Origin of the sequence: Micromonospora sp. NPDC007230 (assembly GCF_042869115.1) — a bacterium.
In the GTDB taxonomy this organism is placed as follows: Bacteria; Actinomycetota; Actinomycetes; order Mycobacteriales; family Micromonosporaceae; genus Micromonospora.
This window is the reverse complement of sequence record NZ_JBIAFE010000005.1, coordinates 55,932-112,347: the sequence shown is the minus strand read 5'-3', so window position 1 is coordinate 112,347 and position 56,416 is coordinate 55,932. Positions and strand designations below refer to the sequence as shown.

General features: G+C 73.8%; 51 protein-coding genes, 3 pseudogenes and 1 riboswitch (2 of these 55 only partly in view). Of the genes and pseudogenes, 38 read left to right on the top strand and 16 right to left on the bottom strand.

The genetic code is table 11. The features are described from left to right. The 3 genes from ACFYML_RS09315 to ACFYML_RS09305 form a co-directional block, all read left to right on the top strand. Positions 1-1,282: the 3' portion of a helix-turn-helix transcriptional regulator gene (locus ACFYML_RS09315; protein ID WP_387420107.1), read on the top strand. Its footprint begins 1,661 nt before the window's first position; the window shows 1,282 of its 2,943 coding nt (coding positions 1,662-2,943); its start codon lies off the left edge, out of view; the stop codon is at positions 1,280-1,282. A gap of 118 nt (positions 1,283-1,400) precedes the next feature. Further along, positions 1,401-2,171, top strand: coding sequence for a DUF5995 family protein (locus ACFYML_RS09310; protein ID WP_387420106.1), 771 nt, complete (start codon positions 1,401-1,403; stop codon positions 2,169-2,171). An 85-nt stretch (positions 2,172-2,256) separates the two neighbouring features. Continuing rightward, the gene (locus ACFYML_RS09305; RefSeq protein WP_387420105.1) at positions 2,257-2,997 is read left to right on the top strand and encodes a phosphotransferase enzyme family protein; all 741 of its coding nucleotides are present in this window, start codon (positions 2,257-2,259) and stop codon (positions 2,995-2,997) included. Positions 2,998-3,001: 4 nt separating this feature from the next. On the opposite strand, the gene ACFYML_RS09300 is transcribed toward ACFYML_RS09305, so the two are convergent. Next, entirely contained in the window at positions 3,002-3,550 is a 549-nt protein-coding gene (locus tag ACFYML_RS09300; RefSeq protein ID WP_387420104.1) for a CGNR zinc finger domain-containing protein, read from the bottom strand. A gap of 123 nt (positions 3,551-3,673) precedes the next feature. On the opposite strand from ACFYML_RS09300, the gene ACFYML_RS09295 reads away from it, so the two are divergent. Both ACFYML_RS09295 and ACFYML_RS09290 read left to right on the top strand, forming a co-directional pair. Beyond that, positions 3,674-4,537 carry an alpha/beta hydrolase family protein gene (locus ACFYML_RS09295; RefSeq protein ID WP_387420103.1) on the top strand — a complete coding sequence of 288 codons (864 nt, stop codon included), beginning with the start codon at positions 3,674-3,676 and terminating at the stop codon, positions 4,535-4,537. Between the two features lie 284 nt (positions 4,538-4,821). Beyond that, entirely contained in the window at positions 4,822-6,921 is a 2,100-nt protein-coding gene (locus ACFYML_RS09290) for an amino acid transporter (protein WP_387420102.1), read from the top strand. Between the two features lie 206 nt (positions 6,922-7,127). On the opposite strand, the gene ACFYML_RS09285 is transcribed toward ACFYML_RS09290, so the two are convergent. The 5 genes and pseudogenes from ACFYML_RS09285 to ACFYML_RS09265 all read right to left on the bottom strand — a co-directional run. Continuing rightward, complete coding sequence (locus ACFYML_RS09285; protein WP_073836253.1) at positions 7,128-7,334, bottom strand: hypothetical protein; 207 nt, start codon at positions 7,332-7,334, stop codon at positions 7,128-7,130. 155 nt (positions 7,335-7,489) lie between these two features. Next, positions 7,490-8,692, bottom strand: coding sequence for a low temperature requirement protein A (locus ACFYML_RS09280; protein WP_387420101.1), 1,203 nt, complete (start codon positions 8,690-8,692; stop codon positions 7,490-7,492). 252 nt (positions 8,693-8,944) lie between these two features. Beyond that, a complete protein-coding gene (locus ACFYML_RS09275) occupies positions 8,945-9,673 on the bottom strand; it encodes a helix-hairpin-helix domain-containing protein (RefSeq protein WP_387420100.1) in 729 nt (242 codons plus the stop codon). A 237-nt stretch (positions 9,674-9,910) separates the two neighbouring features. Beyond that, positions 9,911-10,258, bottom strand: a complete 348-nt coding sequence (locus ACFYML_RS09270) for a TcmI family type II polyketide cyclase (protein ID WP_387420099.1) — start codon at positions 10,256-10,258, stop codon at positions 9,911-9,913. Between the two features lie 244 nt (positions 10,259-10,502). After that, positions 10,503-11,276, bottom strand: a pseudogene (locus ACFYML_RS09265) (BTAD domain-containing putative transcriptional regulator); the annotation flags it as partial. 421 nt (positions 11,277-11,697) lie between these two features. Between ACFYML_RS09265 and ACFYML_RS09260 the strand changes: the two are divergent. The 8 genes and pseudogenes from ACFYML_RS09260 to ACFYML_RS09225 all read left to right on the top strand — a co-directional run bounded on the left by ACFYML_RS09260 (position 11,698) and on the right by ACFYML_RS09225 (position 19,543). Beyond that, positions 11,698-12,030, top strand: a complete 333-nt coding sequence (locus ACFYML_RS09260) for a TcmI family type II polyketide cyclase (RefSeq protein ID WP_357435880.1) — start codon at positions 11,698-11,700, stop codon at positions 12,028-12,030. Next, positions 12,027-13,733, top strand: a complete 1,707-nt coding sequence (locus ACFYML_RS09255) for an acetyl-CoA carboxylase carboxyltransferase subunit alpha (protein WP_387420097.1) — start codon at positions 12,027-12,029, stop codon at positions 13,731-13,733. The genes ACFYML_RS09260 and ACFYML_RS09255 overlap by 4 nt, the downstream gene beginning before the upstream one ends. Then, a pseudogene (gene accB, locus ACFYML_RS09250) lies at positions 13,718-14,206 on the top strand (acetyl-CoA carboxylase biotin carboxyl carrier protein); the annotation flags it as partial. The gene ACFYML_RS09255 and the pseudogene accB, both read left to right, overlap by 16 nt. Then, positions 14,206-15,757 (top strand): annotated as a pseudogene (locus ACFYML_RS09245) (acetyl/propionyl/methylcrotonyl-CoA carboxylase subunit alpha). The pseudogenes accB and ACFYML_RS09245, both read left to right, overlap by 1 nt. Before the next feature lie 145 nt (positions 15,758-15,902). Further along, a complete protein-coding gene (locus ACFYML_RS09240) occupies positions 15,903-16,628 on the top strand; it encodes an SRPBCC family protein (RefSeq protein ID WP_357435874.1) in 726 nt (241 codons plus the stop codon). Beyond that, positions 16,621-17,028, top strand: a complete 408-nt coding sequence (locus tag ACFYML_RS09235) for a cupin domain-containing protein (protein WP_073836261.1) — start codon at positions 16,621-16,623, stop codon at positions 17,026-17,028. The genes ACFYML_RS09240 and ACFYML_RS09235 overlap by 8 nt, the downstream gene beginning before the upstream one ends. Then, positions 17,025-18,293: a beta-ketoacyl-[acyl-carrier-protein] synthase family protein gene (locus tag ACFYML_RS09230; RefSeq protein WP_387420096.1), complete on the top strand. Its 1,269-nt coding sequence runs from the start codon at positions 17,025-17,027 to the stop codon at positions 18,291-18,293. The genes ACFYML_RS09235 and ACFYML_RS09230 overlap by 4 nt, the downstream gene beginning before the upstream one ends. Then, positions 18,290-19,543, top strand: coding sequence for a beta-ketoacyl synthase N-terminal-like domain-containing protein (locus ACFYML_RS09225; RefSeq protein ID WP_387420095.1), 1,254 nt, complete (start codon positions 18,290-18,292; stop codon positions 19,541-19,543). Before ACFYML_RS09230 ends, ACFYML_RS09225 begins: the two co-directional genes overlap by 4 nt. A 101-nt stretch (positions 19,544-19,644) precedes the next feature. Here ACFYML_RS09225 and ACFYML_RS09220 read toward each other — a convergent pair whose 3' ends face one another. Next, entirely contained in the window at positions 19,645-20,151 is a 507-nt protein-coding gene (locus ACFYML_RS09220; RefSeq protein WP_387420094.1) for a tetratricopeptide repeat protein, read from the bottom strand. A 113-nt stretch (positions 20,152-20,264) separates the two neighbouring features. Between ACFYML_RS09220 and ACFYML_RS09215 the strand changes: the two genes are divergently transcribed. Beyond that, on the top strand, positions 20,265-21,233 hold the full coding sequence (locus tag ACFYML_RS09215; protein ID WP_387420093.1) for a DUF5937 family protein: 969 nt from the start codon (positions 20,265-20,267) through the stop codon (positions 21,231-21,233). Positions 21,234-21,597: 364 nt separating this feature from the next. After that, positions 21,598-22,944, top strand: coding sequence for a class I adenylate-forming enzyme family protein (locus ACFYML_RS09210; RefSeq protein WP_387420092.1), 1,347 nt, complete (start codon positions 21,598-21,600; stop codon positions 22,942-22,944). Between the two features lie 8 nt (positions 22,945-22,952). On the opposite strand, the gene ACFYML_RS09205 is transcribed toward ACFYML_RS09210, so the two are convergent. Beyond that, positions 22,953-23,561: a 4'-phosphopantetheinyl transferase family protein gene (locus ACFYML_RS09205; RefSeq protein ID WP_387420091.1), complete on the bottom strand. Its 609-nt coding sequence runs from the start codon at positions 23,559-23,561 to the stop codon at positions 22,953-22,955. A 17-nt stretch (positions 23,562-23,578) separates the two neighbouring features. Between ACFYML_RS09205 and ACFYML_RS09200 the strand changes: the two genes are divergently transcribed. From ACFYML_RS09200 to ACFYML_RS09145, 12 genes are all read left to right on the top strand, one after another. After that, positions 23,579-23,845 carry a phosphopantetheine-binding protein gene (locus tag ACFYML_RS09200; RefSeq protein ID WP_073836266.1) on the top strand — a complete coding sequence of 89 codons (267 nt, stop codon included), beginning with the start codon at positions 23,579-23,581 and terminating at the stop codon, positions 23,843-23,845. Beyond that, entirely contained in the window at positions 23,845-24,090 is a 246-nt protein-coding gene (locus ACFYML_RS09195) for an acyl carrier protein (RefSeq protein WP_387420090.1), read from the top strand. Before ACFYML_RS09200 ends, ACFYML_RS09195 begins: the two co-directional genes overlap by 1 nt. Continuing rightward, complete coding sequence (locus tag ACFYML_RS09190; protein WP_387420089.1) at positions 24,083-25,177, top strand: beta-ketoacyl-[acyl-carrier-protein] synthase family protein; 1,095 nt, start codon at positions 24,083-24,085, stop codon at positions 25,175-25,177. Before ACFYML_RS09195 ends, ACFYML_RS09190 begins: the two co-directional genes overlap by 8 nt. Beyond that, positions 25,174-25,686, top strand: a complete 513-nt coding sequence (locus ACFYML_RS09185) for a beta-ketoacyl synthase chain length factor (protein ID WP_387420088.1) — start codon at positions 25,174-25,176, stop codon at positions 25,684-25,686. Before ACFYML_RS09190 ends, ACFYML_RS09185 begins: the two co-directional genes overlap by 4 nt. Continuing rightward, entirely contained in the window at positions 25,683-27,350 is a 1,668-nt protein-coding gene (locus ACFYML_RS09180) for a class I adenylate-forming enzyme family protein (protein WP_387420087.1), read from the top strand. The genes ACFYML_RS09185 and ACFYML_RS09180 overlap by 4 nt, the downstream gene beginning before the upstream one ends. Further along, on the top strand, positions 27,347-28,624 hold the full coding sequence (locus ACFYML_RS09175) for a beta-ketoacyl-[acyl-carrier-protein] synthase family protein (RefSeq protein ID WP_387420086.1): 1,278 nt from the start codon (positions 27,347-27,349) through the stop codon (positions 28,622-28,624). The genes ACFYML_RS09180 and ACFYML_RS09175 overlap by 4 nt, the downstream gene beginning before the upstream one ends. A 71-nt stretch (positions 28,625-28,695) precedes the next feature. Then, positions 28,696-29,802, top strand: a complete 1,107-nt coding sequence (gene hppD, locus ACFYML_RS09170) for a 4-hydroxyphenylpyruvate dioxygenase (RefSeq protein WP_387420085.1) — start codon at positions 28,696-28,698, stop codon at positions 29,800-29,802. Continuing rightward, the gene (locus ACFYML_RS09165) at positions 29,799-30,722 is read left to right on the top strand and encodes a phytanoyl-CoA dioxygenase family protein (protein WP_387420084.1); all 924 of its coding nucleotides are present in this window, start codon (positions 29,799-29,801) and stop codon (positions 30,720-30,722) included. Before hppD ends, ACFYML_RS09165 begins: the two co-directional genes overlap by 4 nt. Positions 30,723-30,724: 2 nt before the next feature. Continuing rightward, entirely contained in the window at positions 30,725-31,522 is a 798-nt protein-coding gene (locus ACFYML_RS09160) for a DUF3050 domain-containing protein (RefSeq protein WP_387420083.1), read from the top strand. Continuing rightward, positions 31,519-32,487 (top strand): thiamine pyrophosphate-dependent dehydrogenase E1 component subunit alpha, encoded by a 969-nt coding sequence (locus ACFYML_RS09155; RefSeq protein ID WP_387420082.1) that lies wholly within the window; start codon positions 31,519-31,521, stop codon positions 32,485-32,487. Before ACFYML_RS09160 ends, ACFYML_RS09155 begins: the two co-directional genes overlap by 4 nt. Beyond that, positions 32,487-33,452 (top strand): alpha-ketoacid dehydrogenase subunit beta, encoded by a 966-nt coding sequence (locus ACFYML_RS09150; protein WP_387420081.1) that lies wholly within the window; start codon positions 32,487-32,489, stop codon positions 33,450-33,452. The genes ACFYML_RS09155 and ACFYML_RS09150 overlap by 1 nt, the downstream gene beginning before the upstream one ends. A 3-nt stretch (positions 33,453-33,455) precedes the next feature. Continuing rightward, on the top strand, positions 33,456-34,811 hold the full coding sequence (locus ACFYML_RS09145; protein WP_387420080.1) for a hypothetical protein: 1,356 nt from the start codon (positions 33,456-33,458) through the stop codon (positions 34,809-34,811). Positions 34,812-34,890: 79 nt separating this feature from the next. Here ACFYML_RS09145 and ACFYML_RS09140 read toward each other — a convergent pair whose 3' ends face one another. Further along, positions 34,891-35,571, bottom strand: coding sequence for an SGNH/GDSL hydrolase family protein (locus ACFYML_RS09140; protein WP_387420079.1), 681 nt, complete (start codon positions 35,569-35,571; stop codon positions 34,891-34,893). 107 nt (positions 35,572-35,678) lie between these two features. Between ACFYML_RS09140 and ACFYML_RS09135 the strand changes: the two genes are divergently transcribed. After that, positions 35,679-36,152 carry a TIGR00725 family protein gene (locus ACFYML_RS09135; protein ID WP_387420078.1) on the top strand — a complete coding sequence of 158 codons (474 nt, stop codon included), beginning with the start codon at positions 35,679-35,681 and terminating at the stop codon, positions 36,150-36,152. 6 nt (positions 36,153-36,158) lie between these two features. On the opposite strand, the gene ACFYML_RS09130 is transcribed toward ACFYML_RS09135, so the two are convergent. The 4 genes from ACFYML_RS09130 to ACFYML_RS09115 all read right to left on the bottom strand — a co-directional run bounded on the left by ACFYML_RS09130 (position 36,159) and on the right by ACFYML_RS09115 (position 40,095). Next, the gene (locus ACFYML_RS09130; protein ID WP_387420077.1) at positions 36,159-36,833 is read right to left on the bottom strand and encodes an HAD family hydrolase; all 675 of its coding nucleotides are present in this window, start codon (positions 36,831-36,833) and stop codon (positions 36,159-36,161) included. Beyond that, the gene (locus ACFYML_RS09125; protein WP_387420075.1) at positions 36,830-37,222 is read right to left on the bottom strand and encodes an MmcQ/YjbR family DNA-binding protein; all 393 of its coding nucleotides are present in this window, start codon (positions 37,220-37,222) and stop codon (positions 36,830-36,832) included. Before ACFYML_RS09125 ends, ACFYML_RS09130 begins: the two co-directional genes overlap by 4 nt. Before the next feature lie 84 nt (positions 37,223-37,306). Continuing rightward, positions 37,307-38,530, bottom strand: a complete 1,224-nt coding sequence (locus tag ACFYML_RS09120; protein ID WP_387420074.1) for an MFS transporter — start codon at positions 38,528-38,530, stop codon at positions 37,307-37,309. Further along, complete coding sequence (locus ACFYML_RS09115; protein WP_387420073.1) at positions 38,527-40,095, bottom strand: class I adenylate-forming enzyme family protein; 1,569 nt, start codon at positions 40,093-40,095, stop codon at positions 38,527-38,529. Before ACFYML_RS09115 ends, ACFYML_RS09120 begins: the two co-directional genes overlap by 4 nt. 234 nt (positions 40,096-40,329) lie before the next feature. Here ACFYML_RS09115 and ACFYML_RS09110 point away from each other — a divergent pair, with 234 nt between their 5' ends. The 5 genes from ACFYML_RS09110 (at position 40,330) to ACFYML_RS09090 (ending at position 46,558) form a co-directional block, all read left to right on the top strand. Then, positions 40,330-41,640: an SGNH/GDSL hydrolase family protein gene (locus ACFYML_RS09110; protein WP_387420072.1), complete on the top strand. Its 1,311-nt coding sequence runs from the start codon at positions 40,330-40,332 to the stop codon at positions 41,638-41,640. 59 nt (positions 41,641-41,699) lie between these two features. Further along, positions 41,700-42,917 (top strand): cytochrome P450, encoded by a 1,218-nt coding sequence (locus ACFYML_RS09105; protein ID WP_387420071.1) that lies wholly within the window; start codon positions 41,700-41,702, stop codon positions 42,915-42,917. A 9-nt stretch (positions 42,918-42,926) separates the two neighbouring features. Next, a complete protein-coding gene (locus ACFYML_RS09100; protein WP_387420070.1) occupies positions 42,927-43,910 on the top strand; it encodes an alpha/beta hydrolase in 984 nt (327 codons plus the stop codon). 247 nt (positions 43,911-44,157) lie between these two features. Continuing rightward, positions 44,158-45,222 (top strand): alpha-hydroxy acid oxidase, encoded by a 1,065-nt coding sequence (locus ACFYML_RS09095; RefSeq protein ID WP_387420311.1) that lies wholly within the window; start codon positions 44,158-44,160, stop codon positions 45,220-45,222. Position 45,223: 1 nt separating this feature from the next. Next, positions 45,224-46,558 (top strand): PLP-dependent aminotransferase family protein, encoded by a 1,335-nt coding sequence (locus ACFYML_RS09090; RefSeq protein WP_387420069.1) that lies wholly within the window; start codon positions 45,224-45,226, stop codon positions 46,556-46,558. On the opposite strand, the gene ACFYML_RS09085 is transcribed toward ACFYML_RS09090, so the two are convergent. Next, on the bottom strand, positions 46,536-47,585 hold the full coding sequence (locus ACFYML_RS09085) for a LacI family DNA-binding transcriptional regulator (RefSeq protein ID WP_387420068.1): 1,050 nt from the start codon (positions 47,583-47,585) through the stop codon (positions 46,536-46,538). The two genes, ACFYML_RS09090 and ACFYML_RS09085, sit on opposite strands and share 23 nt — an antisense overlap. Positions 47,586-47,676: 91 nt before the next feature. Beyond that, positions 47,677-50,223, bottom strand: coding sequence for a GH32 C-terminal domain-containing protein (locus ACFYML_RS09080; protein ID WP_387420067.1), 2,547 nt, complete (start codon positions 50,221-50,223; stop codon positions 47,677-47,679). Positions 50,224-50,461: 238 nt separating this feature from the next. On the opposite strand from ACFYML_RS09080, the gene ACFYML_RS09075 reads away from it, so the two are divergent. From ACFYML_RS09075 to ACFYML_RS09055, 5 genes are all read left to right on the top strand, one after another. Then, a complete protein-coding gene (locus tag ACFYML_RS09075) occupies positions 50,462-51,541 on the top strand; it encodes a substrate-binding domain-containing protein (protein ID WP_387420066.1) in 1,080 nt (359 codons plus the stop codon). A gap of 97 nt (positions 51,542-51,638) precedes the next feature. Further along, a complete protein-coding gene (locus tag ACFYML_RS09070) occupies positions 51,639-52,667 on the top strand; it encodes an ABC transporter permease (protein ID WP_387420065.1) in 1,029 nt (342 codons plus the stop codon). Further along, the gene (locus ACFYML_RS09065) at positions 52,664-53,503 is read left to right on the top strand and encodes an ATP-binding cassette domain-containing protein (protein ID WP_387420064.1); all 840 of its coding nucleotides are present in this window, start codon (positions 52,664-52,666) and stop codon (positions 53,501-53,503) included. Before ACFYML_RS09070 ends, ACFYML_RS09065 begins: the two co-directional genes overlap by 4 nt. 9 nt (positions 53,504-53,512) lie before the next feature. Beyond that, a complete protein-coding gene (locus tag ACFYML_RS09060) occupies positions 53,513-54,487 on the top strand; it encodes a carbohydrate kinase (protein ID WP_387420063.1) in 975 nt (324 codons plus the stop codon). A gap of 69 nt (positions 54,488-54,556) precedes the next feature. Next, on the top strand, positions 54,557-54,808 hold the full coding sequence (locus ACFYML_RS09055) for a hypothetical protein (RefSeq protein WP_387420062.1): 252 nt from the start codon (positions 54,557-54,559) through the stop codon (positions 54,806-54,808). A 123-nt stretch (positions 54,809-54,931) separates the two neighbouring features. Here the strand turns inward: ACFYML_RS09055 and ACFYML_RS09050 are convergent, their stop codons facing one another. Next, positions 54,932-56,368: a glycine hydroxymethyltransferase gene (locus ACFYML_RS09050; RefSeq protein WP_357435820.1), complete on the bottom strand. Its 1,437-nt coding sequence runs from the start codon at positions 56,366-56,368 to the stop codon at positions 54,932-54,934. 18 nt (positions 56,369-56,386) lie between these two features. Then, a riboswitch (ZMP/ZTP riboswitch) is annotated at positions 56,387-56,416 on the bottom strand (it continues 59 nt past the right edge of the window).

The window sequence follows — 56,416 nt, the reverse complement described above, 5'->3', positions numbered from 1 at the left end:
CGGTTTCAGCGAGGCCTTCCTGGAGGACCCGGACGCCGGGCTGGCGGTGATGCGCAACGCGCTGGAGATCGCCGAGCGCGCCGGCCGGCCGGAGGACGTCGCGTGCGCGTACCTGCACCTGGCGGAGCTGCTCACCGGTCCGCTGAACATCCTCGAGGAGGGGGTGGTGGTCGCCCGCCGGGGTGCCGAGCGGGTCGCCGAGCTGGGGCTGGGCCGCACCTGGGAGACCCGGCTGCTGGCCATCGCCACCAACGGGCTGTTCCGGGTCGGCCAGTGGGCCGAGGCGGAGAAGGTGGTCGCGGCGGCGCTGCGGCACCGCCCCTCCGGCGCCGACGCGGTGGAGCTGCTGCTCGCCCGCTGCCGGCTCTCCGTCGGGTACGGCGACATCGAGGCCTCCGACCGGGACCTGGAGGCGGTGGCCACCGTGCTGGCTGGCGGCGGGGCCCGGCACGTGTTGCCGATGCTGATCCTGCGGGCCGGACTGGCCATGTGGCAGGGGCGGCACGACCTGGCCCGGCAGGCCGTCCAGCGGGGCCTCACCGAGAGCCGCTCCGACGACGTCATCGTGCTCGCCACGCTTGCCTGGCACGGGCTGCGGGCGGAGGCGGAGGCGCACGCCAGCCGGACCGTCGAGGTGGACCCCACCGCGGTGCGGCGGCTGCGCGAGGTGGCCGACCGGGTGGCGCGCAAGAGCGAGAAGGCGGGGGCCCCGGTGCGCTACGTCGCCGACGGGTTCCTGGCGTTGTGTGACGCCGAGGTCAGCCGGCTCGACGGCAAGGGTGACCCGGAACTGTGGGCCCGCTCGGCCGAGCTGTGGGACCACCGCAACCACCCCTATCCGGCGGCGTACTCACGGCTGCGGCAGGCCGAGGCGCTGCTGGCCCGGCGCAGCAAGCCGGCCACGGCGGGCAAGCTGCTGCGGCAGGCGTACCAGATGGCGCAGGGGCTGGGCGCGGTGCCGTTGAGTTCGGAGATCCGTACCCTGGCCGGTCGGGCCCGGGTGACCCTGGAGGATCGGCCGTCCGACGCCCGACCGGTGCCCCGGCCCCGGCGCGCCCCGGCGGACGCCGCGCCGGCGGTGGACGAGCTGGAGGTGCTCACCGCCCGGGAGCGCGAGGTGCTCGCCGCGGTGGCGGAGGGGCTGACCAACAAGGAGATCGGCCAGCGGCTGTTCATCAGCGAGCGGACCATCGGTGTGCACGTGTCGCACATCTTCGACAAGCTCCAGGTGCGCACCCGGGTGCAGGCCAGCGCGATCTTCCTGCGCAACCGCTCCGCGTAGACCGGGCGCCCGATCGCGCCGAATACGTCGTTCTACTGATTCGGCCGGCGTACGCCGGCTGGGAGGCTGTCCAGCGTCACCGTGGCGCCCCGCGGCGTTCCGGCACAGTGGAGGAGAGATGACTGAACCGGTCTGGGGTCCTGTGCACCAGGACATCGTCGGGCTGCTCGCCGACCACCCCGCCGACGTGCCGGCGGTCGTCGACCACCTCACCAAGCTCCAGGACATGCTGGTCCGGCTGCCTCCGCTCGAGGAGAGCTGCCCCCTCGCCGACTTCAACAAGCTCTACCTGACGATCACCACGAGCGTGCTGGAGGGCCTGTACGACGACCGGTTCGCCGACTCGGTCTTCCTGGCCCGGCTGGACGTGGAGTTCGCCACCCGCTACTTCGACGCGTTGCGATACTGGACCGAGTCCAGCCCGAACACGCCGAAGGCGTGGGCCTGTCTGTTCCAGCGGATGCGCGGCCCGGACGCCCGGCCGCTGCCGTCCGCCGCGGCCGGGGTCAACGCGCACATCAACTACGACCTGCCGTTCGCGCTGGTCACCACGTTCGACAGCCTGGAGTCCGAGCCGGTCGACGGCAGCGAGCAGCATCGCGACTACCTGGAGATCAACAACATCTTCGCCGAGAAGATCCCGGGGCTGCGCCGCGGCTACCTGGACAACTGGCAGTTGATGATCGACATGCTGAACGGCGAGATCGACGACTGGTACCAGGGCGAACTGGTGGAGTACACCCGAAACGTGGCCTGGCGCAACGCGCAGAAGATCTGGCGCTGCCGGCACGATCCGGAGGCCCGCGAGTGTGAGCGGACGCGGCTGGACGACAACGCCGCGCTGCTCGGCCGGCTGCTGCTCTCGCCCCTCGGGGCGTTCCTGCAGTAGCCGGGACGGGGGGTCCCCGCGCTCCGGAGTCCAGGGGGGCGGAGCGCGGGGACGCCGTCCCGCCGGACGGTGCGAGGATGGGCCGGTGGAGCAGGCACTGAGCGGCAACGTCACCGCCGGCATCGTGCGGTGCGGGGACACCGTCCGGCGCCCGGCCGGCCCCTGGACCGACGCCGTCGACGCCCTGCTGGCCCACCTGCGCGACGTTGGCTTCACCGGTGCCCCCCAGCCGCTCGGCCGGGACGACCGGGGCCGCCAGGTGCTGGAGTACGTCCCGGGAGAGCTGGGCGACCCGTCTGGCACGTACACCCTCGACGAGCTGGCGTCGATCGGCGCCTTCGTCGCCGACCTGCACCGCGCCACGGCCACGTTTCTGCCCCCGCCCTCAGCGGCGTGGCAGCGGGTCATCCCGCCCGACCGCGAGGACCTCATCTGCCACCACGACGTGGCGCCGTGGAACCTGGTCCGGTCCGCCCGCGGCTGGGTGCTGATCGACTGGGACTCGGCCGGCCCCGGCACCCGGTTGTGGGAGTTGGCGTACGCGGCCCAGAGCATGACGGGGATACGCCCGGACCGGCCGCTGGGGGAGTCTGCCGAGCGGCTGCGCGCCCTGGTGGACGGCTACGGGCTTGGTGCGGCGGACCGGCCGGCCCTGGCCGCGCTGCTCGGTCGCCGGGCGCGCGCGATGTACGACCTGTTGTGCCGGGGCGCCCGGGACGGGGTGCAGCCGTGGGCGCGGATCCACGCCGAGGACGGAGCGTACTGGCGGGCCACCGCCGAACTGCTGGACGCCCACGTGGACCGGTGGAGCGCCGCGCTGGCGTGACGGCTCAGCCGCGCCGGGTCCGGTTCCGGTACGCCGCTGCGGCGGCCCGGTTGTTGCACAGTTCGCAGCAGTAGCGCTGCCGGCCCGCCCGGGTCCGGTCGAGGTAGGGCGCCCGGCAGGGGTCGGCGGCGCAGACGCCGAACCGGTCCGTCCCGCCGGTCGTGGCGGCCCGGGCCAGGGCTCCGGTGACGGTGGCGGCGAACGGCCCGGTCGGGCCGGGCCGGGGCAGCGGGGTCAGCCGCAGCGTGCCGTCCGGGCTGGCCTCGACCGCCGTGCCGGCGCTGACCTCGGTCAGCACCTCGTTGAGGGTCGCCACCCGGGTGGCCGGGTCGGGAGCGGCGAAGACCTGGTAGAGCCGTGTCCGCAGCTCCCGCAGCCGGGGCAGGTCGGCGTCGCCCAGCGGTTCGGTCAGCTCGGTGAGGCCGAGTTCCCGGCCGGCGGCCCGGAGCCGGGCCACGGAGAGCTGGTCGACCGGGTCCTGGAGCACCCAGTAGCTGTGCAGCAGCGCGACGGCCAGCCGCAGCGCCGGCTCCAGGGGTGGCACCGCGCTCATCCGCGCCCGCTCCGCCGTCCGGTTGCCGACACGCCCGCCGTCCCTCCCCGCTTGACCTACCGCCGCCCGCCATCCTACCGTCATCAGCTGTAAAACGCGTTTAAAAACTTATGGAGGTGTGTGGTGCGACGACTACCCGCACTCGTGTCCACGGCCGTGCTGCTGGTCGCCGGCGCGTTCGTCAGCGCCGGCGGGGCGCACGCGCAGGCCCCGACCGACGCCGCGAGCGCCGGCGGACACCGGGCCGCCGTGCTGGTCCGGGACATCGAGATCCCGGTGCCCGGGCAGCCGGCCGTCCGGGCGTACCTGGTGCGGCCGCAGCGGTCCGGCGCCGGGCTGGCCGGCGTGCTGAACCTGCACTGGTTCGAGCCGGGCCGGGTCAACCAGGACCGCACCGAATTCCTCGCCGAGGCGACCGCCCTGGCCGGGCGCGGGGTGGTCTCGCTGCTGCCCCAGCTCACCTTCCCGTGGGCGGGCGACCCGGTCGGCGACGCGCGGGACCGGGCCGCCGTGACCGCCCAGCTCGACGCGGTGCGGCACGCGTACCGGCGGCTGCTCGCCGAGCCCGGCGTCGACCGGACCCGCACCGCCGTGGTCGGCCACGACTACGGCGCGATGTACGCCGTCGACCTCGCCGCCGGCGAGCCGGGGCTGCGTACGGCGGTGCTCCTCGCGCCGGACGCCACCTGGGCGAACTGGTTCGACCTGTACTGGCTCCAGCTGCCGGAGGGGGAGCAGACGGCGTACCGGGCGGTCTTCGCCGGGCTGGACCCGGTGGACCTGGTGGGGCGGCTCGGTGCCGGGGCGTACCTCCAGTTCGCCGGCGCGGACCGGTTCGTCGGCCCGGCGACCCGCGCGGCCTTCGCCGCCGCCGCACCGCAGGCCCGGGTGTCGCTCTATCCGCGCGAGGAGCACGACCTGGGCGCGACCAGCGTCCGCGACGACCGGCTCGCCTGGCTCGCCGACCGGCTGGACCTGCGTGACTGACCACAGCGGGAGGGGGCTGGCCGGCCCGGGGGCTGCCGGCCGGTCCCGGCTCGCGGGATGGGCGGGCCCGGGCGCGGTGCCGACCACCGGGCCGCGGCCGGACCGGTGAGGGGACCTCGCTCCGGCCGCACCGGGCGCCGGCCGAGCCGGCCCGGGCGATCTTTCCCGGCTTGCCGGGTTCGCCGGTCGGCGCCGCGGGTACCGCCTACGGTCGGGTCAGGCTGGCGTTTGCGGGTGGCGTCGCTGTGCGGGCGGCCCGGCGAGCCGCGCGCCGAGGGGTGGACATGACGGACGGGCGGGACGGGCCGCGACGCGGGCGGGGGCGGCGGGGCAACGCGGGGCGCGGCGACGAGCGCGGACTTGACGCCGCCGGCGACCGGGACCGCGCCCCGGGCCCCGGCCGGACGCCGGCGCGGATCCCGGAGTGCGTGCCGAGCCACACCCGGCCGGCGGAGCCGCCCAACCGGCTGAGCCGGTGGCTGTTCCAGCACCGGGTGCACCCGGTCGGCCCGGAGACGCTCGAACCGGAGGCCCGGGCCCACCCCTGGTGGCAGGTGATGTGCCTGACCGGCGTGGACTACTTCTCCACCCTCTCCTACCTGCCCGGCATCGCCGCCCTGGCGGCCGGTGTGCTCTCCCCGGTGGCCACCCTGCTGATCGTGGCGCTGACCCTGTTCGGGATGCTGCCGATGTACCGGCGGGTGGCCCGGGAGAGCCCGCACGGGCAGGGCTCCGTGGCCATGCTGGAACGGCTGCTGCCGTTCTGGCGGGGGAAGATCTTCGTACTCATCCTGCTCGGCTTCGTCGCCACCTCGTGGATCATCACGATCACCCTCTCCGCCGCGGACGCCACCGTGCACCTGCTGGAGAACCCCAAGCTGCCGGCGTCGGTCCCGCACGGCGCCACGGCGGCGGTGCTGGTGACGGTGGTGCTCCTGCTCATCCTCGGCGGCGTGTTCCTGATGGGCTTCAGCGAGGCGGTGCAGGTCGCCATCCCCCTGGTCGCGGTCTTCCTCGCGCTCAACGCGGTGGTCGTGGTGGTCGGGCTCGGTCAGGTGGCGGCCCACCCGGAGGTGCTGAACGGCTGGCTCGAACTCCTCACCGCCCAGGTCACCAACGTCAGCGACCTGGTGGGGCCGGCCGTGCTGGCGTTCCCGCTGCTGGTGCTGGGCCTGTCCGGCTTCGAGACCGGGGTCAGCATGGAGCCGCTGGTCCGGGGCCGGGGCGCCGACCCGCAGGAGCGGCTCCGGTCCCGGATCCGGAACACCCGCAAGCTGCTCACCGCCGCGGCGCTCATCATGTCCGTCTACCTGATCACGACCACCTTCGTCACCACCGTGCTGATCCCCCCGAAGGAGTTCCAGCCCGGCGGGGCGGCCAACGGGCGGGCGCTGGCCTTCCTGGCCCACGAGCACCTGGGTGAGGGATTCGGCACCGTCTACGACATCAGCAGCATCCTCATCCTCTGGTTCGCCGGCGCCTCGGCGATGGCCGGCCTGATCAACATCGTGCCGCGTTACCTGCCGGACTACGGCATGGCGCCCGAGTGGGGCCGCGCGGTCCGTCCCGTGGTCCTCGTCTACACGCTGATCAGCATCGCCATCACGGTGGCCTTCCGCGCCGACGTGAACGCCCAGGCCGGGGCGTACGCGACGGGGATCCTGGCGATGATGTTCTCCGGCGCGATCGCGGTGGCCATCTCGGCGCTCCGCGCCCGGCACCGGGTCGCCGCGGCCGGCTTCACGGTACTCACCGTGGTGCTGCTCTACGCGCTGCTGGCGAACGTCATCGAGAAGCCGGACGGCATCACGATCTCCGCGTTCTTCATCCTCGGCATCGTCGTGGTCTCGCTGGTCTCCCGGGTCACCCGGACCACCGAGCTGCGCGCCGCGCAGATCGAGTTCGACGAGTCGGCGCGGCGGTTCGTCGCCGACTCGCTGGCGAAGGACGGTCGGCTGCACCTGGTCGCGAACAAGCGGCAGAGCGGGACGGTGCAGGAATACCGGGCCAAGGAGCGGGCGCAGCGCGCGATCAATCCGGTGCCGGGCAAGGCCGACGTCCTCTTTCTCGAGATCGACGTGATCGACCCGTCGCAGTTCAGCCAGGTGCTGCGGGTGCACGGGGTGGAGGTGGACGGGTACCGGGTGCTGCGGGCCGGCAGCCCGGCCGTGCCGAACGCGATCGCGGCGATCCTGCTCGCGCTCCGGGACGCCACCGGGGTACGCCCGCACGCCCACTTCGAGTGGTCGGAGGGAAATCCCCTCGCGCATCTGCTGCGCTACCTGATCCTCGGCCGGGGGGACACCCCGCCGGTGGTCCGGGAGATCATCCGCAAGGCCGAGCCCGACCCCGCCCACCGCCCCGGCATCCACGTCGGCGGCTGAGGCGGCGTGTTCAGCCGGGCGTGCGGCGGAGCGCCCCCAGGCCGCCGGCGAGAAACTCGTGGGCGGCTGCCCGTTCCGGCCGACGCCGGCCAACGCCCCCGGGAAACCAGCCTCCTAGGACGCCGTACGGAGGGTGACGGCGCCCGCGCCGGACCCGAAGCGGCCCGCGCCGCGGGAAGCGGGCGCGGGCCGGAGGGGGGAGTGGCCTACTTCGAGGGCTCGGGGAGCGTGCAGTCCACCTTGGGGTTGGCGCCGATGTAGTTCAGCGGACCGGCCACGATGGTGACCAGAATGGTGCCGGCCTCGGCGCAGTTCTTGTCGTCGTTGCTGTAGTAGCCGCGCTGACCGGCGGCGATCGCGCCGATGATGAGCCAGATGACGACCAGGACGCCGAGTATCGAGGTGCCGCGCATGGGGTGCCTCCACGGGGTTGTGGCTGATTCGAGAGGTGCGGTCCCTGTACCCCGGGCGGGTGAGTGCCCAAACGGTGCCGCGAGACGTGCGGCCGATTTCGATCATCGCGGCCCCGGTGGCGACCCGCAGCGGGCGCCGCTCACGGCACGCCGGCTCAGGTCGGCGGGGCCGGATCCTCCGGTGGCCGGCCTCGGCTGCGCAGGTGGTCGGCGACGGCCACGCCGGCCAGCACCAGCATGGCGCCGAGCGCGGCGCACAGCGGCGGCAGGAACAGTACCGCCGGCGCGATGGTGAGCAGGGCGAGCAGCCCGCCGGGGCGGGACAGCGACACCCGGCTGAACACCTCGTACTCGAAGACGCTGCGGCCGATCAGGAACATCGCCGGCCCGCCGAGGATGACCGCCGCCCAGGCCGGCGGCGTACGCCCCGTCGGCTCGTGCAGCACCAGGTCGAAGCCGGCCGCGGTGGTCACCACCCCGGCCACCATCAGCAGGTGGGTGTAGGGCGCGGTGTTCAAGAACCGGCTCGGCTGCTTCGACTGGGAGATGGCCTGCGGCAGCAGCTCACCGGACTTGTGCACGTAGATCCGCCAGAGCAGCAGGGTGGTGACGAAGGCGACCCCGAACGCGGCGATGTTCTCCGCCTCCGAATGGTGGAGGCTGAACATCGTGCCGGTGACCAGGATGGCGTCGCCGAGGGCGATGATGAAGAACTGTTGGTAGCGCTCGGACAGGTGCTCGGCGGTTACCTCCCGTTGCGAGTCGGGCACCACCCCGAGTCCGGGCACCGGGTATGCGAGCCGGAAGCCGAGATAGTCGATGCCCAACGCCAGTGCCCAGAACGCCTGCCGGGCGTCCTCCGACACCACGGCCCCGACCAGCCAGGGGACGGCGGAGACCGCGAACCAGAGGAAGACCCGCGCCGCGCGGCGTCGGGTCGGCCCGTCGTGCCGGACAGCCGGCATGAGGAAGAGCCCGCGTCCAAGGTGGATGGCCACGTACGTCCCGGCGAAGACCAGGCCTCGGGTGCCGAAGGCGTCCGGGACGGCGGTGGTCATCAGCAGCGCGCCGAACATCACCACGGCGATCAACAGCTTGATCTGTGGGCGCTGCGGGTCGTACAGGTCGGTGACCAGGGTGGTGATGGCCCAGGTCCACCAGATCGCCATCAGCATGAGCAGGGACTGGAACGCCCGCTCCCAGCTCACCTCGGTGACCAGGCCGCGTGAGATGAGGGCGAGCGCGACCACGTAGACCAGGTCGAAGAAGAGCTCCAGCAGGGTCACCCGGCGGGGTGACTCGGGGTCGCGGACCGGGGCCTGCCGGTGGGCGGGCTGCTCCGGCGTTGCGGAGGGCACGAACTGCTCCTGCGGTGGCGGGATCGGCGCGGCGGGCCGTCCGGCCCTTCACCGACGGTAGCCACGGCCGTCCTGACCCGTGTCCGTTTTCGCGCTTTCCGGGGCACCCTTCCCGGGGGCGGTGGCGACGGCGCCGGCCGGGGCAGGGCACGCCGGAGGGGGTGCTGACGCCGTTCCGGCCGGCGCTGGTCCGGGCCGGTGGTGACGGAGCGTCACCACCGGCCCGGGGTGTTCAAGCGGTGGCGGGGCCGCTCAGGGCAGCACCGCCTCGGCCTCGGCGCGGGCGCCGGCGAGCACCTTCGCCTGCTGCGGCCAGGTCGCCACGCTCGGCGCGGCGCGCAGGCCGGCGGCCTTGATGGTCTCCCGCAGCGCCGCCTCGTCCAGCTCGGCGAGCTGCTGGTAGGTGCGGATGCCGGCGGCCTGGAGCGCGGCGGCCATCTTCGGTCCGATGCCCTGGATCTGCCGGAAGTCGTCGGCGGCCTGGTCGGCCGGCGCGGCGACCGGGGCCGCGGCGGGTTCCGCCTGGGCCGCGGTGGTGTTCTCGATCGAGGTACGCGGCGCGGGGATGGCCACCGGGGTGGCCGGCTCCTCGGGCGCCGCGGCCGGCTCGACCTCGGCGGCGACCGGCTCGGCCTTGACGGTGACCGGCGCGGACTCGGCGGGCTGGTCGGCCGGGGCGGAGCCGGCCGGCTCGGGGGTGTCGGTGGACGGTGGGGTGGTGGCCTCGACGGCCGGGGCGGCGACCGGGGGAGCGTCCTGCTCGGCCGGGGCCGGCTCCTCGGTCACCGCGGCGGGCGCCGGGACCTCGTCGACGACCGCGGCGGGCCGTTCCTGGTCACTGGTGGCGGTCGCGGGGTCATCCTCCACCGTGGGCGCTGCCGGGCCGGCGGTGGTGCGGCCTGCGGCCAGCACCCGCCAGATCACCAGGCCCGCCACCACAGCCAGGATCACGACCAGCCATAGCCCGAAACTCGACGACACGGCCAATCTCCTCCTCAGTACGTGAACGACAGTCGTGAGAAAACTCGGGGCAGCTTCGCACACGTACGTCGGGGATGACAGGGCGGTCCGCGGCTTTCGTCGCTGGTGGGACGGTTCGTGCCGAACGGTGGTGGTGGGATGACTGAGCGTGTGCCGCAGCAGGGGCTGGGGGCGCCCCGGACCCTGGTGCCTGATGGGGTCCGGGTCGCCCGGTCACGCGCGCTGCCGCGGGTGCGGTCAGCGGATCAGCCCCGGTGTGCGGGCTCCGGTGGCGTCCCAGCTGTAGAAGCAGCCGGCGACGGCCTCCCGTGGGGAGTGCCAGGTCGGCAGATACGGCGACGTGTGCGCGGACAGTCGCTGGTTGACCTGCTCGAAGAGTGGGTGGTTGCGGACGCCGGCCGCCGCGTCCGGGTCGACGTCGGCGGTCTCCATCAGGTGGACGCACAGGTCGTGCAGGCTGTACAGCGACCGGTGCCGGACGCCGGTCAGGATGGGCAGCTCGGTCGCGTCGGACTCGGCGAAGATCTGCGCCACCCGTCCCTCCGCGCCCGGCACGATCCGGCTGACGACCAACAGTCGACTCATCGGGACCCCTCTCGCCGGCGGTGCCGCCGTCCCGCGCAGCCGGGCGTCGGACACCGTGTGCGCTCACATTGCCCGGTCGAGTGTCAACTGCTCGTCACGATCGGTCACTGTTCGGTGATGGTTGTCGTGACGCCGTCGCTGGGGCCGCACCGTCGGTTGTGTCCGGTGAGCGCGAGCCGGGTGCGGTGGGCGCGGTCGGTCCGCGGTGCGCGGGTGGGCCGGACGGCCGGCCGGGCGGGTTGCCCCGGTCGGATCGCCGGGACGGTGGCTCGTGCCGCGAGGCGCGCCGGATCGGGGCGAGGGTGTCGTCGAGCAGCGCGCACATCGCCGGGGACGGCTCCAGGCGCAGTTCGCGCAGCAGCAGGTCGCGGTAGACGTAGAAGGCGTGCACCGCCTCGAAGGCGTTGCCCTCGGCGAGGTGGATGCGGACCACGAGGCGGTGCGGGGTCTCCCGGAGTGGTTCGGCGGCCATCGCTTCCAGGGCCGCCTCCAGGGCCTCGCCGTGCCGGCCGGCGGCAAGGTGGTTGCCGGCGAGTTCCTCCAGCATGTGCAGCCGCAGTTGGCGCAGCCGTTCGCGTTCCAGCAGCACCCAGTCGTCGTACCAGCCGGGGAGCAGGTCGTGGCGTCCGGCGCTGGCGGCCCCGCGGGGCGTCTCGCGGTCGCGGACGCGGGCGGCGGTGTCGACCAGTTCGTCGACGTCGAGGTGGACGGTGTCGCCGAGCCGGACGGTGTCACCGTCGGTCAGCAGCGGGCAGCAGGGGTCCTGCCGCAACCGCCACAGGGCGGTACGCAGCGACGACAGCGCTCGTTCCTCGGAGGTTTCCGGCCACAGCAGCCCGGCCAGGTGGCTGCGGGTGGCGCCGGGTCGTAGCCCGATCAGGGCGATGACCCGTTGCAGTCCGCGGGGCACCACCACCGGCACGTCGTCGTGCAGCAACCGGAAGCCGCCGAGCAGGTGCAACGACACCGGTGACGCGGACGGATCCTCTGCCGCCGGCGTCCTCGATTCACCGGTCACGGGCGCACCCCCTGCACCGGAACCTTCGTTCCGACTGTCCTGTGTTGCCCGGCGCGGTGCCCGCGACCCCGGTGTCGGAACGGCTCCCGCCGCGGCGGCTGACGCCGCTGCAGCCGGGCTGACCGCAACGAACGTTACCAACTATGATTACTCTGGGTCAACAGTCATGGTGTCAAATGCGACTGTCCACACTCCGCGCGAAAACTGGCGCTGAACTGCGAAAAAGTGTCGGAATGAGTTCCCGGAAGTCGATCTTCTGATAGCTGGCGCACAGGATGCGTCAACGCAGCGTCACGACATTTCGCCTCGGATGGCCCGCAGGTGACGCCCCGTTGACGGTGTCGGCGGGACGGTGACGGAGTCGTCCGGCGGGACCGGCCGCGCCATGCGCCGGGTTCGCGCACCCAAGGGGAGGCTCTCCATGGACCGTTCACTCATCGTCGCCAAGGTGGTGCCGACCGCCGAGGATCGGGTCGCCGAGATCTTCGCCGCGTCCGACGCGACCGAACTGCCCGGTGTGGTCGGTGTCCGCCACCGGTCGCTCTACCGGCTGCACGACCTCTACGTCCATCTCCTGGAGACGGAGCGCCCGGCCGACGGCGCGGTGGAGGACGCCCGCGGGCATCCCGAGTTCATCCGGGTCAGCGAGCGGCTGCGGCCGTACATCTCGCCGTATCTGCCGGACTGGCGCTCACCGCGGGACGCCATGGCCCACTGCTTCTACCGGTACGACGCGCCCGGGCGGCGGCCGTGACCACCACCGCGCCCCAGGACGAGCAGCTCTGGTCACGCTGCGACGGCTGCGCCTCGCTGCTGTACCGCAAGCGGTTGCGCCGCAACCTGGACGTCTGCCCGGAGTGCGGCTCGCACGCCCGGCTGGACGCCCCGGACCGGGTGGCGCAGCTGGTCGACCCGGACTCGTTCGTCCCGCTGCCGGAGCGGGCCGTTCAGGTCGACCCGATCGAGTTCGTCGACGCGGTGCCGTACCCGCACCGGCTCGGCGCGGCCCGCGTCGCCACCGGGCTGGACGAGGCGGTGCTCTGCGGCACCGCCCGCATCGGCGGTCATCCGGTGGCGCTGGCGGTGATGGACTTCCGCTTCCTCGGCGGCAGCCTCGGCTGCGCGGTCGGTGAGCTGATCACCCTGACCGCCGAGCGGGCGCTTGCCGAGGCGGTGCCGTTGGTGCTGGTCACCGCCTCCGGCGGGGCCCGCATGCAGGAGGGGGCGCTGTCGTTGATGCAGATGGCCACGGTCAGCCAGGCCCTCGCCGGGCTGCGCGAGGCGGGCCTGCTGACCGTCAGCGTCCTCACCGACCCCACCTACGGCGGGGTGGCCGCGTCCTACGCCACCAACACCGACGTGGTGCTCGCCGAGAGCGGCGCCCGGATGGGCTTCGCCGGCCCCCGAGTGATCCGGCAGGTCACCGGCGCCGCACTGCCCGAGGGCTTCCAGACCGCCGAGTTCCTGCTGCGGCACGGGCAGATCGACATGGTGGTGCCCCGGCACGCGCTGCGCGGCCGGCTGACCGCGCTGCTCGCCGCGGCGCACGCGGCCCGCCGGCGGGTGCCCGTACCCCGGCAGGTGCCCGCGCCGCGAACGGCGACGGGGGGCGGCGGCGCCGTGCCCGCGACGGCGGCCGGCCCGGAGCGGGACGCCTGGGCGACGGTGCGCACGGCCCGGCACCCCGGGCGGCCCACCACGCTGGACTACCTGGACACCGCCTTCGACGGCTTCGTCGAGCTGCACGGCGACCGGCTCGGCGCGGACTGCCCGGCGATCGTCGGTGGCCTGGCCCGGCTCGACGGCCGGCCGGTGATGGTGATCGGCCACCAGAAGGGGCACACCACCGCCGAGCTGGTGGCGCACAACTTCGGCATGGCCAGCCCGGCCGGGCATCGCAAGGCGTTGCGGCTGATGCGGCTCGCGGCCCGGCTCGGCCTGCCGGTGGTGACCCTGGTGGACACCCCGGGCGCCGACCCGGGGGTGAGCGCGGAGCAGCAGGGGCAGGCGGCGGCGATCGCCGAGAACATCCTCGCGCTGAGCATGCTGCCCACCCCGGTCGTCGCGGTGGTCACCGGCGAGGGCGGCAGCGGTGGGGCGCTCGCCCTCGCGGTGGCCGACCGGGTGCTCATGCTCGAACGCGCCGTCTATTCGGTGATCAGCCCAGAGGGCTGCGCCGCGATCCTCTGGCCGGACAGCTCCGCCGCGCCGCAGGCGGCCCGCGCGCTGCGGCTCACCGCCACCGACCTGTGCCGGCTCGGGGTGGTCGACGAGGTGGTGCCGGAGCCGGCGCCGGCCGCGCACGGCGACCCGGCGGGCGCGGCCGAGCTGCTGGGCCGGGCGGTGGCGGCGAATCTCGCCCCGTTGCTCGACGTGCCGCCGGCCACCCTGGTCCGCCGCCGCCGGCAGCGGTTCCGTCGCTTCGGCGCGGCCCGCGCCGTGGGGGTTACCCGATGAGCGCCGGCGCCCGACCCGACGAGGTGCTGGACGGGCTGCGCCGGCACGCCCGCAAGCTGGTCGCCGAGCTGGCCGGCCCGGTGCGCCGGGTCCGGCTGCGCAGCGGCGAGAACGTGCTGGAGGTGGAGTGGCACGGTCCGGCCCAGGCGGTGCCCGCGCCGCGCGCCGACGCCGAGCCGGTCGCGGAACCGGCCACCGAGCCGGTGTCCGCGCCGGACCGGCTGGCCGTGCGGGCGCCCGTGGTGGGCACCTTCTACCGCGCCCAGGAACCGGGCGCCGCTCCCTTCGTCGCCGTCGGCGACCTGGTCCGGCCGGGCCAGGTGGTCGGCATCGTCGAGGCCATGAAGTTGATGAACGAGGTGACCGCCGACCAGGCCGGACGGGTGGTCGAGATGCTGGTCGAGGACGGCAAGTCCGTCGAGTACGACCAGCCGCTGGTCGCCCTGGAACCGCTCGCCACGCGAGGAAGCTGATGTTCGACAAGGTGCTGATCGCCAACCGGGGTGAGATCGCGCTGCGGGTCCTGCGGGCCTGCCGGGAGCTGGGGGTGCGTACTGTGGTGGTGCACTCCACCGCTGACGCCGACTCGTTGCCCGTGCGGCTGGCCGACGAGACCGTCCGGATCGGACCGGCAGCGAGCCGGCAGAGCTACCTGAACGCCGCGGCGATCGTCGAGGCCGCCCGGCAGACCGGTGCGCAGGCCGTGCATCCCGGCTACGGGTTCCTCTCTGAGGACGCCGACTTCGCCGAGATCTGCGCGGCCAACGGGCTGACGTTCGTCGGCCCGCCGCCGGAGGTGATGTCGGCGCTGGCCGACAAGTCCACCGCCCGGGCGCTGATGAGCAAGGCGGGGCTGCCGCTGCCACCGGGCGCCGTGCAGACCCTGCCGACGGTCGCCGACGCGCTGGAGGTGGCCGCCGAGGTGGGCTACCCGGTGATCATCAAGGCGGCGGCCGGCGGCGGCGGGCGCGGCATGACGGTGGTGCACGGGGCGGCCGAGTTGCCCCGCGCGTACGCGCGTACCCGCGCCGCCGCCCAGGTCGCCTTCGGCGACGACCGGGTGTACGTCGAGCGCTACCTCGCCGACGCCCGGCACGTCGAGGTGCAGGTGCTCTGCGACGGCCACGGCAACGGGGTGCACCTGGGCACCCGGGACTGCTCGGTGCAGCGGCGCCACCAGAAGCTGATCGAGGAGGCACCGGCCCCGGCGCTGCGGCAGTCCACCCTGGACGCGCTCGCGGAGACCGCACTGCGTGGCGTCCTGTCGGTCGGCTTCACCGGCGCCGGGACCGTCGAGTTCCTGGTCGACGGGGCGGGACAGGGCCACTTCCTGGAGATCAACTGCCGGATCCAGGTCGAGCACCCGGTGACCGAGCTGGTGACCGGCGTGGATCTGGTGCACGAGCAGTTGCACATCGCCGCCGGTACGCCGCTGCGCCTGCGGCAGGAGGACATCCGGCTGCGCGGGGTGGCCGTCGAGGCCCGGGTCAACGTGGAGGACCCGGACCGGGACTTCGCGCCCGCGCCCGGCCGGCTCGACCGGTTCCGGCCACCAGGCGGCCCGTTCACCCGGGTCGACACCCACGGCCATCCCGGCTATCTGGTCAGCCCGCACTACGACTCGCTGCTGGCCAAGGTCGCGGTCTGGGCGCCGGACCGGGACGGCGCGCTCGACCGCCTCGACCGCGCGCTCGGCGAGTTCGACGTCGCCGGGCCGGGTGTCCGCACCACCATCCCGTTCGTCCGGCGGGTGCTGCGCGACCCGGCGTTCCGCCGCGGACGCCACACCACCGGCCTGGTCGACCGGCTGCTCACCGCCCCTGCCGAGGGGGCCGCGCCCGCTGCCCCGCCGGCCACCGCTGCCACGTCCGCCCCCGCTGCCACGCCCGTCGACGGCACCGCGCCCGCCGAGGGCGGCGCGCCGCGCGTGGCCGGCCCCGCCAACGGCACCGCGCCCGCCAACGGCACCGCGCCCGCCGAGGGCACCGCGCCCGCCGCCGGGGCCGCCGGCCACGTGGCCGTGAACGGCGGGCAGGGCGGGCCGGATTCCGACCGCGCCGCCCCCGTGTCCGCTGATCCCGTGTTCGTCACCCGTGCCGAGGCCGACCCGGCCGGCCGTACCCCCGTCACCGCCGTGCCCGCCGCCGGCCCGACCGCTTGGAGGACCCGATGACCGTCGCTTCCGACCGCCCGCTCGCCGCGCAGATCACCGACATCCTTGTCACCCACTGCGGCCTGGACGCGCAGGCCGCCGCCCGCACCCCGGCCGCCAGCCTGGAGGAGCTCGGCATGGACTCGCTCGCCCTGCTCGAACTCTCCGCGGTCGTGGCCGACCGGTGGCGGGTCAAGATCCCCGAGCAGGCCGGGCAGCTCAGCATCGCCGGCGTCGCCGATCTGGTGGCCGGCAAGGCCGACCCGCCCGGACACACCGAGAACGGCATCGAGATCGCCGCGCCGCTGCCCCTGGTCTGGGAGGTCACCAACGACGTGGCCCGGTGGACCGAGCTGTTCACCGAGTACGCGGCGGTGGAGATCCTGGACCGCACCGGCGACACCGTGCGGTTCCGGCTCACCATGCATCCCGACGAGAACGGCGTCGCCTGGAGCTGGGTCAGCGAACGCACCGCCGACCGGGCGAGCCGGCAGGTGCACGCCCACCGGGTGGAGACCGGCCCGTTCGAGTACATGCGCATCCACTGGCGCTACGACGAGGTCCCCGGCGGCACCCGGATGACCTGGGTGCAGGACTTCGCCATGAAGCCCACCGCCCCGGTCGACAACGCCGGCATGACCGAGCGGATCAACGCCAACAGCAAGGTCCAGCTGGCCGTCATCAAGGAACGGATCGAACGGCGGGCGGCCGCGTCGACCGGGAAGGAAGGCCGCGATGCCTGAGACCACCACCGCCCGCGTCTCCGTGCACGACGTCCCCGCCGACCGGCGGCGCGGCGGCGAGCTGCGGGTCCTGCTCGGCCCGAAGACCGTCGGCAGCACCTCCGGGTTCATGGGCGTGGCCGCCCTCGCCCCCGGCGAGCGGATCGCCGAGCACTACCACCCCTACAGCGAGGAGTTCCTCTACGTCGCCCGCGGCGCGATCACCGTCGACCTGGACGACCGGCCGGTGCCGCTCGGCGCGGGGGAGGCGCTCTTCGTGCCGAAGGACGTCCGGCACCGGCTGCGCAACACCGGCGACGAGCCGGCCGAGGTGGTCTTCCACCTCGGGCCCCTCGCTCCGCGCCCCGAGCTCGGCCACGTCGACACCGAGACACCCCCGCCCCCTCGGGAACCGTCGTGACCGGCCGGCAAACCGTGGTCACCGGCATCGGCGTCGTCGCACCCGGCGGCGCCACCCGGGACCGGTTCTGGAAGACCATCACCGAGGGGCGGACCGCCACCCGGCGGATCAGCTTCTTCGACCCGTCGCCGTTCCGCTCCCAGATCGCCGCCGAGTGCGACTTCGACCCGGACGCGGCCGGGATCACCCTCGCCGAACGGCAACGCGCCGACCGGTACGTGCAGTTCGCCCTGGCCTGCTCGGCCGAGGCGCTCGCCGACAGCGGCCTCACCCTCACCGACGCCGACCGGGACCGCGCCGGCGTGGTGCTGGGCACCGCCGTCGGCGGCACGATGGCCCTGGAGCAGGAGTACGTCCGGGTCAGCGACTCCGGCCGGAACTGGCTGGTGGACCACACCCTCGGCGGGCGGTACCTCTACCAGGCGCTGGTCCCCAGCAGCCTGGCCGCCGACGTGGCCTGCCGGCACGGCCTGCACGGTCCGGCCCAGGTCGTCTCCACCGGCTGCACCTCCGGCATCGACGCCATCGGGTACGCCCACCAGCTCATCGCCGACGGCGAGGCGGACGTGGTCCTGGCCGGGGCGGCGGACTCGCCGATCTCCCCGGTGACGGTCGCCTCGTTCGACGCCATCCAGGCCACCAGCCCGGACAACGACGACCCGGAGCACGCGTCCCGGCCGTTCGACGCCGACCGGCACGGTTTCGTCCTCGCCGAGGGGGCGGCCGTGCTGGTGCTGGAGGAGGTCGAGCACGCCCGCCGCCGGGGCGCCCACGTCTACTGCGAGGTGGCCGGGTACGCCAGCCGCAGCAACGGCTTCCACATGACCGGGCTGCGCCCGGACGGGGTGGAGATGGCCGTGGCCATCAGCGACGCGCTGCGCCAGGCCCGGCTCGCCCCGTCGGCCGTCTCGTACGTCAGCGCGCACGGCTCGGGCACCCGGCAGAACGACCGGCACGAGACGGCCGCGTTCAAGCGGGCGCTCGGGCCCACCGCGTACCGGGTGCCGGTCAGCTCGATCAAGTCGATGGTGGGGCACTCGCTCGGCGCCATCGGTTCGATCGAGATGGCCGCGTGCGCGCTGGCCATCGAGTACGGGGTGGTCCCGCCCACCGCCAACTGGGCCACCCGGGATCCGGAGTGCGACCTGGACTACGTGCCCAACGAGGCGCGGGAGGTGCCCGTCGACGTGGCCCTGTCGGTGGGTAGCGGCTTCGGCGGCTTCCAGTCCGCGATGGTCTTCCGCCGGTTGGCGGTCACGCCATGACGGCGCGGGCGGTGGTGACCGGGATCGGGGTGGTGGCGCCGACCGGGATCGGTAACGACGCGCACTGGGCCAGCGTGGTCGCCGGCACCCGGCGCACCGGGCCGATCACCCTGTTCGATCCGGCGAGCTATCCCACCCGGGTCGCCGGGGAGGTGCCCGACTTCGATCCCGGCGGGTTCGCCGACACGCGGCAGCGGGTGCAGACGGACCGGTGGACGCATCTCGGGTTCGCGGCCACCCGGCTGGCGCTGGCCGACGCCGGGCTGCCGGAGCGGGCACCGGACCCGTACCGGTGGGCGGTAACGCTGGCCAGTTCCTCCGGCGGGAACCTGTTCGGCCAGCGGGAGCTGCAGCGGCTGTGGGGTGGGCCGACGCGGACCGTCGGGGCGTACCAGTCGATCGCCTGGTTCTACGCGGCCAGTGTCGGGCAGGTGTCCATCCACCACCAGCTCAAGGGGCCGTGCGGGGTGACGGTGTCGGAGTCGGCCGGTGGGCTGGACAGCCTGGCCCACGCGGTCCGGACCGTCCGTCGGGGCACCCCGCTGGTGGTGGCCGGGGCGACCGAGTGCCCGCTCAGCCCGTACGCGCTGGCCTGCCAGCTCCGCTCGGGGCTGCTCAGCGACGTCGCCGACCCGGAGCGGGCGTACCGGCCGTTCGACGCCGGGGCCAGCGGGTACGTGCCGGCCGAGGGTGGCGCCGTCTTCGTGGTGGAGGAGTTGGGACACGCGCTGGACCGGGGCGCCCGGATCTACGGCGAGATCACCGGCTGGGCGGCCACCCACGACGCCGCCCCGACCGATCCCGAGGCCGGCCCCGATCCGACCCACTACGCCCGGGCGCTGCGGCTGGCCCTGCAGCGGGCCGGCGTACGGCCGCACGACGTGGACGTGGTCTGGCCGGACGCGCTGGGCGTGCCGGCGTACGACCGGGCGGAGGCGAGCGCCCTGCGGGCGGTGTTCGGGGAGCGTACGCCGTCGGTCACCACCCAGAAGCCGCTGACCGGCCGGGCGCACCAGGGTGGGTCGGCGCTGGACGCGGCGACCGCGCTGCTCGCCTTCCACCACGGCCTGCTGCCCGCCTCCGCCAGCCCGCAGCGGCCCGCCGCGGGCTGCGAGCTGCCCTTCCTGCGGGATCCACGCCGCCCGCGCAGCCGTATCGCGCTGGTCGGGGCGCGCGGCTTCGACGGTTTCAACAGCGCGCTGGTGCTGCGCGGCGCCGCGCCCCCACCCGCGTCGGAGGAGAGTCCCTAGGCGGGTGGTCGAGGTCTTGCGGCACAACACGATCTTGGAGGTTCTTTCGCGGTGCCCAGACGTTGACCCCTGGCTGCGGCATTACTCGTCTGGTCGGTGGATCAGTCGCGCTCGACCAGGAGCCGGGCGTAGTTGGCCGTCGACCGCTGGTAGCGCGGCAGGTGCTTGGCGAGCGCCCCGACGGCGATCGACACTGCCTCCCGCTCCCGGCCGACGCTGGTCAGTGCCAGCGCGAGCGCCGCGCTGACCGCGTCGTCGAGCTCGTCGGAGCCGCTCTCGCGCTCCTCGGTCAGCAGCCGGACGCTCTCCTCGGGCTGCCCGATGTTGCGCAGCGAGCTGGACATCTGGATCACCGAACGCCGCCGCCGGATGCCGTCGATGCCCAGCTCGAGCGCCTTGTGGTAGAGCGGAACCGCCTTGTCCGAATGACCGGTCGAGTCCCAGGCGCAGGCTCGCTCGAACGCCGCCACCGGATGATCCGACCCCAGCTCGTCGGCGAGGGCGCCGACCCGGTCGCGGAACTCCTCCTGGTCCCAGTCGTCGGGCGCCGCGTTGAAGGCTGCCCACAGGTCCGCGCTGCGCTGCTCCCAGTCGGCGCTAGGGTTCATCGTCGTTCTCCTCGTGATCGTCGGTTCGGACGGGAGACACTCTGCGAGCGCTGGTACCGTGGCCGCCAGTGATTCGGCATGAGCCGAATCTCTTCTCCCCTCGGAAGGTGCGGATGGCGGTCACGCTGCGGTTCAGCCCCACCGACCTGCTGCGCTGCCGCTTCGCCATCTCACCGATGCTGGAGACGCTGTCCGCGGTGCGCCTGCTGTCCCCGCGCGAAGGCGTCGGCCCCCACCGCCGCTGGCTCGACACCCTCGACACGCGGGGACTCGACCTGCGGCCGATCGCCCTGCTCCAGCCGCGTCGCGGCTACACCCCCGATTTCCTCTCGCCGCCTCCGGTCAGCCCGCACGCCCGGTTCGAGGACGAGATCGAGGCGGTGGCGGCCACCGACCATCATCGGGTACGCGCAGAGCTGCGCCGGTCACTGGCGGACACCCCGGGGGCGGCCGAATCGGCGACCGGACGGCTCCTGCTGGGCGACCCGGCCCTCGTTCTTCAGACGCTGGTCTCACTCGTGAGGCAGGCGTGGGAGGTCCTGGTCGAACCGGTCTGGCCGCAAGTGCGCGGGCTGCTTGACGCCGATGTGGGCTTTCAGACCCGGCGTCTCGCCGAAGGCGGCCTGGACCGGCTGTTCGCCGAGTTGCATCCACGACTGCGCTGGAACAACGGCGTGCTGACCCGCGAGTACGGCGACGACGAGCATCGCGATCTGCGCGGCGAGGGGCTTGTCCTGGTGCCCAGCGCCTTCAAGTGGGATCAGGTCGTCGTCATCGTGGACCCGCCGTGGCAGCCCACGGTGATCTATCCGGCGCGCGGGCTCGGCACGCTCTGGCAGCCCCTGTCCACCGACCGGCATGCGGCTCTCGGTCGGTTGATCGGCAGAACCCGGGCGGTGCTGCTGCTCGGCCTCGACGAGCCGACCAGCACGACCACGTTGGCCCACCGCCACGCGCTGGCAGCCGGGACGGTCTCCGAGCATTTGTCGGTGCTGCGCGACGCCGGGTTCGTCGCCGGGGAACGACACCGGCACGAGATCCGCTATCGGCGCACGCCCCTCGGCGAAGCCGTGCTCCGTTAGTGCGATGTCCCCACGTTCAGCGGGTGTGCCGGTGGGTGTTGTGGATCCTCGCCCCGGGCGGGCGAGCGACGTCCCCGTCACGGTGCCGGCGGTTGCCGGGCAAGGGGCGGCGGCCGGCGGTGTACTGGAGCCGGCGTAATCGCGATCCTGCCCTGTCCGATCGAGCCTCGGCAATCCACCCAGCCGCTTTTCCTGATCTAGCCATTTGCATCTAGCTATGCCTCGAAGGGCTGCCGTAGGGTCTCGTCAGCACCCCGGGTAACGCACCTGTTGGGCGGATTTCGGCCACTTTGAGGCTGGGTGGTGGACGGTCGTGACTGTGCATCCTGTAGCGGAAGATCCTGTGGCGGCAGAGGCAAGCTGGGTGGACGACATCCTGTTCACCGGACGTCCCACCGACGTCTGCCTACGCCTGCCCGAACCGGTTGACAAGGGCACCCTGCGCCGCCTGGTGGGCGAGGCGCAGGCCCGGCTGGCCGAGGCCGGGCTGCGTCCCGGCGGGGCCGCCGCGCTGCGGCTGCCGCCGTCCCTGGCGTACGTGGTGAACCTGCTCGCCACCTGGCGCAGCGGCGCCCAGGCCGTGCTGCTGGACCACCGGCTCACCGACCACGAGGTCGACCGGGCGCTGCGCCGGCTCACCCCGCAGGTGGTGGTGGCGCCGGTGCGGACCGGCGGGGGAGCGCTGCGGATCTTCGTCGACGTCACCGAGGGGATCACGGCCTACTCCGACCGCCCCGCCGGCAGCCCGCACGCGGTGATCCAGCTCAGCTCCGGATCCACCGGACCGTCGAAGGTGATCGGCCGCACCGCCGAGGACCTGGTCGGCGAGGTGCACCGCTACACGCGCATCGACGGGGTGGCGCTGCCCGGCGAGCGGATCATCCTGCTGCCGTCCATGGTGCACGTGCTCGGCCTGGTCGGCGGGCTGCTCTACGGGCTGCACGCCGGCGTCGAACTGGTGCCGCCGGAACGGCTCACCGGCGACGCGATCCTCGCCGCCGTCGCCGCCCAGCACACCCCGGCCACCGTGCTCGGCGTGCCGTTCCACATCGGACTGCTCGCCTCCACCACCCCGGCGGGGCCGCTGCCCCAACTCAAGCGGATGACCACCGGCGGCGAACTGGTCCCGGCCGCCGTCGCCCGCGCCTTCACCGACCGCTACGGCGTCCCGCTGGGCAACATGTACGGGATGACCGAGGTCGGCGTCATCGGCACCGACCTGTACGGGGCGAACCGCCCCGCCATCGCCCCCGCTCCCGGCATGCGCGTGCGGGAGTCCGGCGGCGAGCTGTGGGTGAGCTGCCCGGCGTCCCCGTACGTCGGGCTCGCCGACCCGACCCGGTGGGCCGACGGCTGGCTGCACACCCGTGACGCCGGCACCGTCGACCCGGAGACCGGGCTGGTCACGGTGCGGGGCCGGCTCGACTCGCAGGTGTCGGTGGGCGGCATGAAGGTCGACCTGACCGAGGTGGAGGCCACCGTCGCCGAGCTGCCCGGGGTGGGCGCCGCGGTGGTGGTCTGGGACGACGGCATCACCGCGTACGTCCAGCCGGACGGGCCGCTGTCCGCGGAGACGCTGGACAAGCTGCTCGCCGAACGCCTCGCCGGCTACAAGCGGCCGCGGGCCCTGCACCTGCTCGACCAGTTGCCGCGCACCACCACCGGCAAGCTGGTCCGGTCGACGGCGGCGCTGCGGGACGCGGCGTCATGACCGGCCCGCTACGCGAGCACGACGTCGACCTCCCCGGCCGCCCCGGCGACCGCCACCGCGAGCACCAGGCCGTCCCCGGCCGCCGGGTGGCCCACCCGTACGTCGGGACAGGCGGGCACCGGGCGCAGCAGGTCGCCCGGACCGCCTGGCACCGGCATCCGCCGGCGCAGCCCGCCGTCGCGCAGCCCGGTGCCGAGCGCCTTGCCGACCGCCTCCTTCGCCGTCCACAGGCGCAGGAAGTCCAGGTCCCGGCCGGCCTCGTCCCGGGCCCGCAGCCAGGCCGCCTCCCCCGGGTCATACCAGCGGCCCGCGAGGGGGGCGGCGGGCAGCGGCCGGCGCCGCTCGACGTCCACCCCGACCGGCCCGCCCGCCCGGGCGGCCACCACGACCAGCCCGTCGACGTGGCTCACGCTCACCGGCAGCGTCCGCCCGTCGCCGGCGGACACCTCGGGCCGCCCGCCGGGCACCCGCCGTACCCCGATCTCCGTCCCGGACCGGCCGAGCAGCGCGCCACCCGCGCACCGCAGCAGCCGCCGCGTCAGCTCCCGCTGGTCGCCGGCGGTGCGGCCGAGCCACACGTACACGGTGTCCCGACCGGGCACCGGTAGCTGCCTCACGGAAAGAGGTTAACGCCATGCGCGACGAGGTCCGCACCTTCGTCATCGAGCAGCTCGCCGACATGAACTACGACGTCGAGGACGTCGACGACGACACCACCCTGGGCCCCTCCGGGGTCGACCTCGAATCGCTGGCCCTGGCCGACCTGGCCGTGCGGGTCGAGGACCGGTACGGCCTGAAGTTCGCCGACGACGAGTCGGAGCAGCTGGCCCTGATGACGGTCGGCGAGTTCACCACGATGGTCGCCGACCGGGTGGCCGGCGCGACGAGCGACCGCTCCTGATGGCCGGTCAGCCCGACCTGGGGCGAGCTGACCTGGTGAGCATGCTCGCCGAACTGACCGCGAAACCCGTCGACCAGGTGCCGGAGCGGATCGGCTCGATGGAGCTGGCCTGGCTGGTGCACCTCGTCGAGCAACGCTACGACCGCCGGATGGAGCTCAGCGACGACCAGCTCGCCGGCATCCGCACCGTCGACGACGCGCTGGCGGTGTTCCACACCTCGCTGACCGCGCCCGCAGATGGCTGAGCGGCAGCACCTGAGGATCACCGGCGTCCACGCGCTCAGCGCCCTCGGCAGGGGCGCCGACGCGCTGCTCGCCGGGGTGCTCACCGGCACCCCGGCGTTCGCGCCGGTCCGCAGGTTCGACACCACCGGCCGCCGGGTCACCGTGGCGGCCACCCTGCCCGACGTCGGCCCGCTGGCCGACGAGCTGACCGACGCGATCGACGCCGCCTGCCGGGCGGCCGGGCTGGACCGGACGCAGCGGTCCGGGGCGGCGCTGTTCCTGGCCGTCCACGGTGGACCCGAGGTGCCCGCGCTCGCCGCCGACCTGGCCCGGCGCTGCGGGCTGGCGGAGCGGACCCGCGTCTACACCACCGCCTGCGTGTCGGCGAGCACCGCGGTGGCCGACGCGGCGACCCTGATCGGCCGGGGCGACCTGGACCGGGTCGTCGTCGCGGCCGGCTACCTGGTCGAGCCGGACCAGTACGCGCTCTTCGACGCCGGCCGGGCGTTCGCCGCCGACGGGGCGGTCCGACCGTTCAGCGCCGGCCGGCAGGGGTTGCTGCTCGGCGACGGGGTGGCCGCCGTGGTGCTGGAGTCACCCACCGCCGCCGCCCGCCGGGGCGCCCCCACCCTCGCCACCGTGCCCGGCTGGGGCCGGGCCGGGGACGCGTACCACCCCTGCCAGCCCGACCCGCAGGGGAGCGGGCTGGCCCGGGCGGTCGCCGCGGCGGTGCGCCGGGCCGGGCTGCCGGCCGAGACGCTCGGCTACGTCAACGCCAACGCCACCGGCACCCCGTACAGCGACGTCGCCGAGGCGGCGGCGCTGCGCCGGGTGTTCGGCGACCGGGCCGGCCGAATCCCGGTCAGCTCCACCAAGTCGGTGCACGGGCACGCCCTCGAAGCGTCCGGGCTGCTCGAACTGGTGGTCACCGTGCTGGCGCTGCGGCACGGCAAGCTGCCGGTCAACGCCGGGTTCCTCGGCCCGGACGACACCTGCCCGCTGGACGTGATCACCGACGCGCCCCGCCCGGCGGTCACCGACTACGCGCTGACCCTCAACGCGGCCTTCGGCGGCGCCAACACGGCCCTGCTGGTCGGTGCGCCGTGACCGCCACGAGCGGGCTGCGGGTCCTCGCCGAGGCGCGCTGGCCGGAACCCGGCGACGGGTCGCCGCCCCCGGTGCCCGGGTTCGTGCACTCGGCGTTCCCGCCGCTGGTGGCCGCGGTCGCCGACCGCTGCCTGACCCGCCGGCACGGCGCGCGTCCCGTACCGGCCGGCACCCGCACGGCGGTCGTGCTGGTCAGCGCCAGCGGCGACCGGGCCAGCGCGGAGCACGTCCGGGCCACGGTCGCCGCCGGCGGCCGGATCGGGCCGCTGTTCTTCTTCCAGTCGGTGCCGAACAGCGTGGCCGGGCACGTCGCGGCGCGCTGGGGACTGGACGGCCCGGTGGTCTGCCTGAGCCCGACCGGGCAGCCGCGGGCCGACGGCACGGCCGAGGCGGAACTGCTGCTGTACGACGGCGACGCCGACGAGGCGTTGCTGGTCCTGATCGAACAGGCGCCGGACGGGACGCCGGGCGAGGCGACCGCGGTGCTGCTGGGGGAAGGAACGCCATGAGGAGCAAGGGACTACGCGGCGCGCTGGCCGCCGACACAGCGCTCGGCGCGGGCAACGTGCTCGCCCGGGTGCTGGCCCACGGCGCCGACCCGGACGGCCCGGGGCTCACCTTCGACACCCCCGTCGACGGTCACCCGGCCGAGCACCCGCTGACCCTCGGCCAGCTCGCCGAGCGGGTCGCCGCCCGGGCCGCCTGGCTGCACCAACGCGGAGTGCGGCGGCGGGACCCGGTCGCCGTGTGGGCCGGCACCGCCGCCGACATGGTGCTGTCGTTCCTGGCGTTGACCCGGCTCGGCGCGATCCCCGCGCTGATGAACGGCAAGCTGCGGCCGGAGATCGCCGCCGAGTACATCCGCCGGCTGCGGGCCGCCGGGGTGCTCGCCGACGCCGCCCACGCCGCGGCCCTGCACGGGCACGACCTCGGTGCCCCGCTGCTCGGCGAGCCCGCCGAGGCGGGCGCCGGCGACCCGGCCGCCGCTCCGGCCCACCACCGGCATCACCCGGACGACCCGGTCGTCATCACCCACACCTCCGGCACCACCGGCGTGCCGAAGGCCGTGCTGCACTCGCACGCCAGCCTGTTCGCCGCCACCCGGCACCTGCTGTCCATGCCGCAGGCGCAGGGCACCGGCCGGATCCTCAACGCGCTGCCCGCCCCGCACACCGCGACGGTGCTGATGGTCAACCAGGCGCTCGGCAACCGGGCGGAGATGTACCTGCTGTCCGAGCAGGGCGGCGAGCGGGTGCTCGACGCGATCCAGCGGTGGCGGCCGGACGGGGTCTTCGGGTTCTCCGTCACCTGGGCGGAACTGGCCCGCTTCGACCTGTCCGGCTACGACCTCGACTCGGTGCGGCTGTGGTTCAACACCGGCGACTGCTCCCACGAGCCGCACGTGCGGCGGCTGGTCGGGGTCGGCTCGCGGGACGTGATGACCCGGGAGGGCGTGACCCGGGCACCAGGGTCGGTCTTCATCGACGGGCTGGGCTCCAGCGAGATGGGGCACTCGATGTTCCACATCACCCACACCGTCGACACCGACCGGTACGGCCGCTGCGTCGGCCGCCCGTACCGGTTCACCAAGGTCGCCGTCCTCGACGACGACGGCGACGAACTGCCCCCGGGGCAGGTCGGCTGGCTCGGCATCGACTCGCCGTCGCTGTTCCGCGGCTACTGGAACGACTCGGTCACCACCTACCGGTCCCGGCTGCGCGGCTGGTACCTCACCGGTGACCTGGTCTACGCCGACGACGAGGGGCGCTACTACCACCTGGACCGGGCCGTCGACTCGGTCGACGCCGGCGACGGGAAGCGCTTCTTCACCGCGCTGTCCGAGGAGCGGATCCTCGCCGCCTGCGCCGACGTCACCGACTGCACGGTGGTGATCGTCAAGGAGGGCGACCGGGCCGGCCGACCATTCCGGCTCGACTCGCCCGACGCCGCGCCGCGACCCCCGGTCGTCACCGACGTGCTCCTCGAACTGGCCGCCGGGGCCGACCCGGCGGAGGACCGCACCGAGCGGATCCGCGCCGCGCTCGGCCCGGACCTGGCCGCCACCCTGCGCCGGGTGGTGCCGGTCCGCTCCGACGACATCCCGGTCACCGTGACCGGCAAGGTCCGCAAGGTGGCGCTGCGCGAGCGCTACCTGACCGAGTCGGCGTCATGACCGCCGTCATCACCGGCATGGGGCTGTTCACCCCGGCCGGCCGGGGCGTCGAGGAGACCTTCGACGCGCTCACCACCGGCCGGTCCGGGCTGCGCCGCCCGCCCGAGGGGCACCCGGCCCGGGACTGCCTGGAGGTGGCCGGGGTGCTGCCGGAGGTGGACCCGCGCAGTGTCGCCTCCGGGCCGGAGACGAAGGTGCTCGACCGGATCGTGCTGCTCGCCCTGATCACCGCCGCCGAGGCGCTCGCCGACGCCGGCATCGAGGTGGGGCGGGACGTCGACCCGGACCGGATCGGGGTGATCGTCGGCGGCGTCGGCGGCATGTCCACGCTGGAGAGCCAGGTGCTCGCCCGGGCCGCCCGGGGCCGGGCCGCGGTCAGCCCGTACCTGCTGACCGGGATCCTGCCGAACATGCCGTCGGCCCGGATCGCCATCGCGCACGGCATCCGGGGCTACAGCTCGGCGGTGGGCACGGCCTGCGCGTCCGGCGCCCAGGCGGTCGCCGACGCGGTCCGGCTCATCCGGGCCGGCGAGGCCGACGTGGTGCTCTGCGGGGCGAGCGAGGCACCACTGTTCCCGACCTTCGCCGACACCTTCGGCAACGCCCGCGCGCTGGCCCGCGGCTGGGACGAGCCGACCGAGGCCAGCCGCCCGTTCGACAAGCGGCGCAACGGGTTCGTCCTCGCCGAGGGAGCGGCGCTGCTGGTGCTGGAACGCGCCGAGCACGCCGCCGCCCGGGGCGTCACCGGCTACGCCGAGGTCGCCGGGTACGGGGTGAACAGCGACGCGTACCACCCGACCGCGCCCCGGCCGGACGGCGCCGGGGCGGCCGGCTGCATGCGCCGCGCCCTGGCCGGCGGGGGCGCCGAGCCGGGCCAGGTCGGCTACGTCAACGCGCACGGCACCGGCACGAAGCTCGGCGACATCGCCGAGACCACCGCGCTGGCCGAGGTGTTCGGCGTCGGCGGGGTGCCGGTCAGCTCCACCAAGGCGCTCACCGGGCACCTGCTGGGCGCCTCCGGGGTGCTGGAGGCCGCGGCGACCGCGCTGGCGCTCGGCCGCGGGCTGCTGCCGCCCACCTACCACCTCGACGACCCGGACCCGGACTGCGCGGCGGACCACATCCGCACGGCGCCCCGGGCCACCCGGGCCGAGTACGCACTGACCAACTCGTTCGGGTTCGGCGGCCAGAACGTCAGCCTGCTGCTCCGCCGCGCCGTGCCGGCGCGGCGGGCCGCCGGCGCCGCGACGCCGGCCGCCGGGGCGGGGAGGTGATCCGACGTTCCACCCCGGGCGGCGCAGGCCCGGGACGGCAGTCACGGGGGGACATCGGGAAAGGCTGACAGATGGACATCAACGGAATAGACCACATCGAACTGTACGTGGGGGACGCCCGGCAGGCCGCCTTCTACTTCGGCACCGCGGTCGGGTTCCGGCTGCGCGGCCAGGGCGGCCCGGAGACCGGGCTGGCCGACCAGCGCTCACTGCTGCTGGCGCAGGCCGACATCCGGATGCTGCTCACCTCCGGGCTGACCGCCGAGCACCCGGCGTCGGCGTACGTGCAGCGGCACGGCGACGGCATCGCGGTGGTGGCCCTCGAGGTCGACGACGCCGCCGGGGCGTACGCGGAGCTGGTGGGCCGGGGGGCCGCCGGGGTGACCCCGCCGCGGACCTTCACCGGCGCGGACGCCGAGGTGGTGACCGCGGAGGTGGGCGGCTTCGGCGACGTGCTGCACCGCCTGGTCGAGCGGCGCGGCGACCGCACGGAGTTCCTGCCGGGGGCGGTCGAGTCGCTGCCGGCCGGCGACGACGACAAACTGCTCGCCGCGATCGACCACCTGGCGGTCTGCGTGCCGCCCGGCCAGCTCGACGGGACCGTCGCGCACTACGAGCGGGTGTTCGGCTTCGCGCAGATCTTCGAGGAGCACATCGAGGTCGCCGGGCAGGCGATGAACTCCAAGGTGGTGCAGAGCCCGTCCGAGCGGGTCACGGTCGTGCTGCTGGAGCCGGACACCAGCCGCCGGCCCGGGCAGATCGAGGACTTCCTGCGCTGGCACGCCGGCGCGGGGGTGCAGCATCTCGGGCTGCGCACCGACGACATCGTCACCGCGGTCGGCGCCCTCGCCGAGCGGGGGGTGCGCTTCGCCGGCACCCCCGCCGCCTACTACGACGACCTGGAGCGGCGCGTCGGGCCGGTCGACGCGCCGCTGGACCGGCTGCGCGACCTGAGCATCCTGGTCGACTCCGACCACGGCGGCCAGCTCCTGCAGATCTTCACCGAGTCGATGCACGTGCGCCGCACCCTCTTCCTCGAACTCATCGAGCGGCGCGGGGCGCGCACCTTCGGCAGCGGCAACATCAAGGCGCTCTACGAGGCCAAGGAACGGGAACTGGCCGCGGCGGGGGCCACCTCCGCCGTCGCGGCCGCCACCGCAGGAGGGGTTGGGGCATGACCATCACACATCCGGCGCTGACCGCCGAAGAGGCGGCGCTGCTGCCGTCCGACGAGGACGTGCGCCACTACGCCGAACACGGCTGGTACCTGTCGAAGAAGCTGTTCACCGACGACGAGGTGGACGAACTGCTCGCGGCGACCGACCGCTACTACGCCGGGGAACGCGACCGGCGGCTGCCCGTGCGGCCGCCGAAGCTGGCGTACTGGGAGCCGGCGTCGGGGAACGTGCAGCGGCACAACGACTACGTGCACTACGAGCACGACGTCATCGGCCGGATCCTGCGCAAGCCGTTGATCGGGGCGGTGGCCGCCCGGCTGGCCGGGGCCGAGGAGATCCGCGTCTTCCAGTCCACGCTGATCTACAAGCCGCCGATCTCCGGCGAGCCGTCCAACATCGTGCCCTGGCACTTCGACAAGCACTACTGGGCGGCGCTGTCGTCGGAGCGGATGCTCACCGCGTTCATCCCCTTCCACAACTGCGGGGAGGAGATGGGCACCATCACCATGGTCGACGGGTCGCACCGCTGGCAGGAGGTCGGCGCCGACGACACCGTGGTCCGGCACTTCGCCGACCGGGACCGCGACCAGCTCGAGGTGATGCTCGCCGAGAACGCCGCGCACAACCACGCGGAGATCCGCAAGATCCCCATGGTCATCCCCAAGGGGCACATGAGCTTCCACCACTGCCGGATCTACCACGGCAGCGGCCCGAACGTCAGCGGCCGGCCCCGCCGGGCCATCTCGCTGCACCTGCAGGACGGCGGCAACGCCTGGCGCGAGTATCCGCTCTCGGACGGCACGCTCGCCGGATACAACCACGACGTGCTGGTCCGCCGCACCCCCGACGGCCGGCCGGACTACACAGACCCCGAATTCTGCCCGGTCATCTGGCGCGACCGCGCCCAGCAGGGAGGCTGAACATGTCACGGTACGACTGGGGTAGGACGCACCCGGGCATCGAGCGGCTGGAGCGGGCGGTGACCGACCGCCGCGACGTGGTGGTCAAGCACCCGCTCTACGCCAACCTGGACACCCACGACGCGCTGGTCACCTTCATGGAGCACCACGTCTTCGCGGTCTGGGACTTCATGTCGCTGCTCAAGTCGCTGCAGCGCCAGCTCACCTGCGTCACCGTGCCGTGGATCCCGACCGGGCCGACCGGCAGCCGCCGCCTGATCAACGACATCGTCATGGTGGAGGAGAGCGACGAGCTGGGCGACGGCTACATCAGCCACTTCGAGCTCTACGTGCAGGGCATGGCGGAGGCCGGCGCGGACACCACCGCCGTGGAAAAGCTGGTCGACCTGCTGCGCGCCGGCCGGCCGGTGACCGAAGCGCTGGTCGAGGCCGGGGTGCCGGCCCCGTCCGCGGCGTTCGCCGGCACCACCTGGCGGATCATCGACAGCACCCCGGTGTACTGCCAGGCGGCGGCCTTCGCGTTTGGCCGCGAGGACCTCATCCCCGAGATGTTCACCCAGGTCGTCGCCGTCAACGAACGCAGCCAGCGGCTCAACAAGTTCGTCGACTACCTGGAGCGGCACATCGAGGTTGACGGGGAGCAGCACACCCCGATGGCCATGCAGATGCTCGCCGACCTGTGCGGCGACGACGACGCCAAGTGGCAGCAGTGCGCGGACACCGTCAACGCCGCGCTCGCCGCCCGGGCCAAGCTCTGGGACGACATCCTCGCCGCGATCAAGGAGGGGCGCCCGGCGTGACCCACGACCCGGTCCGGCTCTACCGGACGGTACGGCTGATCCGCCGCTTCGAGGAGCGGGCCATCGAACTGGTCCGCGCCGGGGAGATCGTCGGCGGCATCCACCCGTACCTCGGGCAGGAGGGGATCGCCGCCGGGGTCTGCGCCGCGCTGCGCGACGACGACCTGGTGACCGGCACCCATCGCGGGCACGGGCACGTGCTCGCGAAGGGCGCCGACCCGGCCCGGATGCTCGCCGAGCTCTGCGGCCGGGTCACCGGTCTCAACCGGGGCCGGGGCGGGTCGATGCACGCCGCCGACTTCGGCGTCGGGGTGCTCGGCGCCAACGCCATCGTCGGGGCCGCCGGCGCGATCCTCACCGGGGCGGTGTGGGCGCGCCGGCGGCGCGGCGACGACATCGTGGGGGCGACCTTCTTCGGCGACGGCGCGGTCAACGAGGGGATGCTGCTGGAGGCGTTCAACCTGGCCGCGCTCTGGCGGGTGCCGGTGCTGTTCGTCTGCGAGAACAACGGATACGCCACCACCATGCCCGTCGCGGGCGCGGTCGCCGGCACCATCGGCGGCCGCGCGGCGGCGTTCGGCATGCCGGCGACCGTCGTGGACGGGCAGGACCCCGAGGAGGTACGCGACGCCACCGCCGCCGCCGTCACCCGGATGCGCGTCGGCGGTGGCCCGGAACTGGTCGAGGCGCACACCTACCGGTTCGACGCCCACCACACCTTCGAGCACGTGGTACGCCTCGACTACCGCCCGCCAGCCGAGGTGGCCCGGGGCCGTGCCCGCGACCCGGTCGCGATCCAGGGCGCGCGGCTGCCACGGTCGGTTCGGGACGCCGTCGACGCCGAGGTCGAGGCGACCCTGGCGGCGGCCGTCGAGTACGCCCTGGCCAGCCCGGCCCCGGACCCGGCCGGGGCGTTGGAGCACCTGTACGCCAGCGGGCTGACCGCCCGGACCGGAGGTGGCTGATGCCCCGGCTGTCCTACCGCAGGGCGCTCACCCGCGCGCTCGCCGACGAGATGACCCGCGACGAGTCGGTCTTCCTGCTCGGCGAGGACATCCGGGTGGCCGCCGCCAACGTCACCACCGGGCTGCTCAAACGGTTCGGGCCGGAGCGGGTCGTTGACACCCCGCTGTCCGAGCAGGCGTTCACCAGCTTCGCCACCGGCGCCGCGCTGGCCGGGCTGCGGCCGGTGATCGAGTTCCAGATCCCGTCGCTGCTCTTCCTGGTCTTCGAGCAGATCGTCAACCACGCCCACAAGTTCCCGCTGATGACCGGCGGGCAGTGCGCCGTGCCGGTCACCTACCTGGTGCCCGGTTCCGGCTCCCGGACGGGCTGGGCCGGGCAGCACTCCGACCACCCGTACAGTCTCTTCGCCCACGTCGGGGTGACCACCGTGGTGCCGGCCACCCCGGCCGACGCGTACGGGCTGCTGGTGTCGGCGATCCGCTGCGACGACCCGGTGGTGGTGTTCGCCCCCGCCGGGGCGATGGACCTCCGGGCCGACGTGGGCGACCCGGCCGCGGTGCCGCTCGGCCGGGGCGTGGTCCGCCGGGTCGGCGCCGACGTCACCGTGGTCGCGGTCGGGCACCTGGTGCACGAGGCGCTGGCCGTCGCCGGCGACCTCGCCGGCCAGGTGTCGGTGGAGGTGTTCGACCCCCGGACGCTGTACCCGTTCGACTGGGACGGGCTGGTCGAGTCGGTGTCCCGTACCGGGCGCCTCGTGGTGGTGGACGACTCCAACCGGTCCTGCGGCATCGCCGGCGAGATCATCGCCACCGTGGTCGAACGGGTGCGGCTGCTCGCGCCGCCCCGCCGGGTCACCCGCCCGGACGGCGCCGTGCTGCCCTTCGCGCCCGCCCTGGACCGGGCCGTGCAGCCCGGCCGCGACCAGCTCACCGCCGCCATCCAACTCACCGTGAAGGACGGTTGACCGATGGACCCGAACTACCCGTGGCCGCCCGCCGAGCAGGCGTGGACCGACCTTCCCGAGTCGACCCGCAGGGCGATGGTGGCCGCCGGCGCCGCCGAATGGGAGCGGATCTACCACGGCCGGGCGACGTACAACAAGCAGTGGCGGTTGGCCCGGCCACCGGTGCTCACCGCCGACGCCTTCGGCGAGCTGAACGAGGTCTGCGACCGGATCGCCCAGCTCATCCTGGAGGCGTGCCAGCGGCGCGCCCGCACCGCCGGCGAGCTGCGCCGGCTGCTCGACGTGCCGGCGGGGGAGACCAAGCTGCTCGACGAGGACGAGCCGCTGCACGAGGGGCTGCTCGCCGCGTACCGGCCGGACGTGCTGCTCTCCGGCGGGGTGCCGTGCATCGTGGAGTACAACATCGACAGCAGCCTCGGCGGCGGCTTCGACGCGGACACCGTGATCTACCGGTACGCCGACCTCTACCGCCAGCACGGCCTGCTCGACGGGCTGCCGGCCCGCCCGGCGCCGTCCCTGCTGGACCAGCGGTTCGCGGCGATCCGGGACACCCTCGGATTGGCCGAGGGGGCCCGGGTGGCGCTGCTGATGGACTTCGACGCCGAGTACCCGGGGCTGGACGACCCGGAGACGTTCATCCGGATCCTCTCCCCGCTCGCCGACCAGGCCGAGCGGTTCGGCATCGACCTGGTCATCGCCCCGGTCTCCACCGCCACGCTGGACGAGGAGCGGCGCCTGGTGGTCGGCGGCGGCCCGGTGGACGCGCTGTTCCGGCTGTTCGTGCCGAACCGGGTCACCCCCAGCGCCGGCCTGGACGCGGTCGCCGGGGCCCTCGCGGCCGGCACCCTGCCGATGTTCGTCAGCACCGCCGCCTGGCTGCTCAGCAACAAGCTGAACTACGCCTGGCTCTGGGCCGACCTGGCGTTGCTGTCGGCGGCCGACCAGGCGCTGATCCGCCGGTACGTCCCGCACACCGTGGCGCTCACCGCCGAGCAGTTGGACCGCGCCCTGGCCGAGCAGGCCGACCTGGTGGCGAAGCCGGCCGGCGGCTCGGCCGGGCACGGGGTGCTGATCGGCCGGGAGATGAGCGCGGTGGCCTGGGAGGACGGCGTCCGCGCCGCGATCGACGCGGGCGGCAACATCCTGCAGCGCTACCACGAGGCCGACCGGGTGGCGATGGACTTCGTGCAGATCGAGACCGGGGAGACGGTCAGCGCCGAGGTGCCCTACAGCCTTGCCCCGTACCTGTTCGGCCGGACCGGCTCCGGTGCCCTGGCCCGGGTCGGCTACCCCGGCTGCGAGCCGGTGCTCAACCTGGCTCGCGGCGTCCTCATGACCGGCATCCTCCTCACCGACTGACCCGCTCCGCCCGCAGTTTGCGTTGATCAAGGAGTTTCCGTCATCCGGGGCCGTCCGGATCCCGACGCGAACTTCTTGATCAACGCGGGGTCAGGTGGGCGGCCAGCACGCGGAGGGTCTCGGCGGTGGCGATGGCGTCGCTGCGGGCGCTGCCGTGCCGGCCGTCGCCGCTGTACAGCGACGGGTCGGCGACGGCCGGATGGTCGGTGAGGTGCACGTGCAGGGTGCCGAGCCGCTCGGCCAGCCGACCGGTGTGGGTCGACAGTTGCCGCATCCGCTCCCGCAGGCCGGCTCGCAGCGCCTCGGGGACGGCGGGGCTGTGCGAGACGTCGAACATGCCGACCGTGATCACGCTCGCCCCGGCGTCCTGGAGGGCGGTGATCATCACGGACAGCTCGGCGTCGACCGCGTCCGGGTCGTACCCGGGCCGGAAGGCGTCGTTGCCGCCGCACACCACCAGCGCCAGGTCCGGGCCGAACGCCAGCGCCGACGCCAGCTGGGCCGCCCGCACCTCGTGTGCGCGCAGCCCGCGCCGCCCCAGGTTGCGGTAGGCCAGGCCGGGCTGGACCGCACGCAGTTCGGCGGCGATCCGGTCGGCCCACTGCAGGTCGGAGTAGCCGTCGACCGGCTCGCACAGCCCCTCGGCCACGCTGTCGCCCAGCACCACGAACCGCCGCCACGGATGCCCCCGCAGCAGCGCCGCGCTCTCGCCCGGCCGGAGGCACCACGGATCCGTCGCTTCGGTCAACGTCGATCCCACAACCGCACGCTAACCCACTCGCCCTCGATGCGTCGATCATGAGGTTGGCGGCCCTTCACCCGGCGTGTCGCGCCGCCAACCCCATGACCAACCGCCGCAATGGAGGGATGCGGGTGCAGGTGGCGGTGTGTGGGCCGGCGAAGGCGTCGCCGGGCGAGGAGGCGTGGGCGCGGCGGGTGGGGGAGCTGCTCGCGCAGCACGGGGCCGTCGTGCTCTGCGGCGGGGGCGGCGGGGTGATGGCCGCCGTCGCCGCCGGCGCCCGGGCCAACGGGGGCCTGGTGATCGGGGTACGTCCTGACGACGGCACCGACCCGGGTGAGGCCGACGTGTCGGCGGCGGTGGTGACCAACATGGGGCAGGCCCGCAACGCGATCCTGGTGTGGAGCGCCGACGCGGTGGTCGCCGTCGGCGGGTCGTGGGGGACGCTCAGCGAGGTGGCCCTGGCGATGCGGCGCGGCGTACCGGTGGCCGTGCTCGGTGGCTGGCGGGTCCTCGACCCGGCCGGCGACCCGCTGCCCGGCCCGCAGCACGTCGACACGCCGGACGAGGCGGTCGACATCGCGCTGCGCCGGCCGGGCTGACCGCGCTCAGCCGAGCAGCGACAGCAGCTCCTCGGGCCGGCCGGCGGCCAGGTCCGCCGGCTCCGCGGCGTCGTACTGGTGGCCCCAGCCGGCGGCCACCGCGACGGCGCCGCTGCTCCGGGCGGCCCGCAGGTCGAGCGGCGAGTCACCCACGTACGCGGCGCGGCGGGGATCCAGCCCCAGCAGCCGGCAGGCCAGCCGGACGCCGTCCGGGTGCGGCTTGGGCCGCGCGACCTCGTCCCCGCCGAGGACCACCCGGAAGTGTCCGCGCAGCCCGGCCCGGTCGAGCAGGATCTCGGCGGCCCGGTGACTGGCCCCGGTGAAGAGACCGACCGGCACCCGGCCGGCGACGTCGGCGAGCACGTCCGCCACGCCGGGATAGACGGTGACCTGCCCGGCGAGCGTGGCCAGGTGAGCGTGGTAGGCGGCGAGGTCCGCGTCGGTGGCCGGGCGCCCGAGCAGGTGGGACAGCAGCGCGGCCGGTGGGCCGAGCGGGTACCCGGCGATGATCTCGGCGTCGGAGAGCGCCGGCCCGCCGCCGTCCACGATGGCGGCCCGGTACGCCGCCGGCACCACCGCGTGCGACTCGATCAGCGTGCCGTCCATGTCGAAGACGATCCCGGCCACCAGCGCGTGCCCCCGGCGCGCTGACGGCGAGCCGGGACGCGGGAGGGCACTCACCGGGTCTCCGTCCGGTAGGCGGCGGCGAGGCGCTTCGGGGCGCGGGCGTACCACGCCTCGGTGATCAGCTCGGCCAGCTCCGCGACGTCGACCCGGTCGAGCCGGACCAGCACGGCCGGGTATCCGTCGAAGTGCGGGGTGGTGAAGTAGATCGTGGGGTCGTCGGCCAGCAGCGCCTCCTTGGCGCCGAGGTCGGGCACCCGGACGCCGAGGATCGGGCCGTCGGGAGCGGCGTCGCCGAGGGCGTCGAGGTCGGCGCGGCGCAGCGGACGCTCCCAGACGAACGACTTGTCCCGGACCCGCCAGGCGGGCAGGTCGTCGTGGCTGCCCCGCTCGGTGGTCTCCGGCAGGGCGAGCGCGATCCGGCGTACGTCGTCCCAGGTCGCCATGCAGCGACCATACGCCCATCACGGCGGCCGGCGGCGGCACAGCCCGGGCCGGGTGGGGTCGATGTCGTGGCGGGCGACGCCGGCTCAGGCCGGGGTGGACACGGCCGGTTCAGGCGCCGGGCGGTCGGCGCGCGACCGGGCCAGCAGCAGCGGCCCCACGGTCAGCACCAGACAGGCCACCGCCATCACCAGCAGCGCCGGGGCCAACCCGAGGGCCGCCACCGACCAGCCGCCGAGCAGCGCCCCCACCGGCAGGCCCAGGAAGGCCACCGACCCGGAGATGCCCAGCACTCGGGTCTGCAGCGGCGCCGGCACCCGCTCGTACAGGGCCGCGCCGAGCAGCGGGTTCACCGCCGCGATCGCCACCCCGGACAGGAACGTCACGGTGAGCACCACCACCAGTTCGTCGCTGAGGGCGAGCGCCAGCAGCCGGGGCGCGCCGCTGAGCGCCAGCCCCAGCGCGAAGGTCGACCGGCGGGGCAACCGCGTCCCGGCCAGCGTGAACAGCAGGTTGCCCAGCAGCGCCCCGCCCGAGAACACGCCGAGCACCAGGCCGAAGCCGGCCGGGTCGCCGAGCACCCGGTCCACCCAGAGCGGGATCCACACCGCGACGCTGGCGTTGGCGAACATGTTCGACGCCGAGACCACCACCAGCATGGTCAGCAGCGTCCGGTCGGTACGCAGGTAGCCGAAGCCGCCGCGCAGCGCCCGCAGGTAGCTCTCCCGGGGCGCCGGCTCCGCCGAGGCGGGCGGCCGGACCAGCACCCCGATGAGCAGCGCGCAGACCGCGAAGGTGGCCGCGTCGATCCAGATCGCCCGGGTCACTCCCACCCAGTCGATCAGCAGCCCGCCGAGCACCGCCCCGAACAGCGTCATGCCCCGGGCCAGCCCGTCGTAGGCGGAGGTGAGCCGGATCAGCGGCACACCGGCCCGCTCGGCGGCGGGCTTGAACAGCACATGCTTGACCCGGTCGCCGATGCCGCGCAGCCCACCGGCCACCGCGACCAGCGCCAGCAGCGCCCCGAACCCCAGCCAGGGAGCCAGCGCCACCACCGCCATCGCCGCCGCGCTGGCGGCGTCGACCGTGACCGCGGTACGCCGCACCCCGAACCGGTCCGCCCACGGGGTGGCGAGGGCGCTGGAGAGCATGTACGGCAGGGTCTCCGCCGCCGCGACCAGGCCCATCCGGGTCGGGCTGCCGGTGGTCTCCAGCACCAGCCAGGGGATGGCCACCACCGAGATCCGGGTGCCCAGGTTGGACAGCAGGTCCGCGCCGACCAGGGTGTACAGCTCCCGGCGCGGGGTCACGTCGGGCTGCCGATCACCGTGCCCACCGCGTCCGTGTCGGTCGGATGGGCGACGGCGTACCGGGCGCGCAGGGCCCGCTTGTCCACCTTGGCGGAGCGGTTCAGCGGCAGCGCGCCGACGAACTCCACCGCGCCGGGCGCCCAGGTCTCGCTCAGCTCCCGGGTGACCAGCGCGATCAGGTCGTGCCCGGTCACCGTCGCCCCCGGCGCGGGCACCACGTACGCGTACGGCAGCTCACCGGCCACCGGGTCCGGTACGCCGATGACGGCGGCGGCGCGTACCTCGGGGTGGGCGGCGAGCACGTCCTCGATCGGGCGGGAGTAGATCGGCCAGCTTCGCTGCCGGGTGAGGATCCGGTCCTGGAGCCGGTCGACCAGGTAGAGGTAGCCGTCGGTGTCGAGGTGGCCGATGTCGCGGGTCCGTACCCAGCCGTCGACGAGCGTCTCGGCGGTCAGTTCGGGCTGGCCGTGGTAGCCGGCGAAACTGAGCTTGGTGCGTACCCACACCTCGCCGTCCTCGCCGGGCGTCAGCACCCGGCCGTCGGGGTCCCGGATCTCCACCGCCACGTCCCCGTACGGCCGGCCGCAGGAGCGCAGCCGCTCCGGGTGTTCCGGGTCGTCGGTCAGCCCGGGCAGGGCGCAGATCACCACGGCCTCGCTCAGCCCGTACACGATGCGCAGGCATGGGCCGAAGCGCGCGATCGCCTGGCGCAGCCGGGCCGGCGCGGCGGGCCCGGCGCCCACGTTGAACATGAACATGGCGGAGAAGTCGGCGCCGTCCAGCGCCGGATGGTCGAGCACCTCGTAGAGCATCGGCGGGGTGACGAAGGTGGAGGTGAGCCGCTCGGCGTCCACGGTCCGGATGAACGCCTCCGGGTCCCACCGCTCGCGCAGGAACAGCACCCCGCCGGTGAACAGGTTGAACAGCGTGGTGATCTGGCCGCTGGCCAGCCACATCGGCGAGTGCGACAGGTGCCGCAGCAGCGGGAGGCCGGCCGCCCGGAAGTCGGCGGCCAGGGCGAGGACCTGCCGGTAGAAGTTCTCCCGGTGGTGCACCAGCTTCGGCGTGCCGGTGGTGCCGCTGGTCTGTAGGAACGACTCCGGCGCGGGCACCTTGGCGGGCAGTTCCACCGGCTCGCCGGCGGCGGTGAGGTCCGGCCCGGCGCCGCCCGGCCCAAGGCAGAGCACCGGTACGCCGGCCAGCCCGGCGGCGATCTCCGCGCCGACCGGGTCGCGGGGGTCGTGGACGAAGGCGTCGGGGCGGGCCAGCGCGACGAACTCGTCGACCTCCCGCCGCGAGGTCACCGGGGCGATCCACATGCTCCGGCAGCCGAGCAGGTGCAGCGCGAGTTGCAGCAGCGGCCCCTCCACCGGGTTGCCGAGCATCACCAGCACCGCGTCGCCGGGGCGTACGCCGTGCCGCAGCAGCGCGCCGGCCAGGCCGCGCACCTCGGCGGCGACCTCGGGATAGGTCAGCCGGCGATTTCCGCCGACGAGAGCCTCCCGGTCGCCGAACCGGGCGAACAGCTCCAGTGCCTCGTGCACGTAGTTCGGCTGATCAGTCATCGCAGCGCCCCCAGGTGCCAGGGTCGGCGACCGCACCGCCGCCGGGTTCGAGCCTAGGCACGCCGGGTCGGGACAGGACAGAGCCGAACGGCGTCGGCCGGCACCCGGCGGACATTCGATCATGTCGATCAGGTTGATTGACGCTCGTCATCATCGACGGCTAGTTTCCGGTCCATCGCCCGGGCCGTGTCGCCGACTCGTGCCACGCCCGGGGCTGCCAACGATGGAGGATCAATGCCGACCCCGAAGAGATGGCACGTCATAGCTTTCGCCGCAACGATGCTGATCGCCGGCACTCCGGCCGTCACCGCGAGCGCCGGCCCCGCCGACACCGACGGCGCCCTGCCGGGGCGTACCGAGTGGGCGGGCAGCTGGGCCGCCGCGGTGACCCGCGGCAACACCGTCGGCCTGACCAACACCGGCCTGAACAACCAGAGCATCCGGATGACCGTGCAGACCACCGTCGGCGGTGACCGGCTCCGGGTCCGGCTGACCAACCTCTACGGCGAGCAGGCCGTGCAGGTCGGGCACGCCACCGTCGCCCGACCCGACGCCACCACCCCCGACGACCTGTCCGACATCGACCCGGCCAGCGTCCACCCGCTGACCTTCGACGGCGCCGCGTCGGCCACCATCCACAAGGGTGCCGAGCTGCTCAGCGACCCCCTGGCCTTCCCGGTGAAGGAGCAGGAGGACCTGGTCGTCACCCTCTACTTCCCGGTGCTCACCGGCCCGGTCACCTTCCACGGGCAGTCCCGGGTCACCAACTTCATCGGTGCCGGCGACCTCACCACCGCGGCCGCCGGCACCGGCTTCACCATCCGGCCCAACTGCTGCTGGATGTTCCTGTCCGGCATCGACGTGGAACGCCGGCTCAGCCCCGGCGCGGTGGTCGTGCTCGGCGACTCCATCGGCGACGGCAACGGCAGCACGGTCAACGCCGACCGGCGCTGGCCGGACCTGCTCGCCAAGCGGCTCATCGACGCCCGCCCCGAGGTACGCACCCCGGGCGTGCTGAACCTGAGCCTGTCCGGCAACCGGCTCAACCACGAGGGCACCGAGCCCGGCGCGGGCGGCTTCCCCGGCTACTACGAGCTCGGCCCCAACGCGCTGGCCCGGCTCAACGAGGACGTCTTCCCGCAGACCGGGGTGCGGACCTTGATCACCCACCTGGGCATCAACGACATCTGGATGAACGGCGACAGCGCGGAGCGCATCATCGCCTCGCTGCGGCAGATCAACCGGCAGGCCCAGGCCCGCGGCCTGACCAGCCTGGTCGGCACCATCACCCCGTACGAGGGCAACGGCGGCCCCGGGTTGTGGACGCCGGAGAAGGAGGCCACCCGGCAGGCGGTGAACACCTGGCTGCGCGGCACGGGCGCGGCCGAGTTCGACGGGGTGCTCGACTTCGACGCGGTGCTGCGCGACCCGGAGCACCCGGCCCGGCTGCTGCCGGCGTACGACGCCGGGGACCACATCCACCCGAACGACACCGGCGCCCAGGCGATGGCGGAGGCCGTACCGCTGCGGCTGCTCGGGCTGTGACACCGGCGGGGGCGGCGTGGACAGCACGCCGCCCCCGCCGCCGATCCTGGGGAGGAACGATGGACGTCGACGAGATCCTGACCGGCCTGTACAGCGAGCCGGGCCGGCAGGACCCCTATCCGTGGTACGCGGCCCTGCACGAGCACGGGCCGATCAGCGCCATCCCGACCCGCGTCGAGCACAGCACCGTCACCGCCGTCGCCGGCGGGTACGACCTGGTCGACCAGGTGCTGCGCGACCCCGAGTGGTACAAGGGCAGCCCGCCGGGCTGGCAGGAGCAGGAGATCCTGCGCACCTTCCTCACCTCGATGATGTTCATCAACCCGCCGGACCACACCCGCATGCGGGCCGTCTTCGCGAAGACGTTCACCCCGCGCCGGCTGGGCGCGCTGGAGCCGGTGATCGTCCGGGTCGTCGAGGAGCGGCTGGACCGGCTGGCCGAGGCCGGCGCCGACGGGGGCGAGGTCGACTTCGTCGCCGACTTCGCGTACCCGGTCCCGGCGCTGGTGATGGCCGAGTTCATCGGCCTGCCCGAGGCCGACCTGGCCTGGTACCGGCAGCGGGTCGACTGGATCGACGAGTACATGGACGTCGCCGGCAAGACCCCGGAACGGCTGGCCCGGGCCAACCAGGCCGCCGACGAGCTGCGCGCATACTACCGGGACCTGATCGCCCACCGGCGCCGGCAGCCGGGCGAGGACCTGATCAGCGGGCTGGTCGAGGTGCTGGACGCGGGCGGGGTCGAGCTGACCGAGGATGAGCTGATCAGCAACCTGATCGTGCTGTTCAACGCCAGCTTCGTCACCACCGTCTACATGTTCAGCAACGGCCTGCCGCTGCTGCTGGGCCACCCCGACGTGGTCGCCGCGCTGCCCGGCGACGACGCGCTGGCCCGGGGCTGCGTGGACGAGGTCCTGCGGATGGAGAGCCCGGTGCACTTCCTGGCCCGCTCCGCGCCGCGCGACACCGAGCTGGGCGGCGTACCGGTCGAGCGGGACGAGAACGTGCTGCTGCTGATCGCCGCGGCCAACCGCGACCCGTCCCGTTTCCCCGACCCGGACCGCTTCGACCCGCACCGCGCCGGCCCGGCGTCGCTCGCCTTCGGGGTGGGACTGCACTTCTGCCTCGGCTCGGCGGTGTCCAGGCTGGAGGGGCGGCTCGCCCTGCCCCGGCTCTTCGCCCGCTTCCCCCGCCTGGCGATCACCCAACCCTTCACGTACAGCGGCAGCCTGTTCCTGCGCGGCATCGACAAGCTCTTCGTCACCACCGGCAACTAGGAGGACGTGATGGCGCTCGATCCGCAGGTGGTCGCGTACCGGGCCGAACGGGCGGCCGCCGGCACCGCACCGCTCTACACGCAGAGCCTGGCCGAGGCCCGCGCGGCCGACCTCGCCGCGATCCGCGCCGGCGCCGGCGCGGTCGAGCCGGTCCACGAGGTACGCGACACCCACCTCCCCGGCCCGGACGGGCCGCTCCCGGTGCGCATCCACCGGCCGGCCGGTGACGGCCCGCTGCCCACGCTGGTCTACTTCTTCGGCGGTGGCTGGACGCTCGGCAGCGTGGACACCGCCGACGGGATCTGCCGCCGGCTGGCCAACGCCACGCCCTGCCAGACGGTGACCGTCGGCTACCGGCTGGCCCCCGAGCACCGGTTCCCGGCCGCGGTGGAGGACTGCTATGCGGCGCTGCGCCGGCTGGCCGGGCACGCCGACGAGTACCGGGTCGACCCGGACCGGCTCGCGGTGGGCGGGGACAGCGCCGGCGGCAACCTCGCCGCCGCGGTCACCCTGCTGGCCCGCGCGGACGGCGGCCCCCGGCTCGCCGCCCAGCTGCTGGTCTACCCGAACACCGACCAGCGGCCCGGTGCCGGGCCGGCCGGCGACGAGGACGCGCTGCTGTTCAACCGGCACTCGGTCGACTGGTACCGGCGGCACTACCTGGCCGACCCGGCCGACGCGGCCCACCCGCTCGCCTCGCCGCTGCTCGCCGAGGACCTGTCCGGCCTGCCCCCGGCGCTGGTGATCACCGCGGAACACGACCCGCTGTGCGACGAGGGGGAGCGGTACGCCGGGCGGCTGCGGGACGCCGGTGTGCCCACCGACCTGACCCGCTACGCCGGCATGATCCACGGGTTCTTCGCCATGCCCGGCGTGTTCGACGCGGGTCGCCGGGCGCAGGAGCAGGCGGCCGCCTTCCTGCGGGACCGCTTCGGGCTCGACCCGGTCGGGTCGACCGCCGGCACGGCCCCGGGTGGGCCGGACCGTGACTGAGCCTGCCGTGACCGACGGGCCGGCGGCGGCCGCCCGGCCCGCTCCGCCCCCGGTGACGCCAACCCGGCCGGCCGGGCCGGCCGCCCCGGACGCGACCGCCCCGGCCGGGCCGCCCGCCTCGGACCCGGTCGCTCCGGCGGGACCGCCCGCCTCGGACCCGGTCGCCCCGACCGGACCGCCCGCCTCGGACCCGGTCGCCCCGGCCGCCGGCGCCTCGACCGCTGCCGGGTTCGTCCCGCCGGCCAGCCTGGCCGACTTCGCCGAGCTGGCCCGGGCCGTGCTGCCCGGCGACGTGTGGGACTTCGTGGCCGGCGGCAGCGGCGCCGAGACGACCCTCGCGGCCAACCGGGCGGCCCTGGACCGGGTGGCGGTGCTGCCCCGGGTGCTGACCGGGGTGGACCGGCCGCGCACCGAGGCGGCGCTGCCCGGCGGCACCTACGCCCTGCCGGTGGCGGTCGCGCCGATGGCGTACCAGAAGCTGCTGCACCCGGACGGGGAGCTCGGCCTGGCCGCCGCCGCCCGGACCGCCGGCGTGCCGTACGTGGCGAGCACGCTGGGCAGCACACCGATCGAGGAGATCACCGCGGTCGGTGGCAGCATCTGGTTCCAGCTCTACTGGCTGCGTGACCGAGGTCTGGTGGCCGACCTGCTGGACCGGGCCCACGCCGCCGGCTGCGCCGCGCTGATGGTCACCGTCGACGTGCCGGTGCTCGGCCGGCGGCTGCGCGACGTCCGCAACGGCTTCGCCCTGCCGCCGCAGGTCACCGCGGCGAACCTGCCCGGCGGCCGCGACGACCTGGCCCACCAGGGCAACCCCGGGGTGTCCGCCGTCGCGGTGCACACCGGCGCGGTCTTCGCCCCGGCGCTGAGCTGGGCCGACCTGGCCTGGCTGCGGGAGCGTACCCGGCTGCCGTTGCTGGTGAAGGGTGTCCTGGACCCGCGCGACGCGGCCCGCGCCGCGGAGGTCGGCGCGGACGCCGTGGTGGTCTCCAACCACGGCGGGCGGCAGTTCGACGGCGCCCCCGCCACCGCGACGGTGTTGCCCGAGCTGGTTGCGGCGGTGGCGGACCGCTGCGCCGTGCTGCTGGACAGCGGCGTGCGCAGCGGCACCGACGTGCTGCGCGCCCTCGCCCTCGGCGCGGCCGGCGTGCTGGCCGGCCGACCGCTGCTCTGGGCCCTAGCGGCCGGCGGCCGGGCCGGCGCCGAGGCCGCCCTGGCGCTGCTCGCCGCCGAGCTGCGCGACGCGCTCACCCTGACCGGCTGTGCCGACCCGGCGGCGGCCCGGCACCTGCGTACCCTGACCGGAGGTTGACGTGGAGCCGGTGGACCTGACCGTCGCGGCCCTGCACCGCAGTGTCGACGACCCCGCGCTGAATTCGATGAACTTCCTCAACGAGGTGGCGCAGCACTACCCGGACGCGGTCTCGCTCGCCGCCGGTCGGCCCTACGAGGAGTTCTTCGAGGCCGCCGTGCTGCACCGGCACCTGGACACCTTCCGCCGGCACCTCGCCGACGACCTCGGGCTGAGCCCCGCCCAGGTCGACCGCACCCTGCTCCAGTACGGCCGGACCAAGGGCATCGTGCACCACCTGATCGCCCGCAACCTCGCCGTCGACGAGCAGATCACCGTCGACCCGGAGACGATCGTGGTGACGGTCGGTTGCCAGGAGGCGATGTTCCTGGTGCTGCGGGCGCTGCGAGCCGGACCGGAGGACGTGCTGCTCGCCGTCGCCCCCACATACGTCGGGCTGACCGGTGCGGCTCGCCTGGTCGACCTGCCGGTGCGCCCGGTCACCGGCGGCCCGGACGGGATCGACCTGGCCGACCTGCGCGCGCAGCTGCGCCGGGCCCGGGCCGAGGGGCTGCGCCCGCGCGCCTGCTACGTGATGCCCGACTTCGCCAACCCGTCCGGGGTCAGCATGGACGTGGCGCAGCGGCGGCGGCTGCTCGACCTCGCCGTCGAGGAGGAGCTGCTGCTCATCGAGGACAACCCGTACGGCCTCTTCCCGGCCGGGGGGACCGAGCGGCGGCCGACGCTCAAGGCGCTGGACAGCCGGCGCCGGGTGGTCTACCTCGGCTCGTTCGCCAAGACCGTGCTGCCCGGCGCCCGGGTCGGGTACGTGGTCGCCGACCAGCGTGTCGCCGGCTCCGACGGGACGGTCGGGCCGCTCGCCGACCAGCTCGCCAAGATCAAGAGCATGGTCACCGTGAACACCTCGCCGATCGCCCAGGCGGTGATCGGTGGGGCGCTGCTGGCCCACGACTGCTCACTGGTCGCGGCGAACGCGCGGGAGCGGGCCGCGTACGCCCGCAACCTGCGGCACATGGTCGACGGGTTGGCCCGCCGCTTCCCGGCCGGCGGCCCGGTGCGCTGGAACGTGCCGGCCGGCGGCTTCTTCGTGGTGGTGACGGTGCCCTTCGGCGTGGACGATGCGCTGCTGCACCGCTCGGCCCGCGAGTACGGCGTGCTCTGGACCCCGATGGCCCACTTCTACGACGACGGGGCGACGGTGAACGCGCTGCGGCTGTCGGTCAGCGCGGTCACCCCGGACCAGATCGACCTGGGCCTGGACCGGCTCGCCGCCCTGGTCACCGACGAGCTGGCGGATTCGGCGAGCACCGCCGTCAGTGGCGGTGCGGTCCGCTGATCTCGCCGGAGCCGCGGGGGATCAGGTGGGTCGCCACCAGGTGCGTGCGTGGTCGCCACTGCTCGCCGTCCAGCCGCTGGAAGATCAGTGACGCGGCGACCCGGCCCATCTCGGACGGGTCCTGCGCGATCACCGTGACCGCCGGTTGCAGCAGGTCGGCGAGGGGGAAGTCGTCGAAGCCGACCAGCGCCACCGCATGCTGCCGGCCGAGCTGTTGCAGTGCGCGGATCGCGCCGATGGTGACGAGGTTCTGCGAGGTGAACAGCGCGGTGGGTGGTGACTCGGCGGCCAGCAGCCGGCGTACCGCCCCGGCGGAGTCGTGCTCGGTGTGCAGGTCGTGGACGGTGGCGGCCGGCCGGATGCCGTGGTCGGCGAGGGCCTCCCGGAAGCCCTGGAAGCGCTGCCGGGCGGTGGCGATCGTCTGCAGGTCACCGAGGTACGCGATCTCCCGATGCCCGTGCGCGACGAGGTGGTGGACGGCGCTCGCGGCGCCCTGGTGGTTGTCGGCGAGGACGGCGTCGACCGGCAGGCCGACCGGCGGCCGGTCGACGAAAACGACTGGGGTGCCGGCGCTGACCTCCCCGGCGAGGTAGCTCTGGTCGTCGCTGGCCGGGACGACCACCAGCGCGTCGGCCTGGCGCATGGTGAAGGCGTGGATGAGATCCCGCTCTCGTTCCGGGTTCTCGTCGACGCTGCCGGCGAAGATGAGCACGCCCCGCTCCCGAGCGGCGTCCTCCAAGGCGCGGTGCAGGGCGGCGGAGAACGGGTTGGCCAGGTCCTCGAGGACCGCGGCGATGGCGGCGCTGCGGCCGCTGGACCGTCGCAGGCTGCTCGCCGTGAAGTTCGGCCGGTAGTCGAGCTGCGCGATGGCCCGCCGCACCGCGGCCAGCTTCGGGGCGGAGACACCCGCCTCGCCGTTGACCACGCGGGAGACGGTTTTCGGGCTGACGCCGGCGAGTTGCGCGACGTCGCGGAGCGTGGGCCGGACCTTGACGCCGGCCGGCGGGGCCGAGGCGGCAGCGTGCATGGGCGCTCCTACCGGAAGGGGGTGTCGCGGTGCCGGGTGGGAGCCACGGGATTCGTCCGCGGCCCCCACCCGGCGTTGATCGACTGCCAGGTTATCGCCACACGGACCGCAGTGGCCGAATGGTGAGCGAGCGCACCACCACGTCGCCACCCTCGGCGAACAGCCTGGTCCCGGCGCTGGTGGGTGCCGGGAAGATCTGGTCGGTGAGCGTGGTCTGCCCGACGCCGCCGAACACCTCGACCGAGGAGCGGTCCACGTAGACCGTCATCCGCACCCGGTTCCCGTCCACCGACAGCGGGCCGGAGTGCACGGCGGGAAAGGTAGGGGCGACCTGCTGGCCGGAGCGTGTCCGGTCGACGAAGAGGCGCTGCGCCCCCACGTCGTAGCCGATCACCGTCCGTTCGTCGCCGGCGGCGCGTACCTGGAGGCCGAACCGGTCGGCGTCCCGGAGTTCGAACTCGGCCTGGATCTCCAGCACCGTGCCGTCCGCCGCCGAGGGCAGGTCGTGCACCCCCGGCCGTAGCGTGCTGTCCCGCAGCGTGAACGTGGCGCCGTTGCCCCGCAGCGAGCTGAGCTGCTCGGCCGGCCGCTGGACCAGGCGGACCTTTCCGTCGATCGTGCGCAGGGTGAGTTCCCGGGGCAGGGCCATCGCGCCGCGCCAGGGCGCGGTCGGGATGCTGCCCGCGTACTGCCAGTTGTTCAGCCAGCCCACCGCGACGCGTCGCCCGCCCGGGGCGTTGTTGTACGTGACCGCGGCGTAGTAGTCCGCCCCGTGGTCGACCCAGTCGTAGCGGTCCAGCTCGCGTTGCGCCGGCCGGTCGGCGAACATCACGTGGTCGACGAGGATGTGCCCCCAGCCGCCGGAGTTGAAGTCGTTGATCTCCAGGTGGGCGCGCTTCCCGGCGAGGTCGCGGACGTCCCAGGCCACCCAGTCGAGGCGCTCGCTGTCCCGGCCGGTGGCGGTGCGGACCACCTCGCCGTCCACGACCAGGTTCACCGCGGTCTCCACCGCCCTGGGCAGCACGGGCTCGTCGGTGGCGATGAGCTGGTCGACCAGCAGGTGGCCCCAGCCGCCGTTGTTCTCGTCGACGATCCGCAGCTGGGCGGTACGGCCGCGGAACTGGGTCACATCCCAGCTGCGCCAGTTCATGAAGCCCGAGAAGTTGCCGGTGGCGGTACGCACCACCTGGCCGTCCACCAGCAGCTCGACCACCGTCCGGCCGGTGCCGTCGCCCAGGTGGCCGCCGGCCCCGACGAGGACGCTGAGGTGGTTCCGGTCGATGGTGAAGCCGGGCGAGGTCAGCGTGCCGGTCGTCGAGTCGGCCTCGAAGAAGGTGGTGAGCAGCTTGTCGCCGACGTGGCCGCGCTCCCATCGGGCCGGGCCCACCACCGGCGCGCGGTCTCTCAGGCCGCCGGTGGCCGTCCAGCCCGCCTGCTCGTACGTCTGGCCGTCGGGCAGCTCGAAGTCGATCACGGGCTCGGCGCCGGCCGGCACGAAGTCCGTCGTCGTGTCCGGCAGGTGCGGGTGCGCACCTCCGCCGACAAGCAGGTTCACGTAGTCCCGGTCGAGGGTGAACTCCGGGGAGACCAGCCGGCCTCGGGGCGCGTCGAAGCCGAGGAAGCTGTTCACCAGGGCGGCGCCCCGGAAACCGCTGACCTGCTGCTGTCCGGGAACCGTGCCCGGGTAGGGGGCGTCGTCGAACGGCCCGGGTCCCAGGACCGGGTCGTTCTGCACCGTCCAGCCCCTGTAGCTGCTCTCGAAGTCGGCGAAGAGCGTTCCCGGGGGCGGCTCCGCCTCGCCGGTCACGACGTTGTCGGCGGTGAACATGGTGCCGTCCCAGTCGCCGACGAAGTACTGGGCACCCGAACCGCCGGCCACCGCGCCAGGGTTGAGGTTCACGATCAGCACCCACTTCGTGCGCTGCGGATCGCCGTCGACCGGCAGTTCGAACAGGTCCGGCACCTCCCACACCCCGCCGACGGCGTTGGCCGGGCCGAAGTCGCTCAAGTGGGTCCACGAGCGCAGGTCGGCGGAGCCGTAGAAGCTCACCTTGTGCTCGGTGGCGCGGACCACCGCCATGGTCCACCGGCCGGATTTGGTGTCCCAGAAGACCTTGGGGTCGCGGAACTCCCGCGAGCCGAGGTCCAGCACCGGGTTCCCGGCGTACTTGGTCCAGGTGCGGCCCCGGTCCGTGCTGTACGCCAACGACTGCGCCTGGACTCCGGTGGCCGGGTACCAACTGGTGTAGACGGCGACCATGGCCGGCGCGCCCGGCCGGCCGAAGCCGGAGGTGTTCCGCTCGTCGACCACGATCGAGCCGGAGAAGATGTGCTCGTCGGCCGAGTACGGGAGGGCCAGCGGCAGTTCCTCCCAGTGCACGAGATCGCGGCTGACCGCGTGCCCCCAGGACATGTTTCCCCACTGCGGGCCCTCGGGGTTGTACTGGTAGAAGAGGTGCCACTCGCCCTGATACCAGACGAGCCCGTTGGGGTCGTTCATCCAGTTGCGTTCCGGGCTGAAGTGCAGCTGGGGTCGATAGGGCTCGTCCCTGGTCGACGGCCCGGCGGCGGCCGTGCCCGGGGCCGCCAGCACGAGGGTCGCGGCCGCGCAGGCGGCCAGCCATCGGCGGATCCTCATTCACATCCTCCGTCCATCGAGGACGCCCGTGCCGAACGGGTCGGGTGCCGGGCATGATCGTGGGCCGAATCCTCAGCCGGTCTGACATCGATGTCAAGAGTTGCGTACGAGTTGCGTGCCGGTTACGGAAAAACCCCGGCGAAGGCATTGACATCTCTCCGCCGCTGGCTTGAAACTGCCCTGACATCGTTGTCATCTCCGCCACGGCCCCCACCGTGGATCCCGGATGGGAGAACACATGATCCAGCGCATCGGCCGCCGCCGCGCCGCCCTGCTGGCCGCCGTCGCGGTGACCGGCATGGTCGTCACCGGCTGCGGTGACAGCTCCGGTGGCGGCTCCGGCGGCGACAAGAGCGTCGCGGTAGCCCTGATCACCAAGAACTCCACGAACCCGTTCTTCGTGACCATGCAGCAGGGCGCGAAGAAGGCCGCCGAGGCGGAGGGCGTGAAGCTGACCGTGGCCGCCGGCAAGGAGGACGGCGACGAGGCCGGCCAGGTGCAGGCGATCGAGGACTCGATCGCGCGCGGTGACGAGGGCATCCTGATCACCCCGAACGGCCCCGGTGTCAACCCCGCGATCAAGAAGGCCCGGGACGCCGGTCTCTACGTGATCGCGCTGGACACCCCGCCCGACCCGGCGAACACGGTCGACATCACCTTTGCCACCGACAACTTCAAGGCCGGTGAGCTGATCGGCAGGTGGACCGCGGCGCAGCTCGCCGGCAAGCCGGCCACGATCGCCCTGCTCGACCTGTTCAACGACAAGATCGTCTCCGTCGACTACAACCGGGACCAGGGTTTCCTGACCGGCATGGGCATCGACACCGCCGACCGGAAGAAGAACGGCGACGAGGCGAAGACCGGCAACTACTCGGGCGGCACCTACACCATCGCGTGCAACGAGCCGACCAACGGCGCGGAGGACGGCGGTCGGACGGCCATGGAGAACTGCCTGACCAAGGACCCCGCGATCAACGTGGTCTACACCATCAACGAGCCGGCCGCCGTCGGTGCGCACAAGGCGCTCCAGGCGGCCGGGAAGACGCAGGGCGTTCTGGTCGTCTCGGTCGACGGCGGCTGCGACGGTGTACGGCAGGTCAAGGACGGCGTCATCGGCGCCACCTCACAGCAGTACCCGCTGAAGATGGCCGAACTGGGTGTGCAGGCGATCAAGAAGATCGCGACCGGGGGCGAGAAGCCGCAGGTCACCGACGGCCTTGACTTCTTCGACACCGGCGTCACGCTGGTCACCGACCGGGCCGCCGGCGGGGTCGAGAGCATCACCAGCGCCGACGGTGCCCAGCGCTGCTGGGGCTGAGCCACCCCGCCACGGTCGAGGGCCCGGGGCTTCCTCCGCCCCGCGCCCTCGGCCGGGCAGTCCGTCCGCCACCGCCGACCCCGGCAGGGAGCCTCCGATGACCGCCACGATCCCACCGACCAGCGCCGCGCAGCAGTTCGCACTGCGCCGGCACACGCCACTGCAGCGCGTCCAGCACCTGCTGCACGCGCACCCCGCGATCAGCCCGTTCCTCGTGCTGGTCATCTCGTTCGTCGTCTTCGCCACCCTCAACCCGCGCTTCGCGTCACCCAACTCGCTCTCGCTCGTGCTGCAGCAGGTGGCCGTGATCGGCGCGCTCGCCGTCGGGCAGACGCTGATCATCCTGACTGCGGGCATCGACCTGTCGGTCGGCGCCATCGTCATCCTGAGCATGATGCTGGCGGCCAGGCTGGCCGAGGGGCAGGGACTGCCGGCGGCCCTCGCCGTGCTGCTGGCCGTCCTGATCGGCGCCACGGCCGGCGCGCTCAACGGCGGGCTGGTGACCCGGCTGAAACTGCCGCCCTTCATCGTCACCCTCGGCACGCTCAGCGTCTTCACCGCCGTCGGGCTCCTCTACTCCGAGGGGCGTAGCGTGCAGGCCACCGATCTGCCCGCGCTGCTGAGCTGGACCGGTGAGTCCTTCCCGGTGGGCCGGTTCCGGATCACCGTGGGCGTGGTCGCGGTGCTGCTGCTCTACCTCGCCGTCGGCTTCGCCCTGGCCAAGACCGCCTGGGGGCGGCACGTCTACGCGGTCGGGGACGACAAGGAGGCCGCGCGGCTCGCCGGCATCCGGGTGGACCGGGTCCTGGTGAGCGTCTACCTCGTCGCCGGTGCCATCTACGGCCTCACCGCCTGGATCCTCATCGGACGCGCGGGTGCGGCCAGCCCGAACGCCATCACCGACGCCAACCTGGAGAGCATCACCGCCGTCGTGATCGGTGGCACCAGCCTTTTCGGCGGTCGTGGCGCGGTGCTCGGCACGCTGCTCGGCGCGCTGATCGTCGGGTTCTTCCGCAGCGGACTCTCCCTGGCCGGCGTCGACGACCAGTACCGCGTGCTCGCCGTCGGCGTGCTGGTGATCCTCGCCGTGGCCGTGGACCAGTGGATCAGGAAGGTGAGGTCATGACCACCACCACGCACGCCCCCGCCGGCCGGTCCGGCGCCTCCGACAGCGGCCAGCGCTCTCCGGTGCTCTCCGCCCGGGGGCTGGTCAAGACGTTCGGCAAGGTCGTCGGGCTCGACGGGGTGGACCTCGATCTCTACCCGGGCGAGGTGCTCGCCGTCATCGGGGACAACGGGGCCGGGAAGTCCACGCTGATCAAGTGCCTGACGGGGGCGCTCGTACCCGACGCGGGGGAGTTGTTCCTGGAGGGGGAGCCCGTGCAGTTCAAGCGCCCCCAGGACGCGCGGGACGCCGGCATCGAGACGGTCTACCAGACGCTGGCCGTGGCACCGGCGCTGGACATCGCGAGCAACCTCTTCCTGGGGCGGGAGAAGCGCCGACGCGGCGTGCTCGGTTCGATCTTCCGGATGCTCGACCAGAAGGGAATGCGCCGGGAGGCCGAGCAGGCCCTCGCCGACCTGGGGATCGGCACGCTGCAGAATGTTGCCCAACCGGTCGAGACCCTCTCCGGCGGCCAGCGCCAGGCGGTCTCGGTGGCCCGGGCTGCGGCCTTCGGCAGCAAGGTGATCGTGCTCGACGAGCCCACCGCGGCGCTCGGCGTCAAGGAGTCCAACCAGGTGCTCCGGATGATCGAGGAGCTCCGGTCGAGGGGTCTGCCGGTCATCCTGATCAGCCACAACATGCCGCACGTGTTCGAGGTGGCCGACCGTATCCACATCCAGCGGCTGGGCCGGTGCGCGGGCGTGGTGACGCCGGCATCGCACACCATGCCCGAGGCCGTGGCCATCATGACCGGCGCGACCACGCTCGAGCACGCTCCGGGCCGGCAGGCGGGTTGATCCGCGCCGATGCGACCGGGCCCAGGCGGCCCCGGGAAAGGAAGACTGTTGATCACGGTTGTCGGGGAAAGCCTCGTGGATCTGATCGAGGATCCCTCGGGCGAGGCGGTGGCCCATCCGGGGGGCAGCCCGGCCAACGTCGCCGTCGCGCTCGCCCGCCTCGGCCAGCCCACCACCCTGCTCACCCAGTTCGGTGACGACGCGTACGGAGGGCTGCTCCGCGCCCATTTCACCAGCAGTGGCGTACAGCTCGACCCGGCGTCGGTGCAGGACCTGCCGAGAACCAGCGTGGCCCGAACCCGGGTAGGCGCCGACGGGCAGGCCCGATACGACTTCGCCATCGACTGGCCGTCCCTTCCGAATGGCCCCGTCGCCGGGGTGGCCGACGCGAGCAGGTGCCTGCACACGGGGTCGCTCGCCACCATCCTCGAACCCGGCGCGGACGACGTGCTGGCGCTGGTCCGGGACAGGCGGGCGAGCATGATGATCAGCTACGACCCGAACTGCCGCCCCTCCCTCAGTCCGGACGGGGTGCACGCCGGGCGGCGCGTCGAGGAACTCGTCGCGGTCTCGGACCTGGTCAAGGTAAGCCGGGAGGACCTGGACTGGCTGCACCCGGGGCAGCCGCCGGAACGGGTGGCGCGGCGCTGGCTGGAGCTGGGTGCGAATCTCGTCGTGGTCACCCTCGGGGCGGACGGGGCGCTGGCGGTCACCCGGCGCGGCGTTCGGCGGGTGGCCGCCCCACGGGTGGCGGTGGTGGACACCGTCGGCGCAGGTGACGCGTTCACCGCCGGACTGCTGGCTGCGCTGAGCGAGCGGGACCTGCTCGGTGCCGCCCGGCGTCCCGCGCTGCGGGCCGCCGGCCCGGAGGCGCTCGCCGCTCTGCTCACCGACGCCGTCCGGGTGGCCGCCTGGACCTGCGGGCGGCGGGGGGCCGACCCGCCCACCCGGGCCGCGCTGGCCTCGCTGCCCGCCCCGGCGTGACATCGCAGCGTCGCCGTTCCGCCACCCCCCGTGCGGCCGGCGCCGGAAGTGACCGTAGATAATGGACGGATGGTTGCCTGGGAGTACGCGTTGCTGGTCCGCCGCTATCAGGGGCAGGGCCGGAATTTCCACGTCACGTTCGTCTGGTACGCCCCGGACGGGTCGCGCTCCGACGTGACGGCGTACGGCGACACCGCCATCGCGCACCTCAACCGGGTCGGCCGGGAAGGCTGGGAGCTGGTCTCCGCCGCCGAGGACGTGAACAACGTCCAGGGCAGCACCGAGGTGCACCGCTACCACCTCAAGCGCCCCCTCCGCTGACCAGCTGCCCTGCCCACCTGCTCGGACAACCCGGTTGATCAAGGAGTTTGCGCCACCGCAAGCGCGGAACTTGACGCAAACTCCTTGATCAACGCCGGGTAGGGGCGGGGCAGCCCGCGCGGGTCAGGCGAGGTTGATGGCGGGGTAGAGGGGGAAGGGGGCGAGCAGTTCGCTGGCCTGCTTGCTCACCTTGTCCGCCAGGGCCGCGTCGAGCACGTACTTCGCCTTGGACGGGGTGCCGTCCGGGTTCGCACCCGGGGTGGTCTGGGTGAGCACGGTGTGGATCAGCTCGGCGGTGGCGTCCATCTCGGCGGTGCCGAGGCCCCGGGTGGTCAGCGCCGGGGTGCCGATCCGGATGCCCGAGGTGTACCAGGCGCCGTTCGGGTCCTGCGGCACGGCGTTGCGGTTGGTGACGATGCCCGAGTCCAGCAGCGCCTGCTCGGCCTGCCGGCCGGTGAGGCCGTACCCGGAGACGTCGATCAGCACCAGGTGGTTGTCGGTGCCGCCGGTGACCAGCTTCGCGCCCCGGCGCAGCAGCCCCTCGGCGAGCGCCTGGGCGTTGGCGACGATGCGCTGCGCGTAGTCGGCGAACTCGGGGCGGCGGGCCTCGGCCAGCGCGACCGCCTTGGCGGCCATCACGTGCGGCAGCGGGCCGCCGAGCACCATCGGGCAGCCGCGGTCGACCTGGTCGGCCAACTCCGGGCCGCAGAGCACCATCCCGCCGCGCGGGCCGCGCAGCGACTTGTGGGTGGTGGTGGTGACGATGTGCGCGTGCGGCACCGGGTCGAAGTCGCCGGTGAAGACCTTGCCCGCGACCAGGCCGGCGAAGTGCGCCATGTCGACCATGAAGGTGGCGCCGACCTCGTCGGCGATCTCCCGCATGATCCGGAAGTTGACCTTCCGGGGGTACGCCGAGTAGCCGGCGACCAGGATCAGCGGCTTGAACTCCCGCGCCGCCTCGGCGACCTTGTCGTAGTCGACCAGCCCGGTGGCCGGGTCGGTGCCGTAGCTGCGCTGGTCGAACATCTTGCCCGAGATGTTCGGCCGGAAGCCGTGGGTCAGGTGCCCGCCGGCGTCCAGCGACATGCCGAGCATCCGCTGGTTGCCCAGCTCCCGGCGCAGCGCGAACCAGTCCGCCTCGGTCAGCTCGTTGACCTGGCGTACCTGGGCCTTCTTCAGGGCCGGGGACTCCACCCGGTCGGCCAGGATCGCCCAGAAGGCGACCAGGTTGGCGTCGATGCCGGAGTGCGGCTGCACGTACGCGTGGGCCGCGCCGAACAGCTCCCGGGCGTGCTCGGCGGCGAGCGCCTCGACGGTGTCCACGTTCTGGCAGCCCGCGTAGAAGCGGCGGCCGACGGTGCCCTCGGCGTACTTGTCGCTGAACCAGTTGCCCATCGCCAGCAGGGTGGCGGGGGAGGCGTAGTTCTCGCTGGCGATGAGCTTGAGCGATTCGCGCTGGTCGGCCAGCTCCGCCCCGATGGCGTCCGCCACCCGCGGCTCGACGGCGCGGATCACCTCCAGCGCGCTGCGGAAGGCGGTGGATTCGGCGTTCAGCGACATGCGACCTCCTGATGACGTGCGGAAGGCCCAGGCGCTCGGCGTGCGTCC

Bases quoted from the DNA above. Each gene is read 5' to 3' on its own strand.
- ACFYML_RS09310 (WP_387420106.1), top strand. From the start codon at position 1,401: ATGACTGAACCGGTCTGGGGTCCTGTGCACCAGGACATCGTCGGGCTG.
- ACFYML_RS09300 (WP_387420104.1), bottom strand. From the start codon at position 3,550: ATGAGCGCGGTGCCACCCCTGGAGCCGGCGCTGCGGCTGGCCGTCGCG.
- ACFYML_RS09290 (WP_387420102.1), top strand. From the start codon at position 4,822: ATGACGGACGGGCGGGACGGGCCGCGACGCGGGCGGGGGCGGCGGGGC.
- ACFYML_RS09285 (WP_073836253.1), bottom strand. From the start codon at position 7,334: ATGCGCGGCACCTCGATACTCGGCGTCCTGGTCGTCATCTGGCTCATC.
- ACFYML_RS09270 (WP_387420099.1), bottom strand. From the start codon at position 10,258: ATGAGTCGACTGTTGGTCGTCAGCCGGATCGTGCCGGGCGCGGAGGGA.
- ACFYML_RS09260 (WP_357435880.1), top strand. From the start codon at position 11,698: ATGGACCGTTCACTCATCGTCGCCAAGGTGGTGCCGACCGCCGAGGAT.
- ACFYML_RS09240 (WP_357435874.1), top strand. From the start codon at position 15,903: ATGACCGTCGCTTCCGACCGCCCGCTCGCCGCGCAGATCACCGACATC.
- ACFYML_RS09235 (WP_073836261.1), top strand. From the start codon at position 16,621: ATGCCTGAGACCACCACCGCCCGCGTCTCCGTGCACGACGTCCCCGCC.
- ACFYML_RS09225 (WP_387420095.1), top strand. From the start codon at position 18,290: ATGACGGCGCGGGCGGTGGTGACCGGGATCGGGGTGGTGGCGCCGACC.
- ACFYML_RS09220 (WP_387420094.1), bottom strand. From the start codon at position 20,151: ATGAACCCTAGCGCCGACTGGGAGCAGCGCAGCGCGGACCTGTGGGCA.
- ACFYML_RS09215 (WP_387420093.1), top strand. From the start codon at position 20,265: ATGGCGGTCACGCTGCGGTTCAGCCCCACCGACCTGCTGCGCTGCCGC.
- ACFYML_RS09200 (WP_073836266.1), top strand. From the start codon at position 23,579: ATGCGCGACGAGGTCCGCACCTTCGTCATCGAGCAGCTCGCCGACATG.
- ACFYML_RS09195 (WP_387420090.1), top strand. From the start codon at position 23,845: ATGGCCGGTCAGCCCGACCTGGGGCGAGCTGACCTGGTGAGCATGCTC.
- ACFYML_RS09190 (WP_387420089.1), top strand. From the start codon at position 24,083: ATGGCTGAGCGGCAGCACCTGAGGATCACCGGCGTCCACGCGCTCAGC.
- ACFYML_RS09180 (WP_387420087.1), top strand. From the start codon at position 25,683: ATGAGGAGCAAGGGACTACGCGGCGCGCTGGCCGCCGACACAGCGCTC.
- ACFYML_RS09175 (WP_387420086.1), top strand. From the start codon at position 27,347: ATGACCGCCGTCATCACCGGCATGGGGCTGTTCACCCCGGCCGGCCGG.
- hppD (WP_387420085.1), top strand. From the start codon at position 28,696: ATGGACATCAACGGAATAGACCACATCGAACTGTACGTGGGGGACGCC.
- ACFYML_RS09165 (WP_387420084.1), top strand. From the start codon at position 29,799: ATGACCATCACACATCCGGCGCTGACCGCCGAAGAGGCGGCGCTGCTG.
- ACFYML_RS09160 (WP_387420083.1), top strand. From the start codon at position 30,725: ATGTCACGGTACGACTGGGGTAGGACGCACCCGGGCATCGAGCGGCTG.
- ACFYML_RS09150 (WP_387420081.1), top strand. From the start codon at position 32,487: ATGCCCCGGCTGTCCTACCGCAGGGCGCTCACCCGCGCGCTCGCCGAC.
- ACFYML_RS09145 (WP_387420080.1), top strand. From the start codon at position 33,456: ATGGACCCGAACTACCCGTGGCCGCCCGCCGAGCAGGCGTGGACCGAC.
- ACFYML_RS09135 (WP_387420078.1), top strand. From the start codon at position 35,679: ATGCGGGTGCAGGTGGCGGTGTGTGGGCCGGCGAAGGCGTCGCCGGGC.
- ACFYML_RS09125 (WP_387420075.1), bottom strand. From the start codon at position 37,222: ATGGCGACCTGGGACGACGTACGCCGGATCGCGCTCGCCCTGCCGGAG.
- ACFYML_RS09115 (WP_387420073.1), bottom strand. From the start codon at position 40,095: ATGACTGATCAGCCGAACTACGTGCACGAGGCACTGGAGCTGTTCGCC.
- ACFYML_RS09110 (WP_387420072.1), top strand. From the start codon at position 40,330: ATGCCGACCCCGAAGAGATGGCACGTCATAGCTTTCGCCGCAACGATG.
- ACFYML_RS09105 (WP_387420071.1), top strand. From the start codon at position 41,700: ATGGACGTCGACGAGATCCTGACCGGCCTGTACAGCGAGCCGGGCCGG.
- ACFYML_RS09100 (WP_387420070.1), top strand. From the start codon at position 42,927: ATGGCGCTCGATCCGCAGGTGGTCGCGTACCGGGCCGAACGGGCGGCC.
- ACFYML_RS09085 (WP_387420068.1), bottom strand. From the start codon at position 47,585: ATGCACGCTGCCGCCTCGGCCCCGCCGGCCGGCGTCAAGGTCCGGCCC.
- ACFYML_RS09080 (WP_387420067.1), bottom strand. From the start codon at position 50,223: ATGAGGATCCGCCGATGGCTGGCCGCCTGCGCGGCCGCGACCCTCGTG.
- ACFYML_RS09075 (WP_387420066.1), top strand. From the start codon at position 50,462: ATGATCCAGCGCATCGGCCGCCGCCGCGCCGCCCTGCTGGCCGCCGTC.
- ACFYML_RS09070 (WP_387420065.1), top strand. From the start codon at position 51,639: ATGACCGCCACGATCCCACCGACCAGCGCCGCGCAGCAGTTCGCACTG.
- ACFYML_RS09065 (WP_387420064.1), top strand. From the start codon at position 52,664: ATGACCACCACCACGCACGCCCCCGCCGGCCGGTCCGGCGCCTCCGAC.
- ACFYML_RS09060 (WP_387420063.1), top strand. From the start codon at position 53,513: ATGCGACCGGGCCCAGGCGGCCCCGGGAAAGGAAGACTGTTGATCACG.
- ACFYML_RS09055 (WP_387420062.1), top strand. From the start codon at position 54,557: ATGGTTGCCTGGGAGTACGCGTTGCTGGTCCGCCGCTATCAGGGGCAG.
- ACFYML_RS09050 (WP_357435820.1), bottom strand. From the start codon at position 56,368: ATGTCGCTGAACGCCGAATCCACCGCCTTCCGCAGCGCGCTGGAGGTG.